Annotated in this window: 54 protein-coding genes and 4 tRNA genes; 40 read left to right on the top strand and 18 right to left on the bottom strand. The window is 65.2% G+C overall.

Features of this window, described 5'->3' with window-relative positions; all coding sequences use genetic code 11:
• Positions 1-7 precede the first annotated feature (7 nt).
• The 6 genes from tatB (at position 8) to LL06_RS06225 (ending at position 6,179) form a co-directional block, all read left to right on the top strand.
• On the top strand, positions 8-745 hold the full coding sequence (tatB, locus tag LL06_RS06250) for a Sec-independent protein translocase protein TatB (RefSeq protein ID WP_035523760.1): 738 nt from the start codon (positions 8-10) through the stop codon (positions 743-745).
• Entirely contained in the window at positions 742-1,581 is an 840-nt protein-coding gene (gene tatC / locus LL06_RS06245) for a twin-arginine translocase subunit TatC (RefSeq protein WP_035523757.1), read from the top strand. The genes tatB and tatC overlap by 4 nt, the downstream gene beginning before the upstream one ends.
• 77 nt (positions 1,582-1,658) lie before the next feature.
• Positions 1,659-2,942 (top strand): serine--tRNA ligase, encoded by a 1,284-nt coding sequence (serS, locus tag LL06_RS06240; RefSeq protein WP_035523754.1) that lies wholly within the window; start codon positions 1,659-1,661, stop codon positions 2,940-2,942.
• A gap of 26 nt (positions 2,943-2,968) precedes the next feature.
• Entirely contained in the window at positions 2,969-3,727 is a 759-nt protein-coding gene (surE, locus tag LL06_RS06235) for a 5'/3'-nucleotidase SurE (RefSeq protein ID WP_035523786.1), read from the top strand.
• Positions 3,728-3,730: 3 nt separating this feature from the next.
• Positions 3,731-4,384 carry a protein-L-isoaspartate(D-aspartate) O-methyltransferase gene (locus LL06_RS06230; RefSeq protein ID WP_035523751.1) on the top strand — a complete coding sequence of 218 codons (654 nt, stop codon included), beginning with the start codon at positions 3,731-3,733 and terminating at the stop codon, positions 4,382-4,384.
• A 142-nt stretch (positions 4,385-4,526) separates the two neighbouring features.
• Positions 4,527-6,179, top strand: coding sequence for a LysM peptidoglycan-binding domain-containing M23 family metallopeptidase (locus LL06_RS06225; protein ID WP_161784940.1), 1,653 nt, complete (start codon positions 4,527-4,529; stop codon positions 6,177-6,179).
• Positions 6,180-6,271: 92 nt separating this feature from the next.
• On the opposite strand, the gene LL06_RS06220 is transcribed toward LL06_RS06225, so the two are convergent.
• A complete protein-coding gene (locus LL06_RS06220) occupies positions 6,272-7,141 on the bottom strand; it encodes an ATP-binding protein (RefSeq protein ID WP_035523745.1) in 870 nt (289 codons plus the stop codon).
• Positions 7,142-7,444: 303 nt separating this feature from the next.
• Here LL06_RS06220 and yajC point away from each other — a divergent pair, with 303 nt between their 5' ends.
• From yajC to LL06_RS06190, 6 genes are all read left to right on the top strand, one after another.
• Positions 7,445-7,774 carry a preprotein translocase subunit YajC gene (gene yajC, locus LL06_RS06215; RefSeq protein ID WP_035523742.1) on the top strand — a complete coding sequence of 110 codons (330 nt, stop codon included), beginning with the start codon at positions 7,445-7,447 and terminating at the stop codon, positions 7,772-7,774.
• Positions 7,775-7,867: 93 nt separating this feature from the next.
• The gene (gene secDF, locus LL06_RS06210) at positions 7,868-10,438 is read left to right on the top strand and encodes a protein translocase subunit SecDF (protein ID WP_035523739.1); all 2,571 of its coding nucleotides are present in this window, start codon (positions 7,868-7,870) and stop codon (positions 10,436-10,438) included.
• A gap of 3 nt (positions 10,439-10,441) precedes the next feature.
• Positions 10,442-10,828, top strand: a complete 387-nt coding sequence (locus LL06_RS06205; protein WP_035523736.1) for an Mth938-like domain-containing protein — start codon at positions 10,442-10,444, stop codon at positions 10,826-10,828.
• Positions 10,829-10,884: 56 nt separating this feature from the next.
• Complete coding sequence (locus tag LL06_RS06200) at positions 10,885-11,709, top strand: phytoene/squalene synthase family protein (RefSeq protein ID WP_035523784.1); 825 nt, start codon at positions 10,885-10,887, stop codon at positions 11,707-11,709.
• A 138-nt stretch (positions 11,710-11,847) separates the two neighbouring features.
• Positions 11,848-12,306 (top strand): hypothetical protein, encoded by a 459-nt coding sequence (locus LL06_RS06195; protein ID WP_035523733.1) that lies wholly within the window; start codon positions 11,848-11,850, stop codon positions 12,304-12,306.
• Positions 12,299-13,276 (top strand): sterol desaturase family protein, encoded by a 978-nt coding sequence (locus tag LL06_RS06190; RefSeq protein WP_052161257.1) that lies wholly within the window; start codon positions 12,299-12,301, stop codon positions 13,274-13,276. Before LL06_RS06195 ends, LL06_RS06190 begins: the two co-directional genes overlap by 8 nt.
• 34 nt (positions 13,277-13,310) lie before the next feature.
• Here the strand turns inward: LL06_RS06190 and trmFO are convergent, their stop codons facing one another.
• From trmFO to LL06_RS26810, 4 genes are all read right to left on the bottom strand, one after another.
• Complete coding sequence (trmFO, locus tag LL06_RS06185; protein ID WP_035523730.1) at positions 13,311-14,747, bottom strand: methylenetetrahydrofolate--tRNA-(uracil(54)-C(5))-methyltransferase (FADH(2)-oxidizing) TrmFO; 1,437 nt, start codon at positions 14,745-14,747, stop codon at positions 13,311-13,313.
• 113 nt (positions 14,748-14,860) lie between these two features.
• The gene (locus tag LL06_RS26820) at positions 14,861-15,007 is read right to left on the bottom strand and encodes a DUF1127 domain-containing protein (RefSeq protein ID WP_081963691.1); all 147 of its coding nucleotides are present in this window, start codon (positions 15,005-15,007) and stop codon (positions 14,861-14,863) included.
• 312 nt (positions 15,008-15,319) lie between these two features.
• Complete coding sequence (locus LL06_RS26815; RefSeq protein ID WP_066175376.1) at positions 15,320-15,463, bottom strand: DUF1127 domain-containing protein; 144 nt, start codon at positions 15,461-15,463, stop codon at positions 15,320-15,322.
• A gap of 386 nt (positions 15,464-15,849) precedes the next feature.
• Positions 15,850-15,990, bottom strand: a complete 141-nt coding sequence (locus LL06_RS26810; protein ID WP_081963689.1) for a DUF1127 domain-containing protein — start codon at positions 15,988-15,990, stop codon at positions 15,850-15,852.
• A gap of 272 nt (positions 15,991-16,262) precedes the next feature.
• Between LL06_RS26810 and LL06_RS06180 the strand changes: the two genes are divergently transcribed.
• From LL06_RS06180 to LL06_RS06160, 5 genes are all read left to right on the top strand, one after another.
• On the top strand, positions 16,263-17,375 hold the full coding sequence (locus LL06_RS06180; protein ID WP_081963687.1) for a DUF2157 domain-containing protein: 1,113 nt from the start codon (positions 16,263-16,265) through the stop codon (positions 17,373-17,375).
• Positions 17,372-17,980 carry a GDYXXLXY domain-containing protein gene (locus tag LL06_RS06175; protein WP_052161256.1) on the top strand — a complete coding sequence of 203 codons (609 nt, stop codon included), beginning with the start codon at positions 17,372-17,374 and terminating at the stop codon, positions 17,978-17,980. Before LL06_RS06180 ends, LL06_RS06175 begins: the two co-directional genes overlap by 4 nt.
• A 148-nt stretch (positions 17,981-18,128) precedes the next feature.
• Positions 18,129-18,213, top strand: a tRNA-Leu gene (locus LL06_RS06170).
• A 182-nt stretch (positions 18,214-18,395) separates the two neighbouring features.
• Positions 18,396-19,817, top strand: coding sequence for a trigger factor (gene tig / locus LL06_RS06165; protein ID WP_035523725.1), 1,422 nt, complete (start codon positions 18,396-18,398; stop codon positions 19,815-19,817).
• Between the two features lie 186 nt (positions 19,818-20,003).
• Complete coding sequence (locus LL06_RS06160; protein WP_035523722.1) at positions 20,004-21,566, top strand: cryptochrome/photolyase family protein; 1,563 nt, start codon at positions 20,004-20,006, stop codon at positions 21,564-21,566.
• 5 nt (positions 21,567-21,571) lie between these two features.
• Here the strand turns inward: LL06_RS06160 and radC are convergent, their stop codons facing one another.
• From radC to phaC, 4 genes are all read right to left on the bottom strand, one after another.
• Positions 21,572-22,417 carry a DNA repair protein RadC gene (gene radC, locus LL06_RS06155; RefSeq protein ID WP_081963686.1) on the bottom strand — a complete coding sequence of 282 codons (846 nt, stop codon included), beginning with the start codon at positions 22,415-22,417 and terminating at the stop codon, positions 21,572-21,574.
• Positions 22,414-23,241: a type I methionyl aminopeptidase gene (gene map, locus LL06_RS06150; protein WP_035523719.1), complete on the bottom strand. Its 828-nt coding sequence runs from the start codon at positions 23,239-23,241 to the stop codon at positions 22,414-22,416. Before map ends, radC begins: the two co-directional genes overlap by 4 nt.
• A gap of 47 nt (positions 23,242-23,288) precedes the next feature.
• Complete coding sequence (sfsA, locus tag LL06_RS06145) at positions 23,289-24,014, bottom strand: DNA/RNA nuclease SfsA (protein ID WP_035523716.1); 726 nt, start codon at positions 24,012-24,014, stop codon at positions 23,289-23,291.
• Between the two features lie 87 nt (positions 24,015-24,101).
• Positions 24,102-25,937: a class I poly(R)-hydroxyalkanoic acid synthase gene (gene phaC / locus LL06_RS06140; RefSeq protein ID WP_035523713.1), complete on the bottom strand. Its 1,836-nt coding sequence runs from the start codon at positions 25,935-25,937 to the stop codon at positions 24,102-24,104.
• A 415-nt stretch (positions 25,938-26,352) separates the two neighbouring features.
• Here phaC and LL06_RS28045 point away from each other — a divergent pair, with 415 nt between their 5' ends.
• From LL06_RS28045 to recJ, 5 genes are all read left to right on the top strand, one after another.
• The gene (locus LL06_RS28045; protein ID WP_345775674.1) at positions 26,353-26,631 is read left to right on the top strand and encodes a hypothetical protein; all 279 of its coding nucleotides are present in this window, start codon (positions 26,353-26,355) and stop codon (positions 26,629-26,631) included.
• Between the two features lie 80 nt (positions 26,632-26,711).
• Positions 26,712-27,935, top strand: coding sequence for an LL-diaminopimelate aminotransferase (locus LL06_RS06130; protein WP_035523709.1), 1,224 nt, complete (start codon positions 26,712-26,714; stop codon positions 27,933-27,935).
• Positions 27,936-28,034: 99 nt separating this feature from the next.
• Complete coding sequence (locus LL06_RS06125) at positions 28,035-29,357, top strand: homoserine dehydrogenase (protein WP_035523706.1); 1,323 nt, start codon at positions 28,035-28,037, stop codon at positions 29,355-29,357.
• A 186-nt stretch (positions 29,358-29,543) separates the two neighbouring features.
• Positions 29,544-30,530 carry a class II fructose-bisphosphatase gene (glpX, locus tag LL06_RS06120; RefSeq protein ID WP_035523704.1) on the top strand — a complete coding sequence of 329 codons (987 nt, stop codon included), beginning with the start codon at positions 29,544-29,546 and terminating at the stop codon, positions 30,528-30,530.
• Between the two features lie 147 nt (positions 30,531-30,677).
• Entirely contained in the window at positions 30,678-32,477 is a 1,800-nt protein-coding gene (gene recJ, locus LL06_RS06115; RefSeq protein ID WP_035523702.1) for a single-stranded-DNA-specific exonuclease RecJ, read from the top strand.
• A gap of 196 nt (positions 32,478-32,673) precedes the next feature.
• Here recJ and LL06_RS06110 read toward each other — a convergent pair.
• The 3 genes from LL06_RS06110 to LL06_RS06100 form a co-directional block, all read right to left on the bottom strand.
• Positions 32,674-32,748 (bottom strand) — tRNA-Glu (locus LL06_RS06110).
• Between the two features lie 274 nt (positions 32,749-33,022).
• Complete coding sequence (locus tag LL06_RS06105) at positions 33,023-34,123, bottom strand: YcbK family protein (protein WP_244447056.1); 1,101 nt, start codon at positions 34,121-34,123, stop codon at positions 33,023-33,025.
• A 368-nt stretch (positions 34,124-34,491) separates the two neighbouring features.
• Entirely contained in the window at positions 34,492-34,932 is a 441-nt protein-coding gene (locus LL06_RS06100) for a VOC family protein (RefSeq protein WP_035523699.1), read from the bottom strand.
• Positions 34,933-35,219: 287 nt separating this feature from the next.
• Here LL06_RS06100 and LL06_RS06095 point away from each other — a divergent pair, with 287 nt between their 5' ends.
• From LL06_RS06095 to LL06_RS06085, 3 genes are all read left to right on the top strand, one after another.
• Complete coding sequence (locus LL06_RS06095; protein WP_035523697.1) at positions 35,220-35,795, top strand: cold-shock protein; 576 nt, start codon at positions 35,220-35,222, stop codon at positions 35,793-35,795.
• A 5-nt stretch (positions 35,796-35,800) separates the two neighbouring features.
• Positions 35,801-36,274 carry a DUF192 domain-containing protein gene (locus LL06_RS06090; protein WP_035523695.1) on the top strand — a complete coding sequence of 158 codons (474 nt, stop codon included), beginning with the start codon at positions 35,801-35,803 and terminating at the stop codon, positions 36,272-36,274.
• A gap of 183 nt (positions 36,275-36,457) precedes the next feature.
• A tRNA-Pro gene (locus LL06_RS06085) sits at positions 36,458-36,534 on the top strand.
• A 38-nt stretch (positions 36,535-36,572) separates the two neighbouring features.
• On the opposite strand, the gene LL06_RS06080 is transcribed toward LL06_RS06085, so the two are convergent.
• Positions 36,573-37,715, bottom strand: a complete 1,143-nt coding sequence (locus LL06_RS06080; protein ID WP_035523692.1) for an amidohydrolase — start codon at positions 37,713-37,715, stop codon at positions 36,573-36,575.
• Between the two features lie 433 nt (positions 37,716-38,148).
• Between LL06_RS06080 and LL06_RS06075 the strand changes: the two genes are divergently transcribed.
• The 5 genes from LL06_RS06075 to LL06_RS06055 all read left to right on the top strand — a co-directional run bounded on the left by LL06_RS06075 (position 38,149) and on the right by LL06_RS06055 (position 42,399).
• On the top strand, positions 38,149-38,454 hold the full coding sequence (locus tag LL06_RS06075; RefSeq protein WP_035523690.1) for an ETC complex I subunit: 306 nt from the start codon (positions 38,149-38,151) through the stop codon (positions 38,452-38,454).
• Between the two features lie 46 nt (positions 38,455-38,500).
• A tRNA-Arg gene (locus LL06_RS06070) sits at positions 38,501-38,577 on the top strand.
• Positions 38,578-39,003: 426 nt separating this feature from the next.
• Complete coding sequence (locus LL06_RS06065; RefSeq protein WP_161784939.1) at positions 39,004-39,687, top strand: helix-turn-helix transcriptional regulator; 684 nt, start codon at positions 39,004-39,006, stop codon at positions 39,685-39,687.
• Between the two features lie 11 nt (positions 39,688-39,698).
• The gene (locus LL06_RS06060) at positions 39,699-40,130 is read left to right on the top strand and encodes a response regulator (protein WP_035523683.1); all 432 of its coding nucleotides are present in this window, start codon (positions 39,699-39,701) and stop codon (positions 40,128-40,130) included.
• Positions 40,131-40,167: 37 nt separating this feature from the next.
• Positions 40,168-42,399 carry a PAS domain S-box protein gene (locus LL06_RS06055; protein WP_035523679.1) on the top strand — a complete coding sequence of 744 codons (2,232 nt, stop codon included), beginning with the start codon at positions 40,168-40,170 and terminating at the stop codon, positions 42,397-42,399.
• A 24-nt stretch (positions 42,400-42,423) separates the two neighbouring features.
• Here LL06_RS06055 and LL06_RS06050 read toward each other — a convergent pair whose 3' ends face one another.
• Entirely contained in the window at positions 42,424-43,611 is a 1,188-nt protein-coding gene (locus tag LL06_RS06050; protein ID WP_035523676.1) for a cystathionine beta-lyase, read from the bottom strand.
• Between the two features lie 338 nt (positions 43,612-43,949).
• Here LL06_RS06050 and LL06_RS06045 point away from each other — a divergent pair, with 338 nt between their 5' ends.
• From LL06_RS06045 to LL06_RS06025, 5 genes are all read left to right on the top strand, one after another.
• The gene (locus LL06_RS06045; RefSeq protein WP_035523674.1) at positions 43,950-44,972 is read left to right on the top strand and encodes an amino acid ABC transporter substrate-binding protein; all 1,023 of its coding nucleotides are present in this window, start codon (positions 43,950-43,952) and stop codon (positions 44,970-44,972) included.
• Positions 44,973-45,113: 141 nt separating this feature from the next.
• Positions 45,114-46,319: an amino acid ABC transporter permease gene (locus LL06_RS06040; protein ID WP_035523671.1), complete on the top strand. Its 1,206-nt coding sequence runs from the start codon at positions 45,114-45,116 to the stop codon at positions 46,317-46,319.
• A gap of 3 nt (positions 46,320-46,322) precedes the next feature.
• A complete protein-coding gene (locus LL06_RS06035) occupies positions 46,323-47,456 on the top strand; it encodes an amino acid ABC transporter permease (RefSeq protein WP_035523669.1) in 1,134 nt (377 codons plus the stop codon).
• Between the two features lie 15 nt (positions 47,457-47,471).
• Positions 47,472-48,269, top strand: a complete 798-nt coding sequence (locus LL06_RS06030) for an amino acid ABC transporter ATP-binding protein (RefSeq protein ID WP_052161252.1) — start codon at positions 47,472-47,474, stop codon at positions 48,267-48,269.
• Positions 48,270-48,315: 46 nt separating this feature from the next.
• The gene (locus LL06_RS06025; RefSeq protein WP_052161251.1) at positions 48,316-49,014 is read left to right on the top strand and encodes a TIGR02117 family protein; all 699 of its coding nucleotides are present in this window, start codon (positions 48,316-48,318) and stop codon (positions 49,012-49,014) included.
• On the opposite strand, the gene LL06_RS06020 is transcribed toward LL06_RS06025, so the two are convergent.
• A complete protein-coding gene (locus tag LL06_RS06020) occupies positions 49,011-50,183 on the bottom strand; it encodes an FAD-dependent monooxygenase (RefSeq protein WP_035523665.1) in 1,173 nt (390 codons plus the stop codon). The genes LL06_RS06025 and LL06_RS06020 overlap by 4 nt on opposite strands.
• Positions 50,184-50,215: 32 nt before the next feature.
• Positions 50,216-50,461, bottom strand: coding sequence for a zinc-finger domain-containing protein (locus tag LL06_RS06015; protein ID WP_035523663.1), 246 nt, complete (start codon positions 50,459-50,461; stop codon positions 50,216-50,218).
• Between the two features lie 177 nt (positions 50,462-50,638).
• Between LL06_RS06015 and LL06_RS06010 the strand changes: the two genes are divergently transcribed.
• Together LL06_RS06010 and LL06_RS06005 are read left to right on the top strand one after the other, a co-directional pair.
• Positions 50,639-51,433: an alpha/beta hydrolase gene (locus tag LL06_RS06010; RefSeq protein ID WP_035523660.1), complete on the top strand. Its 795-nt coding sequence runs from the start codon at positions 50,639-50,641 to the stop codon at positions 51,431-51,433.
• The gene (locus LL06_RS06005; RefSeq protein WP_035523657.1) at positions 51,430-52,338 is read left to right on the top strand and encodes an alpha/beta hydrolase; all 909 of its coding nucleotides are present in this window, start codon (positions 51,430-51,432) and stop codon (positions 52,336-52,338) included. The genes LL06_RS06010 and LL06_RS06005 overlap by 4 nt, the downstream gene beginning before the upstream one ends.
• On the opposite strand, the gene LL06_RS06000 is transcribed toward LL06_RS06005, so the two are convergent.
• Positions 52,325-53,131: an enoyl-CoA hydratase-related protein gene (locus LL06_RS06000; RefSeq protein ID WP_035523654.1), complete on the bottom strand. Its 807-nt coding sequence runs from the start codon at positions 53,129-53,131 to the stop codon at positions 52,325-52,327. The two genes, LL06_RS06005 and LL06_RS06000, sit on opposite strands and share 14 nt — an antisense overlap.
• 73 nt (positions 53,132-53,204) lie before the next feature.
• Between LL06_RS06000 and cysE the strand changes: the two genes are divergently transcribed.
• Both cysE and LL06_RS05990 read left to right on the top strand, forming a co-directional pair.
• On the top strand, positions 53,205-54,029 hold the full coding sequence (cysE, locus tag LL06_RS05995) for a serine O-acetyltransferase (RefSeq protein ID WP_035523652.1): 825 nt from the start codon (positions 53,205-53,207) through the stop codon (positions 54,027-54,029).
• Between the two features lie 118 nt (positions 54,030-54,147).
• Positions 54,148-54,354: a DUF3126 family protein gene (locus LL06_RS05990; RefSeq protein ID WP_035523650.1), complete on the top strand. Its 207-nt coding sequence runs from the start codon at positions 54,148-54,150 to the stop codon at positions 54,352-54,354.
• Here the strand turns inward: LL06_RS05990 and LL06_RS05985 are convergent.
• Positions 54,347-55,087 carry a hypothetical protein gene (locus LL06_RS05985; RefSeq protein ID WP_035523647.1) on the bottom strand — a complete coding sequence of 247 codons (741 nt, stop codon included), beginning with the start codon at positions 55,085-55,087 and terminating at the stop codon, positions 54,347-54,349. The two genes, LL06_RS05990 and LL06_RS05985, sit on opposite strands and share 8 nt — an antisense overlap.
• Before the next feature lie 105 nt (positions 55,088-55,192).
• Between LL06_RS05985 and LL06_RS05980 the strand changes: the two genes are divergently transcribed.
• Positions 55,193-55,528 carry a hypothetical protein gene (locus LL06_RS05980; protein WP_035523644.1) on the top strand — a complete coding sequence of 112 codons (336 nt, stop codon included), beginning with the start codon at positions 55,193-55,195 and terminating at the stop codon, positions 55,526-55,528.
• Positions 55,529-55,592 lie beyond the last annotated feature (64 nt).

The raw sequence follows: 55,592 nt of genomic DNA, 5'->3' as shown, positions 1-55,592 counted from the left end.
CGCCTGAATGTTCGACATCGGTTGGCCAGAACTCCTGGTCATTGCCATTGTGCTGATCATCGTGGTCGGTCCGAAAGACCTGCCGCCTATGTTGCGCGCCTTCGGGCGGACCACCAAGAAGCTCCGGGGCATGGCCAACGAGTTTCGCGGCCAGTTCGACGAGGCGTTGCGCGAGGCGGAACTGGACGACGTCAAGAAAACGCTGGACGACGCCCGCAAGCTCAACCCGATGCAGACCATCCGCGACGCGGTGAACCCTTTGAAGGATTCGGCGAAGTCCATTCGCTCGGATCTCGAGAAATCGGTCAACGCACCGCCTGCGGCCCCGGCATGGCAACCGAAGACGGAGATTCCGGACGCGACCATGAAGCTCCCGGACAGCCCGCCCGAGATCAAATCGACCGAAGCGGCTCCCGCCGCTTCGGGGGCAGGGGCCAAGCCGCCAGCGAAGGCCGGGTCGGCCTCCGCCGGCAAGGACGCCAAACCGGCGGCTGAGCCGAAGGCTGCCGCGAAGGCATCCGCCTCCAAGGCCAAGCCGGCGTCAGTCAAGGCGCCCGCTGCCGCTTCCAAACCGGCCAGTGTCGCCAAGCCCGCGGCTCCCGCCGCCAAGGCTCCGCCCGCCAAAGCCGCGGCAGCGAAGCCCGCGTCCAAGCCCAAGGCAGCCGCCGCAGATAGCGCGGCGGCGAGCCCCGCCAAGCCGGCTCCGCGCGCCAGGAAACCCAAGCAGGGCGAGGGCCAGGCGTGACCGACGATATCGAAGACAAGCCGCAGCCCTTGCTCGCGCACCTGATGGAACTGCGCAATCGCCTGATGTGGGCGATCGGCGCCTTCTTCCTGGCGTTCCTGTTGTGCTTCGCGTTCGCGAAACCGCTGTTCAACCTCCTGGTGATTCCCTTCACCTGGGCGGTGCAATGGGCGGGGCTCGATCACCGCAAGATCGAACTGATCTACACCGCGCCGCAGGAATTCTTCTTCACCCAGATCAAGATCGCCATGTTCGGCGGCCTGGTGATCGCCTTTCCGGTGATCGCGGCGCAGATCTACAAGTTCGTGGCCCCCGGGCTCTACAAGAACGAACGCGGCGCCTTCCTGCCGTTCCTGATCGCGTCGCCGATCCTGTTCCTGATGGGCGGGGCGCTGGTCTATTTCTTCTTCACGCCGATGGTGATGTGGTTCTTCCTGTCGATGGAGCAGACCGGCGGTGAGGGCGAAGCCTCGATCATGCTGCTGCCCAAGGTGTCGGAATATCTCGGGCTGATCATGACGCTGATCTTCGCCTTCGGCCTGGTGTTCCAGTTGCCGGTGGTGACCACGCTGCTCGCGCGCGTCGGCCTGGTCAGCAGCGAGGGGCTCAAGGAGAAGCGGAAATACGCCATTGTCGCGGCCTTCATCGCCGCCGCGATCCTGACGCCGCCGGATCCGGTCTCCCAGATCGGGCTTGCGCTGCCAACCATCCTTCTTTACGAGATTGCCATCTATTGCGCCCGACTCGTGGAGCGCCAGCGCGCTGCGAGAGCGGCCCTGGCGGAGGCCGGCGAGACAGGTTCGTCCGGCGAGGCCGAACCCAAAGCCGACGCCTGAACTCCCGGGTGAATGCCGCGACCGCGACCTGAAGCGGCCGCGGCGCTGGCGCCGTCATTCGAGTACCGGAACCAGCCATGCTTGACATCAAGTGGATACGAGACAATCCCGCAGCTCTTGACGCGGCGCTCGCCAGGCGCGGCGCCGAGCCGCAGGCGGACCGCCTGGTGGCGCTCGACGAGGCGCGCCGCAGCCATGTCGGCATGCTGCAGGCGCTGCAGGAGCGCCGCAACCTCGCGTCGAAGGACATCGGCAAGGCCATGGCCGCCAAGGACCAGGCCACCGCCGACGCGCTCAAGGCCGAGGTCGCCACGATCAAGGACGAACTCCAGGCCGGAGAGGCCAAAGAGCGCGAGCTGGACGAGGCGCTCAAATATGCGCTCTCGGTGCTGCCCAACATTCCGCTCGACGAAGTGCCTGACGGCGCCGACGAGAGCGGCAATGTCGAGGTACGCAAGGTCGGAGAGAAGCCGGACCTCGGCTTCAAGCCCAAGGAACATTACGAACTCGGCGAAGCGCTGGGCATGATGGATTTTGAGCGCGCGGCGAAGATGTCGGGCGCGCGCTTCACCATCCTGACCGGCGGCCTTGCGCGGCTGGAGCGGGCGCTGGGCCAGTTCATGCTCGACCTGCACACCGGCGAGCATGGCTACACCGAGGTCAATCCGCCGCTGATGGTCAATGACGCCGCCGCCTACGGCACCGACAAGCTGCCCAAATTCGGCGACGATCTGTTCCGCACCACCGACGGCCGCTGGCTGATTCCGACCGCCGAAGTGCCGCTGACCTATATGGCGGCGGGCGAGATCCTTACGGACGAGGACCTGCCCAAGCGCTATGTCGCGCAGACGGCGTGCTTCCGCTCGGAAGCGGGATCGGCGGGCCGCGACACGCGCGGGATGCTGCGCCAGCACCAGTTCACCAAGGTCGAGCTGGTGTCGGTGACGACGCCCGAAACCTCGCTCGAAGAACACGAACGCATGACGGCGAGCGCGGAAAACGTGCTCAAGCGCCTCGGCCTGCATTTCCGCACCATCGTGCTGTGCACCGGCGACATGGGCTTCGGCGCGCAGAAGACCTATGACATCGAGGTCTGGCTGCCGGGCCAGGAAGCCTACCGCGAAATCTCGTCCTGTTCGGTCTGCGGCGATTTCCAGGCGCGGCGGATGAATGCGCGCTGCCGCAAGCCCGGCGACAAGGCCACCCGCTTCGTCCACACGCTCAACGGCTCGGGCGTCGCCGTCGGCCGCTGCCTGATCGCGGTGATGGAAAACTACCAGAACGCCGACGGTTCGATCACCGTGCCCGAGGCCTTGCGGCCCTATATGGGCGGGCTCACCAGGATTGAGAAGCAGGCATAGAACTTCGTATTCAAAGGGATTTGGCCATGCGCATACTCATCACCAATGACGACGGCATTCATGCCGAGGGACTTGAGGTGCTTGAGCGCATCGCCCGCACGCTCTCCGACGATGTCTGGATCGTCGCGCCCGAGACCGACCAGAGCGGGCTTGCCCATTCGCTGACCCTGTCCGAGCCGCTGCGGCTGCGCAAGGTGGGCGACAAGAAATTCGCGCTTCGCGGCACGCCCACCGATTGCGTCATCATGGCGATCCGGCGGCTGATGGATCCGGGCCCGGACCTGGTGCTGTCCGGGGTGAACGGGGGCCAGAACGTGGCCGACGACGTGACCTATTCGGGTACCGTCGCCGGCGCGATGGAGGGGACCCTGCTCGGCGTCCGCTCGATCGCCATGAGCCAGGCCTATACCTTTTCCGACGGCAGGATCCTGCCCTGGGACGTCGCCGAGACGCTGGCGCCGGCGCTGCTGAAGAAGCTGGTCGCCATCGATCTGCCGCCCGGCACGCTGCTCAATGTCAATTTTCCCAATTGCGCGGTTGACGAGGTCAAGGGCGTGATCGTCACCGACCAGGGGCAGATGACCCATGGGCTGTCGATCGAGGAACGCCATGACGGGCGCGGCTTTCCCTATTTCTGGCTGAAATTCGGCCGCCGGGATTTCTCGCCGGAGGCCAACAGCGACATCAAGGCCATTTCGCAGGGCTATGTCTCGGTGACGCCGCTCAAGCTGGACCTGACCAACCATGCGGTGCAGGAGAGACTGGCCGCGGCGCTGGAAGACTGACGCATGAATGTGCGGCTCCTGGAGAAGGAGGGATTCGCCAGCCTGTATCTGCGGCTCAGGGCCGAAGGCCTGGCCGACAAGGCGCTGCTGACCGCGCTCGAGCAGACCCCGCGCACCCTGTTCGTCTCCGCGGCCTATGCCGATGCAGCCTATCAGGACCGGCTGCTGCCGATCGATTGCGGCGGATTCGCCGAAAGCGCCGACCTGGTGGCGCGGCTGCTCTCGGCGCTGGCGATCGAACCCGGCCAGCGGATGCTCGATGTCGGCACCGGCAGCGGCTTTCTGGCCGCGGTCGCCGCCCGCATGGTCGAAAGGGTGGTGACGGTCGACCGCTACAAGACGCTCGTCCAGCTTGCCCAGCAGCGGTTCGCCCATCTGGGCATCTCCAACGTGATCGCCCGCCAGGCGGACGGCGCCAAGGGCATGAACGGCGAGGGCGCCTTCGACCGGATCATTGCAACCTGTGCTTTTGACGGCATGCCGCGCCCGTTCATCGACCAGCTCGCCTCAGGAGGGGTGATGCTCGCGCCGATCATGTCCGAAGGCGGAACGGCGCATATGGCGCGGCTGACCAAGATCGGCAGCCGGTTTGAACGGGAGGACCTGTTCGAAGTGCCTTACCGGCCGTTCACGCCCGGCCTGGCGCTGGCGCTGTAACCATTAAATCTGCATCAAAATACACAGATTCGCGCCGCTTTAACCGATGAGTAACACTAACGCGCTTTAATCATCTCAGTTGGTACTGCGTTGATTGGGTAGAGTTATGCGTCTCAGACAAACTGTCGTTCCAGGTGTTTCGGTGACCCGCTTGCTCGGCGTCGCTCTTCTGGCCGGGTCCGCCGCGGCCTGCAGTTCGGATGCGAGCCGGTTCGCCTACCGCAACACGGATCAGTTGTTGACGGCTTCGGTCCCCGCGCCGTCCTCATCGTCACTCGCCCCCATGGCCGGGATCGGCAACACGCCGAATGTGTCCAACGGGGGCTATCAGCAAACCGGTACCTATCCGCAGGCGCCCGCTTCGGTCTCCCAGGCCTTCCCGGGGGACTACCGTTCCCCGTCGCAGGCAGGCTATGATCCGACCGCCACCGGCTCGGTTCCGGGATCGGCGGCCCGCGCCTCGGCATCGTCGTCGGGTCTGATCGGATCGCAACAGTCGTCTTCGGTCGCGCGTCAGGCCCTGCCGTCGCCGAAGCCGGTGCTGGCCGCGCCGAGCACGGCGACCCAGACCGCCCGCGCCCAGACACAGACAAGCCAGCCGTTTCCGGAACGTCCGCAGCAGTTGACTTCTGCCGTGCCGGTGAACCCGAACTACGCCAGCAACGAGCAGGTGATGGCGCCCGATCCGATCGTGACCGGCACCGCGCCGCAGGGCGCCGGCTGGACGACGACGGGTGGAACCCGGATCACGCTCGGCCCGGGCGAGACCATCTACAATCTCTCCAAGCGCTACGGCGTTCCCGCCGAGGAGATCCTGAAGGCCAACGGCATCGATGACGCGTCCCGCGTCTCGGCCGGACGGCAGTTGCTGATCCCCGTCTACGTGTATTCCCGCCAGGCTCCGGTGTCGGCGCCCGACAGCAATCCGAAGACGCTCGGCTCCAATTCCGGCACCGGATTGCGCGGCGAGGCCAAGCAGGACCGGGTTCCGATGCCCGCGCCGGCACCGCGCCAGGACGTGGCGGTGCTGCCGTCGGCCCCGACGCTGCGCAGCCCCAACGGCCAGGATGCTTCGCCGCAGTCGCTTGCATCGACCGCACCCAATTCCAAGGCAGACGGCGCTGCGAAGGATGCCTACACCGTTGCGAGCGGCGACACGCTGAGCAAGATCGCCCGCAAGCACGGCGTGAGCGTGGATGCGCTCAAGCAGGCCAATTCCTTGACGACGGCGAATATCCGCATCGGCCAGTCGCTTGTCATTCCGGCCGCGGGCGCGGAGACGGTCGACCGGTCGACCACCACCGCCTCGGTCCCCAGTGCCGATGCGCCCAAGCCCTATACGCCGCCGGTGGCTGCGGCCGACAGCGTGGCCGACAAGGCCAAGTCGGACACGGCTTCGATCGCCCCGGCCGCGACCGGCATCGACAAGTTCCGCTGGCCGGCGCGCGGCCAGGTGATCACCGGCTTCGCCAAGAGCGAGAACGGCAAGCGCAACGACGGCATCGACATCTCGCTGCCGACAGGCACCCCGGTCAAGGCCGCGGAGAACGGTGTGGTGATCTATTCGGGCGACGGCCTCAAGGAATACGGCAAGACCGTCCTGCTCCGGCATGATGATGGCCTGGTCACCGTCTACGCCCATGCCAACAGCCTGAACGTGACCCGCGGCGACAAGGTGGTCCGCGGCCAGGTGATCGCCAGCTCCGGCATGTCGGGCGTGGCCAAGACGCCGCGGCTGCACTTCGAAGTGCGCAAGAACGCCACCCCGGTCGATCCGACCAAATATCTCGAATAACGCCCCTCCAGGCGAAAGCGGAAAAAGGCCGGCACTTCGGGCGCCGGCCTTTTTTCGTTGGAGCATCGGTCGGCGCGAACCGCCGATGCGGGTCAGATCGCCTTGCCGAGACGGCCGGCCAGATCCTGGATGAACTGCCAGGCGACGCGGCCCGAGCGGGCGCCGCGGGTGGTCGACCATTCCAGCGCCTCGGCCCTGATCGCGTCCGGGTCCGCATCAAGCCCGAAATGGGCGGCGTAGCCCGCCACCATCTCCAGATACTCGTCCTGGGAGCATTTGTGAAAGCCGAGCCACAGGCCGAAGCGGTCGGACAGCGAGACCTTCTCCTCGACCGTCTCGCTCGGATTGATGGCGGTGGAGCGCTCGTTCTCGATCATGTCGCGCGGCAGCAGGTGCCTGCGGTTGGAAGTGGCGTAGAGCAGCACATTGTCCGGCCGGCCTTCGATGCCGCCGTCGAGCGCCGCCTTGAGCGACTTGTAGGCGGTGTCGTCATGATCGAACGAGAGGTCGTCGCAAAACAGGATGAACCGCGCCGGCGCGGGCCGGAGCAGGGCCATGAGCGCGGGCAGGGAGTTGATGTCCTCGCGATGGATCTCGATCAGCTTGAGCGGCGCCGGAAGGCCGGGCTCGTCGGCCAGCGCCGCGTGCACCGCCTTGACCAGCGATGACTTGCCCATGCCGCGCGCGCCCCACAGCAGCACATTGTTGGCCGCCAGGCCCTTGGCGAAGCGGTGGGTGTTGTCGACCAGGATGTCGCGGACATGGTCGACGCCCTTGATCAGCGTGATGGCGATCCGGTTCGGCCGCGGCACCGGCGCCAGGCGATGGCTGTCGGCTTCCCAGACAAAGCAGTCGGCCGCATCGAAATCGTTTGATGCGGGCGGGACGGGCACGAGCGCCTCCACGGCTTTGGCGAGGCGGGCGAGTTCGGCGAGGATCTGGCGGGCGGTTTCGTCTTGCATGCGATGGTCCGGGCTGGTGAGGGGTCGGTCGGGCGCGCGTGGCGGTATGGGTCGGAACGAACGCGCCAGGGCCGATCGGGACTTCAGGGGCGCATGGCCCGTCGCCGGGGCGAGATCGCCCGGCCGGGACATGCACCCAAGCCGGTAGCACGGCAGGAGGGAGCGGAAAAGCTTATTTAGCGGGCAAATCGGCTTCCGGGCCGCCATGTTTGCGTTGCAATCGGCTATCTTGCCACTATATTCCGCTCGACTGTCGGGGAGCCTTGCGGGCTCTCCTCCAAGCTTACCCTCAAGGAGTTTTTTATGTTTGTGACCCCGGCTTATGCCCAGTCCGCCCTCGGCGGCGGCGGCGGCGAGATCCTGATGTCGATCCTGCCATTCCTGCTGATCTTCGTGATCATGTATTTCCTCATCATCCGGCCGCAGCGCACGCAGATGAAGAAGCGCGAGGAAATGCTCAAGAATGTGCGGCGCGGCGACCAGATCATCACCGGCGGCGGCATCATCGCCAAGGTCACCAAGGTCATCGACGACGCCGAGCTGGAAGTCGAGATCGCCGACGGCGTCAAGGTCCGGCTGGTGCGCAGCCTGATCGCCGATGTCCGCGTCAAGGGCGAGCCCGCCAAGGAATAGCCGCAAAGGACGGACATGAGGACTCTCCTGTCCGTCTGACCGAGCGCCGTTTTACCCACCCTAATTCGTCCCCGAGGATGAACCGAGAGCGACATGCTTTATTTCTCCCGTTGGAAAACAACCCTGATCTGGCTTGCGGTTCTCGCCGGCGTGGTTTTCGCCTTTCCGAACCTTCTGAGCCAGCAGCAGGCCGACAGCCTGCCGGACTGGGCGCCTTCCAAGAAACTCACCCTCGGTCTCGACCTTCAGGGCGGCTCCTACATGCTGTTGCAGGTGGATCGCCAGGACATCATCAAGGACAGGTTGACGACGACGGTCGACGACGTGCGGCGGCTGCTGCGCGACGCCGGCATCGGCTATACGGGGCTTTCGGGAACCGGCCAGATGGTGCAGGTCCGCATCCGCGACGACGCCCGCGTCGACGAGGCCAAGACGGCGCTGAACGAGCTTACCCAGCCGGTCAATTCGGGATTGTTCGGCGGCGGCACGGTGGCGGAAGCCACCATCGAGGAACCCCAGCCGGGTCAGTTGCGCATTCTTCTGACAGATGAGGGCATCACCTACCGCGTGTCCTCGGCGGTCGCGCAGTCGATCGAGGTGGTGCGCAAGCGCATCGACGAACTGGGAACCACCGAACCGGTGATCCAGCGCCAGGGCGTCGACCGGATCCTGGTGCAGGTCCCGGGGCTTTCCGATCCGGAGCGGCTGAAGAACCTGCTCAACCAGACCGCCAAGCTGGCGTTCCGGATGGTGGATACCTCGGTGCCGGTGCAGGAGGCCATCGAGGGCCGGCCGCCGGCAGGTTCCGAAGTGCTCTATTCGACCGATGATCCGCCGATCCCCTATCTGGTGGAACGCACCGTGCTGGTGTCGGGCGAAAACCTCGTCGATGCGCAGGCCGGCTACGACCAGCGCACCAACGAACCGGTCGTCTCTTTCCGCTTCGATTCCAAGGGCGGCCAGCGCTTCGGCCAGGCCACGACCGCAAATGTCGGCCTGCCGTTCGCCATCGTGCTCGACGACCAGGTGGTCTCGGCGCCGGTGATCCGCGAGCCTATCCTGGGCGGCACCGGCCAGATCTCCGGCAATTTCGATGTCCAGAGCGCCAATGACCTGGCGATCCTGCTGCGCGCCGGCGCCCTGCCGGCGACGCTGACGGTCATCGAAGAGCGCACCGTCGGCCCCGGTCTCGGCGCCGATTCGGTCGCCGCCGGCGAAATCGCCGGCATCATCGGCGCCGTTCTGGTGGTGGCGTTCATGTTCGTGGCCTACGGCATGCTCGGCTTCTTCGCCAATCTGGCGCTGATCGCCAACGTGGTCATGATCATCGCGGTCCTGACCCTGCTGGGAGCGACGCTGACCTTGCCGGGCATCGCCGGCATCGTGCTCACCGTCGGCATGGCGGTCGATTCCAACGTGCTGATCTACGAGCGCATCCGCGAGGAGCACAGGGCCGGGCGATCGCTGATCCAGGCGATCGACGCCGGCTTCAGCAAGGCCTTCTCCACCATCCTCGACGCCAACGTAACCACGCTGATCGCCGCGATCATCCTGTTCTATCTCGGCACCGGACCAGTGCGCGGCTTCGCCGTGACGCTCGCCGTGGGTATCGTCACCACCGTCTTCACCGCCTTCACCCTGACCCGGTGGCTGGTGGCGGAATGGGTGCGGCGCAGCCGGCCCAAGTCGATGCCGAAAGGCGCGCTGGATGCGATCATCCGCGATTTCACCTTCCGCTTCATGAAGCTCCGCCGCTTCACCTTCGTTTTCTCGGCGGCGACCTCGGTGATCGCGATGGTGCTGTTTGCCACCATCAACATGAATTACGGCATCGATTTCAAGGGCGGATCGATGATCGAGGTTCAGGCCAAGGAGGGCAATGCCGACGTCGGCGACATAAGGGCGCGGCTGTCGGAGCTCAATCTGGGCGAGATCCAGGCGCAGGAATTCGGCTCGCCCCGCGAAGTGCTGATCAGGCTGCAGGCGCAGGGCGGCGGCGAGAACGCCGAGCAGACGGCCATCACCCTGGTGCGCGGCGAACTGGAGGAAAGCTACGACATCAGGCGCGTGGAGGTTGTCGGTCCGACGGTGTCGGGCGAACTGGCGCAGGCCGGCACCATCGCGGTCATCGCCTCGCTGCTGGCGATCCTGGTCTATGTCTGGTTCCGGTTCGAGTGGCAGTTCGCGCTGGGCGCGATCATCGCCACGGTGCACGACGTGGTGCTGACCATCGGCATCTTCGTCATCTCCGGCATAGAGTTCAACCTGTCGAGTATCGCGGCGGTGCTGACGATCGTCGGCTACTCGCTCAACGACACGGTGGTCGTGTACGACCGTGTCCGCGAAAACTTGAGGCGCTACAAGAAGATGCCGTTGCCGGCGCTGCTGGACCTGTCGATCAACCAGATGCTGCCGCGCACGATCCTGACCTCGGTGACGACGCTGCTGGCGCTGATCGCGCTGTTCCTGTTCGGCGGCGAAGTCATCCGCTCCTTCACCTTCGCCATGATCTTCGGCGTGGTGATCGGCACCTACTCCTCGATCTTCATCGCCGCGCCGGTGCTGATCCTGTTCAAGCTCAGGTCCGACACCTTCCGCGCCGGAATGGATGCCGAGGACGAGGCCGAAACCGCGCCGGGCATCGCCGACAAGAGCACGGCCTGACCGGTGGCGCGTGGAATCGAGATCCGCGAGGCGCATTTTCCGGGCCGCGCGCCGATCGAGGCCTATGGCAATGGCGGATTCCGGTTCGCCGACATGTCGCATCGCGGATCGATCCTCTGCCTGCCGTCCGGCATTTACGGCTGGGCGGCGGGCGAGGAGGCCGCGCTGACGCCCGCGCTGTTTGACAAGGTGATGGCGGAAACCGGGGAGATCGAATTCCTGCTGGTGGGAACCGGCCTGTCGATCCGGCCGCTGCCCGCCGACCTCAGGGCGGCTTTGCGCGCCGCCAATGTCTCCTCCGACCCGATGAGCACGGGGGCGGCGGTGCGGACCTACAATGTGATGCTCGCCGAATCACGTGCGGTCGCCGCCGCGCTGATCGCCGTTTGATCCCGGTGACCGGGCCAGGTCCATCGGGCGCCCTTTCGCCGGCGGCGCGCCGGCAGATGCTGGCCGATCTCCGCGCGGCCGACATCGACCGCTACCTGGCGCTGCTGCTGATGCCGGAGGCGGCGCGCGACGACCTGCTGGTGCTGATGCTGTTCAATGCCGAGATCGCTGCGATCCGCGACCGGGTGCGCGACCCGATGCCGGGCGAGATCCGGCTGCAATGGTGGCGCGAGGTGCTTTCGGGCGACCGCGGCGGCGAGGCGTCGGGCCATCCGCTGGCCTCCGCGTTGGGATCGGTGATCGGGCGCCGCGCCCTGCCGACGGCGCCGCTGATTGCCATGTGCGAGGCGCGGACCTTCGATCTCTATGACGACCCGATGCCCGACCGGCTGAGCTATGAAGGCTATGCCGGCGAAACCGCTTCGGCCTTGCTGCAGATGTCGGCCTTCCTCCTCGATCCGGCCATCGCCGCGGAGACGGCCACCGCCAGCGGTCATGCCGGCGTGGCCCAGGCGGTGGCGGGGCATCTGATGCTGCTGCCGATCACCCGGGCGCGGGGGCAGGTGTTCGTGCCGGGCGATCTGCTGGCTGCGACCGGGCTCGACCGCGACAGGTTTCTGGGGGGTGAGAACAAACCGGCGCTCACAAACGCCGTGCGGGCCTTTGCGGGAATCGGACGGGAGCATCTCGACAAGGCGAAGGCGGCGCTGGCGCACCTGCCGGGCCACCTGTTTCCCGCCTATCTGCCGGTTGCGCTGGTCGAGCCGGTTCTGGCGCGCGCCGAACAACGCGGCGCGGACAGTCTTACGATCCCGCTTCAGCCGCCGCAATGGCGCAGGCAATGGCGCCTGTGGCAGGCCGCGCGGCGCGGCCGGCTCTGATCACTCCTGGTCTGGCGGCGGGCGCCGCCGCGCGGGCCTGCGGGATCCGTCATCGCCACGGCTTGCAGAACGATTTGAGGCACGGCATAGTCGGACGCGTTGACGCGACCGGGAGCTGCGTCAATGCGGAGGGAGAACATGAGTCTTGGTGTTTTGGTTGTGGTGGTCGCCTTCGGCGTGCTGATGGTGATTGCGGCCGTGCATTTCACCGGCGGATCACGTCAGACGGATACGCGCGACCCGGGCGAAGCCATCGTGGAGTTCGCCCGCGCCTTTCCCGACGAGGCGATCCGCTCGGTGACGATGACCCGTGATGCAAAGGCCTGCTTCCTCAGGCTGGCGGACGGCAAGGTCGGTTTTCTGCAGACCATGGGGCGCCACTACGTGGCGCGGCTGATCCTGCCGGGCACGGCCTCGGTGACGCCGCTCGAGGGCCAGCCGGGACTGAAGATCAAATTCCATGATTCCACCCTCAAGGGCGGAGAATACGTGTTCCAGAACAGCGAGGAGGCCGCCGAAGTGTCGCTGTGGCTGTGCGGCAGCTTCGTGCTGGCGAGCCCGCAATTCGGCGGGGCCGGAGGAGGGGACCATGCCTGATCTCAAGGATTTTCCGGATGTGACGCAGATGGCGATCCCGTTCTTCGTGATCGCGATCCTGCTCGAGCTGTTCGTCATCCGCTACTTCAAGGGCCGTGGCGACTACGAGACGCGCGATACCGCGACCTCGCTGATGATGGGCGTGGGCAATGTGGTGTCCGGCCTGCTTCTGGGCTTCGTGGCGTTCGGCGTGCTGATGTGGGCCTGGCAGTTCCGGATCTATGATTTCGGCACGTCCTGGTGGGCCATCGCGCTCTGCTTCATCCTCGATGATCTGCGCTATTACTGGTACCACCGCATCGCCCACCGCTGCCGCTGGGTGTGGGCCGAGCACGTCAACCACCATTCCTCGCAGCACTACAACCTGTCGACCGCGCTGAGACAGAGCTGGACCGGCACCTTCACCGGCATGTTCATCCTGCGCATTCCGCTGGCGCTGATCGGCTTCCATCCGGTTCTGCTGCTGTTCGTCGGCGGGCTCAACCTGGTCTACCAGTTCTGGATTCACACCGAGGCGATCGGCCGGATGTGGAAGCCGATCGAATGGATCTTCAACACGCCTTCGCACCACCGGGTGCACCACGCTACCAACCCGCGCTATCTCGATTCCAACTATGCCGGCACGCTGATCATCTGGGACAGGATGTTCGGCAGCTTCGTGCCCGAGCTCGACGAGGACATGCCGCGCTACGGCATCGTCAAGAACATCGGCAGCTTCAATCCGGTCAAGGTGGCGTTTCACGAGTGGACCGACATGTTCCGCGATGCGTTTCAGCCGGGCCTGACCATCACCGAGCGGCTCGCCTATCTGTTCGCCCCGCCGGGCTGGAGCCATGACGGGTCGCGCAAGGGATCGGAGGAGCTTAAGGCAGATTACGTCGCCAAACATCCAGAATCGGCCGGAATGCCCGGCCTGCCGGGCGCGGGAACGCCCGTGCCAGGCCACGCACCGGTGGCTGCGGCGGAATAGACGAATAGACGAATAGACGAATAGACGCCGGCAGTTACTCGGCGGCCTGCCGGACGCTCGTGCCTTCAAGCCATGCGGCGAAGTCCTGGAGCGCGCGGCGGGCCATCGCCTGTTTCTTGGCCTTGGCCTTGTCCTTGCCGCGGAACCGGCCACCGCCCTCGGGGCGGAGGATCGCGCCGGGGTCGAGCGGCGGAAACAGGCCGAAATTCACGTTCATCGGCTGGAACGAACGCTTGCCGGGCTCGTCGTCGCTGAGGATGTGGCCGCCGGTGATGTGGTTGAGCAGCGCGCCGAAGGCCGATGTTTGCGGCGGCGGCGCGAGATCCTCGCCCAGGCGCTCGGCGGCGGCGAAGCGTCCGGCGAGCAGGCCCATCGCCGCGCTTTCGACATAGCCTTCGCAGCCGGTGATCTGTCCGGCGAATCTCAGCCCCGGGCGGGACTTGAGCTGCAGCGTTCCGTCGAGCAGCAGCGGCGAATTGAGATAGGTGTTGCGGTGCAGGCCGCCGAGCCGGGCGAATTCGGCGTTCTCGAGGCCTGGAATCAGCCGGAAGATCTCGGCCTGGGCGCCGTATTTCAGCTTGGTCTGGAATCCGACCATGTTGTACAGCGTGCCCAGCGCATTGTCTTGGCGCAACTGCACCACCGCATAGGCCTTGACGTCGGGCTTGTGGGCATTGGTCAGGCCCATCGGCTTCATCGGGCCGTGGCGCAGCGTCTCGCGTCCGCGCTCGGCCATGATCTCGATCGGCAGGCAGCCGTCGAAATAGGGCGTGCCTTCCCATTCCTTGAAGCCGGTGGTGTCGCCGGCCACCAGCGCGTCGACGAAGGCCTCGTACTGGTCCTTGTCCATCGGGCAGTTGATGTAGTCCTTGCCGGTGCCGCCGGGACCGACCTTGTCGTAGCGCGACTGGAACCAGCAGACCGACATGTCGATCGAATCGGTGTGGATGATGGGTGCGATGGCGTCGAAGAAGGCCAGCGCATCCTGGCCGGTCTCGGCGCTGATCGCCTCGGCGAGCGCCGGCGCCGTGAGCGGGCCGGTGGCGATGATGGTCTGGTCCCAGTCGGCGGGCGGCAGGCCGGTGATCTCCTCGCGCGCGACCTCGATCAGCGGCTCGGCGGCGATGGCGTCGGTGACGGCCTGGGCAAAGCCTTCCCGGTCGACGGCGAGCGCGCCGCCGGCGGGCACCTGGTTTCGGTCGGCGCAGGCCATGATCAGCGAGTCCGCGAGCCGCATCTCGGCATGGATGACGCCGACGGCGTTGTTTTCCGCGTCATCGGATCGGAAGGAATTGGAGCAGACGAGCTCGGCCAGGCTGTCGGTCTTGTGGGCGTCGGTGCCGCGCACCGGCCGCATCTCGTGCAGCACCACGGGCAGGCCGCGCCGGGCGATCTGCCAGGCGGCTTCGGATCCGGCCAGGCCGCCGCCGATGACATGGATGGGGGATGGGGAAGAGCTAGGCTTGGTCATGGCGCCCGTTTACCACGGACGCGGTCCGGTCTCAAAGATGTTTGTGCCGCAGCCCGCACAAACGAAAACGGCGTCCAAGCGGACGCCGTTACGAACGGTCATGTCGAAGGCCCTTAGCGGGTGCGAATGCCGCGAGCCACGTTGTCGATGTCGAAACGGGTCAGGCCGATGTCGGCGAGCGTTTCGTTGGACAGGTTGGCGAGTTCCTGAGCGGTCTGGCGGGTTTTCATCCAGCTGCGTGCTCTGCTGAGAATTTTCATGGCGGTCTCCTCGTGTAGGCGCCCCCCTGGGGCGCTGAATAAGTTGTGATCAATCTGATGCCCGTCATATAGGCGTTTGCTGTCGATTTGTGCAGCGCAATAATCACAAGTCAGGCATGCATGGCCGGAATGGCTGGTTAACGGGCGGGGCAATTCGCAGGCCTGCCGAAAATTCAGGCAGCGAGGCGGCTGCGCCTGCTTCCAGACTGCGATCCGTTTCAACGGTTTGGCGGGGGCATAAACAGAAACAGCGCCCTGTCTCCAGGGCGCCGTTTGATCTAACCGGCTCGCGCCGGGCAGAAATGTCAGTCTTCAGTGGCCGGGACGGCGGGCCACGAAGGGGATGTCGCCGCGGGAGATGCCGAGGTCGTTGAGTTCGCGTTCGGACATGCGGGACAGTTCGTTGACTGTGTTGCGATAATCGCGCCAGTCTTTGTAGGCCTTGCGGATATTCATGGTCTTCTTCCTTTCGATTTGGGCTGCAAATCAGCCCCGTGTTTGTTGACCTTGATATAGGAGCGTCAGGTCGTTTTGTGCAGTGCAAGATAACGCAAAGGTGCCATGCGGTTTCTGCAATGCGTCTTAACAAAACCTTGTTCATAAAGGTTAAGCCGTAATGAAGCCCTCAGCCGGCCATGTTTCGGCGAGGGACAGATTCTTCGGAAGAGAAGGGGTGGGGAAGGGGGCCGGACCTGGCGTCCGGACAAAAAATAACGCCCACCGGGGGAGGAGGATCCGGTGGGCGCCATTTTGGGAGACTGACGCTCGGGAGGAGGATGAACGTCAGTCACATCGAAGCGGCTTTGGGAGGAGGAGGAGGCCGCTCCGAATTCGTAAAACTCTTACAGGGCGCGCCGTGCGGCGAGTGGAATATCGCCCCTTGACATGCCGATGTCGCTCAACTCACGTTCCGAGAGCCTGTTCAGCTCGACGCAGGTTTCGCGGTATTTCCGCCAGCTGGCGTAGGAGCGGATCAGTTTCATGGTCTATCTCCTTCAGTCCCGCTGTTTTTCGGCTCACCACCGTGGCGTTCCGATGTTTTGAATATAGGGGCATTCAATCGATTTGTGCAGTGCAATAAACTCATGGAAGCCATTCCAAAATTGCATGGCTAAGGGGTGATCCGGTGGCTTTTGCCTCAAAGCTGTGCAGGGCTCACATATAAAACAGGCACAGTGCCATTTCCACGCTCATTGTGCGGATTTGCGGTTGGTGTAGGCTCCGGTGCGGACGCCGCGAACGAAGGAATCGCCCGATGCTACGAAGGTATTTGTCCCGCGAGCTCGATCAGTGGACCCGCAGCGGGCTTCTGGCCCCGGGACAGGCCCAGGTGCTCCTGGCCGATCATGACCGGCGGTACACCGGGTTCAGCCTGTCCGCGGTCCTGGCGGTGCTTGCGGCGGTGCTGTTCGGCGCCGCGGTGATCGCGCTGATCGCCGCCAACTGGGAGGTGATCCCGCGGGCCACGCGGGTAATCGCGCTGCTGATACTCCTCATGGCCGGTCTTGCCGCCGCCGCGGTGGCGGTGCGGAGGGGTGCTCCCTGGGTCGCCGAGGCGGCGCTGGTGTTCACGCTTCTGTGCTATGGCGCGGGCATCGCGCTCGTGGCGCAGATGTATCATTTGAGCGGCGACGAAACGGGTTTCATGCTGACCTGGGCCGTGGGCGCGCTGGTGGTGTCGTTCGCCTTCGCCTCGGCGATGGCCGCGGCCGGCGCCGGGCTCCTGGGATTTGGATATCTGCTTGCCGTCCAGGACCTGTTCTCCGGGTCCGGGACCAACCCGCAGGATCTCTCCAGCTACGCCACGGTGCTGGCGCTGGCGTTCGCCGTGGGCGTGGCGGCCTGGCGGTCGCGTTCGGCGATTGCCGGGCATCTGAGCGCCCTGCTGCTCATCTCCTGGGTGATGTGGGTCATCTTCGAAACGACGGAGCTGGAGCCGGGCTATGTTCTGGCCGCGCTCGGCGCCGTCGCGTTCGGCGCCGGATCCTTCACGCCGTCTCCGTTGACGGGGACCATCTCCCGGCATGGAGCGGTGTCGGCCTATGGCGCGGTCATGCTGCTGTCCGGTCTGGGGCTGATCCAGGTGTCGCTCGTCGATCCGGGACTCGGCGTCGAGATGGCGCTCGCCGCCTTCATCCTGGTCGTCAGCGTGGCGGTGCTCGCGGTCGCCGGCGGCGAGAACCGGCTGGTGCGGCGCTTTGCCTATTTCGCCTTCGCCTGCGAGACCCTCTACGTGGTCGGCGAAACGCTGGGATCGCTGCTCGGAAGCTTCGGCTTCCTGTTTTTGGGCGGCGTGGCGCTGGCCGTCATGGCTTTCGCGGTGACGAAGATCGAAAAACGCTTCAAGAAAGGGGAGGCGCGGCCATGACGGGTCCGGGACAGATGCTCAGGCGGCCGCTCAACCCCTATCTCGCCGCTCTCGTTTCGGCCGTGGTTCTCATCGGAACCCTGGCGTTGGCGATCGAGCAGCGCGCCGCGATCCTGAGGGACGGCCGCGAAATCCTGCTCAAGACCGAGCCGGTCGATCCGCGCGACCTGATGCGCGGCGACTATGTCCGGCTCGGCTACACCGACCTGTCTTCCATCGACGAGACCCTGGTGACCGGCCCCTGGCCCGACAGGGACACCACTATCCCGGTCTGGCTGACGCTGGCGCCGGGCGAGGACGGCGCCTTCGTCGCCCGGTCTGCAAGCTTTTCCAGGCCGGAGACCGTTGCCGCCGAGGAGGTGGTCCTCAAGTCGCTGCCGGTCCGGGTCACGGTGGCCCAGCCCTCGGGCGGGCTGAACGCGATCGGCCGGCTCGAATTCGGCATCGAACGCTATTATGTGCCCGAAGGCGAAGGCCTCGAGATCGAGAAGGCCCAGAACCAGGGCCGGACGACGGTCGCGGTCAGGATCTCGCCGGATGGCGCGCCGCAGATCGCGCGGCTGATGATCGATGGCGAGACGCTGTACGAAGAGCCGCTCTACTGAAAAGCCGGCTACAATTCGCGTTCGGGCGGGGTTCGGGCCAAAAACCCTGACGGACAAGGTCATTTTTCCTTTGATCGCCGCCAAACGGGTGATATAGAGCGACCGCGTTCAGGGTCGCCTCGCGCGAGCGGTGTTTTGCGACCCAAGAGCGGGTATGGTGAAATTGGTAGACACGCCAGATTTAGGTTCTGGTGCCGTAAGGCGTGGGAGTTCAAGTCTCTCTACCCGCACCAGATTAGTGTCCAGTCCGGCCGCCGCATCGGCGCCGGATGACCGGGCAAACACGAAGAGGCGTCCTGCCGGTTGATCCGGTTCGGGGCCTGAACTGAAAAATGCCACAGGCGACGCCGGATAACCGGCCCAGTCGCGGGGCCAACCCGAACGGTCGCAGTCGCGAGGAAATGAAGGTTTGAACATGCAGGTTACCGAAACGCTTGCCGAAGGGCTGAAGCGCGAATTGAAGGTTGTCGTTCCCGCTGCGGACATGAATTCGCAGATGAACGAGAAGCTTGCCGAAGCCAAGGGCAAGATGCAGATCAAGGGTTTCCGGCCTGGCAAGGTGCCGATCTCGCATCTGAAGAAGATCTACGGCAAGTCGATCATGGCGCAGCTCGTCAACGAGATGATCCAGGAGAAGCCGACCGCGATCCTGTCCGAGCGCGGCGAGCGGGCGGCGACCCAGCCCGAGATCTCGATGACCGAGGACGAGAAGGAAGCCGACCAGATCCTCAACGGCGCCGCCGATTTCGAATTCACCATCGCCTACGAAGTCATTCCGGCCTTCGACGTGGCCGACATGTCGGGCTTCAAGGTCGTGCGCGAAGTCGTTGACGTGCCCGCCGACGAAGTCGAGGAGCAGGTGCTCCGCGTGGCCGAGAACAGCCGCACCTATGAGCCCAAGGACGGCAAGGCCGCCGACGGCGACAAGGTGACGATCGACTATCTCGGCAAGCGCGACGGCGAGCCCTTCGAAGGCGGCGCCGACCAGGACGCCGAGCTGGTGATCGGCTCGAACCGGTTCATCCCGGGCTTCGAAGAGCAGCTCGTGGGCCTCAAGGCCGGCGACAAGAAGGAGATCACGGTCACCTTCCCGGCGGAATACCAGGCAGCACACCTGGCCGGCAAGGAAGCCAAGTTCGACATCACCGTCAAGGCGGTCGCGGCTCCGGGCGCGCTCGAAGTCAATGACGAGCTCGCCAAGACGCTCGGCCTCGATTCGGCCGACAAGCTGCGCGAGATCGTCCGCTCGCAGATCGAAAGCCAGTATGGCCAGGTCACCCGCCAGAAGCTGAAGCGGCAGATCCTCGACCAGCTCGACGAAGCCCACAAGTTCGAATCGCCCTCCAAGCTGGTCGACGCCGAATTCGAGAGCATCTGGCGCCAGATCAACCAGGAACTCACCGACAGCGGCAAGACCTTCGAGGACGAGGACACGACCGAGGAGGCAGCCCGCGAGGAATACCGCAAGCTGGCCGAGCGCCGCGTCCGTCTCGGACTGGTGCTGTCGAAGATCGGCGAGGAAGCCGGCGTGCAGGTCTCCGATGAAGAGCTGCAGCGCTCGCTGTTCGAACAGGTCCGCAAGTTCCCCGGCCAGGAACAGGAAATCTACGAATATTTCCAGAAGACCCCCGGCGCCGTCGCCTCGCTGCGCGCTCCGATCTTCGAAGAAAAGACCATCGACCACATGCTCACCGTCATCGACGTGACCGACAAGACCGTGAGCAAGGAAGAGCTGATGGCCGACGACGAGGCGGAAGCCGAGGAAAAGCCGGCCGCCAAGAAGAAGGCCCCGGCCAAGAAGAAGGCCGCCAAGAAGGACGAAGCCGCGTCCGAATAAGACCGGTCCGATCCGCACCAGACTTCAAACGCCGGGGCCTTGCTCCGGCGTTTTCGTTTGTCGGCCATTTGCTGCCGAGGCCGGCGCGCAATGGTCCCAGGGCGATCCATGTCCTGCACATCCGCGTAGACGGTCGCAACAAGTGGCCCTTCAGGGTCCGCAAATCACAGCCCGCCGGGAGACTTCATGAGCGACACGAAGGTGCTGCGTTTCGTTCTCGGCGATCAGCTCTCGCGCGACCTGTCGAGCCTCGTCGATGCCAAGCCCGGCCAGGATGTGATTTTTCTCGCCGAGGTGATGGGCGAGGCGACCTCGGTCCGCCACCACAAGAAGAAGATCGCGTTCCTGTTCTCAGCCATGCGCCATTTCGCCGACGATCTGCGCGCCGAGGGCTTCGAGGTCGATTACCTGCGGCTCGACGCGGACGGCAACCCGGGCGAATTCGGCGCCGCGCTGGCTCAGGCTGTCGCGCGCAATGGCGCCGGCCGGGTGGTGATGACCGAGCCGTCCGAGGCCCGCGTGCTCGACGCCGCCCGGACCTGGCGCGAGGAACTCAGTGTCGATCTCGAGATCCGCTCCGACACGCGGTTCCTGGCAAGCCACGAGGATTTTGTCAGTTGGGCCGTCAATGATCGCGGCCAGCAGCCCAAATCGCTCCGGATGGAGTATTTCTATCGCGAAATGCGCAAGCGCACCGGATATCTGATGGTCGACGGCGAGCCCGAGGGCGGGCAGTGGAATTATGACACAGACAACCGCAAGGCATTGCCGGGTGACGTCACGATACCGGCGCGGCCTTCCTTTCCTCCCGACGAAACCACTCTGGCGGTGCTCGACCTGGCCGGGCGCGCGTTCGCCCACCATTTCGGCGGCTTGGAGCCGTTCGATCATCCGGTGACGCGGGCCGATGCGCTTGCCTATCTCGACTGGTTCATTGCGGAGGCGCTGCCCGGCTTCGGCGACTGGCAGGACGCGATGAAGCAGGGCGAGCCGCTGCTGTTTCACAGCCATCTGTCGGCGCTGATCAATTGCGGTCTCCTCGGCCCGCGCGAATGCTGCGACAGGGCGGTGGCGGCGTGGCGTGACGGAAAGGCGCCGCTCAATGCGGTCGAGGGGTTCGTGCGCCAGATCATCGGCTGGCGCGAGTTTATCCGCGGGGTCTACTGGTTGAAGATGCCCGACTACTCCGATGCCAATGCGCTCGATGCGACGCGCAAGCTGCCCGGCTTCTTCTGGACCGGAGACACCGCGATGAACTGCCTCCATCAGGCGATCACCGAGACGAAGGCCAATGCCTATGCCCATCACATCCAGCGCTTGATGATCCTCGGAAATTTCTGCCTGCTCGCCGGGATCGATCCGAAGGAGGTGCAGGAATGGTTCCTCATCGTCTACTGGGACGCCTATGAATGGGTGGAAATGCCCAATGTGGTGGGCATGGCGCTCTATGCGGATGGCGGCTTCCTCGCATCCAAGCCCTATGCGGCGTCGGGCGCCTATATCAACAAGATGAGCGACTACTGCGCGGGCTGCCGGTACGACGTGAAGCAGAAGACCGGCGAAAACGCCTGTCCGTTCAATTACCTCTACTGGAACTTCCTCTCGGTCAACGAGCGCGTCCTGAGGCAGAACCACCGCATGGGCCTGATCATGGGCTCGCTCGGCAAGATGGCGCCGGAGCGGCTTGAAGAGATCAGGGCCGATTCCCACCGGTTTCTCGACGGTCCGGAGATGCGGGCCGAATATTAGCCTGATCAGATCAGCTTCAGCCCCTTGAGGCTCGCATGCCCGTCCTTGCCGATGATGATATGGTCGTGCACGGTGATGCCGAGCGGGCGTGCGGTGTCGACGATCAGCTTGGTCATCTCGATGTCTGCGCGCGAGGGCGTCGGGTCGCCGGACGGATGGTTGTGGACCAGGATGATCGCGGTGGCGGAGAGCTCGAGCGCGCGCTTGACCACCTCACGCGGATAGACCGGGGTATGGTCGACGGTTCCCGTCTGCTGCACCTCGTCGGCGATCAGCGCATTCTTCTTGTCGAGAAACAGCACCCGGAACTGCTCGCGCGCCTCGAACGCCATGGCCGCGCGGCAATACTCGATCACCGACGACCAGGAGGCCAGCACCTGGCGGCCCTTGAGGTCGCCCTTGAGCATGCGGTGGGCGATGGCGGCCACCAGCTTGAGATCGGTGGCGACGCTGTCGCCCACGCCCTTGACCTCGGTGAGCAGATGGGCGGGCGCGCCCAGCACTTCCGGGAGCGACCCGAAGCGGGCGAGCAGCGCCTTGGCGATCGGCTTGGTGTCGCGGCGGGGAATCAGCCTGAACAGAAGAAGCTCGAGCAGTTCGTAATCGGCCAGCGCCCGGTCGCCGCTGTCGCGAAAGCGCTGGCGCAGCCGGTCGCGATGGCCGTGATAATGTTCCGCGCCACCGGCCTCCAGCGGCGGGTCCGCCGCCAGCGCCTGGCCGCGGGTCTTGCCCTGGCGGGGTTCGGCGAAGAAGCTGCGCTCGTCCTGGGGCGCGTCGTCCGCGTTCCCCTCATGCAAGCCACCATCCTCAAGACCCTTTTCAAACAGGTCTGGGCGGCGGCGTGATGTCATGCGGGCAGGCCGGGGCGGTCGAGCCCGGCGGGCGACAGGGTGAAGATCTCGCAGCCCTCCTCGGTCACGCCGACGGTGTGCTCGTATTGCGCGGTCAGCGACCGGTCGCGGGTCACCGCCGTCCAGCCGTCGGAGAGGACCTTGACGTGCGGCCGGCCCAGATTGATCATCGGCTCGATGGTGAAGATCATGCCCGGACGCATTTCCGGGCCTTCTTCGGCGCGGCCGTAATGCAGGATGTTGGGGGCGTCGTGGAACAACTGGCCCACGCCATGGCCGCAGAAATCCCTGACCACCGAGCAGCGCTCGGCCTCGGCGTAGGTCTGGATGGCCTGGCCGATGGCGCCGGTGCGGGCGCCCGGCTTGACTGCGGCGATGCCCAGCATCAGCGAATTCTGGGTGATCTCGAGCAGGCGCTCGGCGGCGCGCTTGATCGGGCCGACCGGATACATGCGGCTTGAATCGCCGTGCCAGCCGTCGACCACATAGGTCACGTCGATGTTGACGATGTCGCCCTCGCGCAGCGGCTTGTCGTTGGGGATGCCGTGGCAGACGACGTGGTTGATCGAGGTGCAGCAGGATTTGGTGTAGCCGCGGTAGTTGAGCGTGGCGGGCAGGGCGTCGTGGTCCATGCCGAATTCGAAGACGAAGCGGTCGATCTCGTTGGTGGTCACGCCGGGGACGACACGCTCGACCAGTTCGTCCAGGCACCTGGCGGTGATCTGGCTCGCCTTGCGCATGCCGTCAAAGCCGTCGGGGCCGTAGAGCCGGATCTGGCCGGTGTTCTTCATCGGAGCCGAAGCAGCGTCGATATAGGTAACCATGTAAGGCTCGCTTTGTCCTGTCGCGGCCGGCTCGCGCCGGGTGAGTGTCATACTACGCTGTTTAGGCAGGCTTCCTCAACGGGGACCAGCGATTCAGCGCGTATTTCATGAGATGTGATCTTGCATCGTATTGCGCAAGCTTCAACCCCGCGTTTCATGGCGCGGTCAAATGCCGCCGCGTAGGCAGGATCCAGGTCGCGGCAGATGCGCAAGCGGTCGATGTCGTCGCGCTGAATGAGATAGACCATGACGGCGCGGTGGCCGGCCTCGACCATGTCGCCCATTTCCTCGAGATGCTTGGCGCCCCGGCTGGTGACGCTGTCGGGAAATTCGGCGAGGCCGGCCTCCCGTCGGTAATGCACGTTCTTGACCTCGACATAGGCGACGCCGCGCAGGGGGTCGCGGAGCAGGATGTCGATGCGCGAGTTGATGCCGTATTTCTGCTCGCGCCGGCGCTCGGCATACTGGCCCAGCGAGCCGATCAGGCCCGCGGCGATCGCTTCCTCGACCAGCCGGTTGGGCCTGCCGGTGTTGATGCCCACCAGCGTGCCGTCGGCCTCCACCAGTTCGAGCGCGTGGCTGAACTTGCGCGTCGGGCCCACCGTGTGTCGGGCGAGATAGCAGCGCGATCCGGGCGCCGTCAGGCCGAGCATCGAGCCGGTGTTGGGGCAGAACCCGGTGATCCTCTCGCCGGTGGCGAGTTCGGCGTCGAACAGGAAGCGCTTGTAGCGGCGCACCAGCGTGGCTGGGATCAAGGGCGGATCGAATGTCATCGCCGGCCGTTAGCAGGTTTTGACTCGCCCGCCTACCTGCCGGAGCGGCGCCTCAAGCGTCAGCGGCGGCTTACGCAGTGGCTGCCGTCAGACCCGGGTGCGGACATAGGAGCCCGGCGCGTCCTCGATCGGCGTGAGCCTGTCGCCGCCGGGCTTGCGCGCCGGAACCTCGTCGTCGGAGTGGGAGCGGATCCACTGGTGCCAGTGCGGCCACCAGGAGCCCGGCGTTTCCTTTGCGCCCTTGACCCAGTCGTCGAAATCGGCGTCCCTGGGGCCGTCCGACCAGAACTGGTATTTTCCCGCGTCCGGCGGGTTGATGACGCCGGCGATGTGGCCGGAGCCGGCCATCACATAGGTCACGTCGCCGCCGAACAGCCGTCCGCCGACATAGGCGGAGCGGGCAGGGGCGATGTGGTCCTCCTTGGCGGCGAGGTTGTAGACCGGGATCTTGACCCTGGAGAGATTGAGCGTCTTGCCCGCAAGCTTCATCTTCCCCTTCGACAGATTGTTGTCGAGGTAGCAGTTGCGCAAATAGAAGGAATGGTTGGCCGCGGGCATCCGCGTCGCATCCGAATTCCAGTAGAGAAGGTCGAAGGGCATCGGATCCTTGCCCTTGAGGTAGTTGTTGACAACATAGGGCCAGATCAGGTCGGAGGCGCGCAGCATGTTGAAGGCGGTCGCCATCTTCGAGCCGTCGAGATAGCCGTTCCTTTCCATCGCGCTCTCGATCGACGCGATCTGCGCCTCGTCGACGAAGACCTTGAGATCGCCCGCATGGGTGAAGTCGGTCTGCGTGGTGAACAGCGTCGCCGTGGCGATGCGCCTGTCCTTCTGCTGGGCGTGCAGCGCCAGCGTTGCGGCGAGCAGGGTTCCGCCCACGCAATAGCCGATGGCGTTGACCTCGCGCTCGCCGGTCGCCTGTTCGATGGTGTCGAGCGCGAACGAGATGCCCTCGCGCGAATAGGCGTCCCAGTCCTTGGTGGCGTGGCGCTTGTCCGGGTTGACCCAGGAGATCACGAACACGCTGTGGCCCTGCTCGACCGCCCATTTGATGAAGGATTTCTTCGGGTTGAGATCGAGGATGTAGAATTTGTTGATCCACGGCGGGACGATCATCAGCGGACGCTTGAGCACGGTCTCGGTCTGCGGCTCGTACTGGATGATCTGGCAGATGTCGTTCTGGGCGATGACCTTGCCTGGCGAAACGGCGATGTTCTCGCCCACCTTGAACATCGAAGCGTCGGACTGCCTGAGCTTCAACTCGCCCTTGCCGGCGGCGATGTCCTCGGCCAGCATGTGCATGCCGCGCACCAGGTTGGCGCCGTTCGACGCGACCATTTCCTTGTAGAGCTCGGGGTTGGTTGCCAGAAAATTGGCGGGCGACAGCGCGCTGGTGATCTGGCGCATGTAGAAGCCGGCCTTGTGGCGGGTGTGCTCGTCCAGCCCCTCGCTCTCGGCGACCAGCTTGTTGGCCCAGTCCGAGGTGATGAAATAGGCGTTCTTGAGGAATTCGAAGAACGGATTGTTCTCCCAGTCCGGATCGGAAAAGCGCTTGTCGGTGGTCTTCGGCCGGGGTGAGCTGTCCTCGCCCGACAGGCGCTTGATCGATTCGCTCCACATGTCGAAATAGCCGGTCAGCAGCGACGTCTGCGCCTCGATGGCGCGCTTGGGATCGGAGAGCCAGTATTCGCCGACCTTGGAGAAGGTCTTGACCATGTCGGTCATGGGTTCGGAGACGGTGTCGGCGACCTCGCCTTTCTCGCGCGGCTCGACCCAGGCTGCGGCGGCCTTGCCCAGTTCCTCGAGCATGCGCGCGACATTGCGGGCGAAGGCTTCGGGATCCTTGACGACATAGGCATCGGCGAGGGATGTCACGCCCTCGGGCTTGTCGTCCGCGGTCGCGCTCTTGCCCTTGTCCGGCATATGGAAGCCTCCTCCTGTGCGCCGGAGCTTGCGTCCGGCCTGTCTTCTGCCTTAAATCGGCTTGGTTGGGATGCTTGACTGAAGATCCAAGCATCCATCCCTTCTTGATAAGGGCTTTTTTTGTCGATGTCATGACCACCATTTGGTGGAGACCGGAATATACAGTGCCATGATACCGATCCATCGCGCAGCCTTTGCCGTGTTTGCAGGAATTTTTATCGCCGGGTGTCAGACAGCTTCGCTTGAAGATGCAGCACCCCGGGCGACAACTGCCGTCCTGCCCGAGTCGGCGACCGCGCCTGAAGCTGCGCCCGCGGGCGTGACGGCTGAGGCGGGGGCGGCACCGGCGAGCGCGCCGGAGACGGCCGCCGCGGCGCCCACCGTCGTCCGGCGCAATCCCGGCTTTACCTCGGTCATTCCAATCGAGAAGACCACGCCGGTCGAGACCAAGGAATTCGTCGAAACCGGCGCGAGCCAGACCGGCGTCTATCCGAAGTTCGGCCACATGCCGAAGGCCGCCACCACGCAGATGACGCAAGCGGAAAAGCTCGCGGCGGAGGCGGAAATGGCCGAACTGCTCCGGGCCCGGGCGGCGACGCCCGACGCCCGGGCCCAATATCAGGCGCGGCTCGAAGAGCTTCGCGCGCTGGCCGCCAACCATGGCAGGGACACCCAGCAGCAGATCGAGAATTAGAACTTGCGTTCGCACGTTTTTGGACGCAAACCGCTGAAATCAGGGCAGTAAGGCTGCTGCCCGCCATTCCGGGGAATTCCATGGAAGAATTTCACAAGGTCCGCCGACTTCCGCCCTATGTGTTCGAGCAGGTCAACCGCCTGAAGGCCTCGGCGCGGGCAGGGGGCGCCGACATTATCGACCTCGGCATGGGCAATCCCGATTTGCCCACGCCCCAGGCGATTGTCGACAAATTGTGCGAGGCGGTCAGGGATCCGCGCACGCACCGCTATTCCACATCCCGGGGCATACCCGGCCTGAGGCGGGCCCAGGCGGGCTACTACCAGCGCCGTTTCGGCGTCAAGCTCGATCCCGAAACCCAGGTCGTGGCCACGCTGGGCTCGAAGGAAGGCTTTGCCAACATGGCGCAGGCGATCACCGCGCCCGGCGACGTGATCCTCTGCCCGAACCCGACATACCCGATCCACGCCTTCGGCTTCATCATGTCGGGCGGCGTGATCCGCTCGCTCGACGTCGTGCCCGACGACAGTTTCTTCGTGGCGCTCGAACGCTCGGTCCGGCATTCGATCCCCAAGCCGCTGGCGCTCATTCTCAATTACCCGTCCAATCCGACGAGCTACGTCGCCACGCTCGATTTCTACAAGGACGTCGTGGCCTTCGCCAAGAAGCACAACATCATCGTGCTCTCCGACTTGGCCTATGCCGAGATCTATTTCGACGACACGCCGCCGCCGTCGGTGCTGCAGGTTCCGGGCGCGATCGACATCTGCGTCGAGTTCACCTCGATGTCGAAGACCTTCTCCATGCCCGGCTGGCGCATGGGGTTCGCGGTCGGCAACGAGCGGCTGGTGTCGGCGCTGACAAGGGTGAAATCCTATCTCGACTACGGCGCCTTTACGCCGATCCAGGTGGCGGCCACCGCCGCGCTCAACGGCGACGGCTCGGACATTGCCGAGGTGCGCACGATCTACAAGCGCCGCCGCGACGTGCTGGTCGACAGTTTCGGCAAGGCCGGCTGGCAAGTGCCGCCACCGCCGGCCACCATGTTCGCCTGGGCGCCGATCCCCCCGGCGTTCAAGCACCTCGGATCGCTCGAGTTCTCCAAGCTGCTGGTCGAGAAGGCCGATGTGGCCGTGGCGCCGGGCATCGGCTTCGGCGAACATGGCGACGAGCACGTCCGCATCGCGTTGGTCGAGAACGAGCACCGCATCCGCCAGGCGGCGCGCAACATCAAGCGGTTCCTGTCCACCGTCACCGACGGCGGCGGCTCCGAGAATGTGGTGTCTTTGTCCGCCCGGCGTTGACCCTCCGGCCCCCCGCCGCTAAACCGCCCGTGCACATCTTCGGTCCGCGCTACCGCGCGGGCATTTTCGGACAATGATCAGGCAGAGTGGATAGCAAACATGACTGATGCCCTCAAAATCGGCATTGCAGGATTAGGAACCGTCGGGGCAGCACTGTTTCGTGCGATCACCGCCCGCCACAATCTGCTGTCGGACATTTGCGGCCGTGAAATCCTGATCACCGCGGTGAGCGCGCGCGACAGAAGCCGCGACCGCGGCATCAGCCTCGAGGGCGTGGCCTGGTTCGACGACCCGGTGGCCATGGCCCGCGACGCCGACATCGATGTGCTGGTGGAACTGATCGGCGGCGAGGGCGACCCGGCGCATGCGGCCGTGACCGCGGCGCTCGGCGCCGGACGCCATGTGGTCACCGCCAACAAGGCGATGCTGGCTCGGCACGGCGTGGAGCTGGCGATGCTCGCCGAATCCAATGGAGTGCTCCTGAACTTCGAGGCGGCGGTGGCGGGCGGCATTCCGGTGATCAAGGCGATGCGGGAATCGCTGACCGGCAATTCGGTCACGCGCATCTACGGCATCCTCAACGGCACCTGCAATTACATCCTGACGCGGATGCAGCGCGAGAACATGGGTTTTGCCGAATGCCTGGCGGAAGCCCAGCGGCTGGGCTACGCCGAGGCCGATCCGGCCTTCGACATCGAGGGCTACGACACCGCCCACAAGCTGTCGATCCTGACGAGCCTTGCCTTCGGCACGCGGATCGCCGCCGACGAGGTCTATGTCGAGGGCATCACCAACATCTCCATCGACGACATCCATGCCGCCGACGAGCTCGGCTACCGCATCAAGCTGCTCGGCGTGGCGCTGAGAACCGCGACCGGCATCGAACAGCGGGTGCATCCGACCATGGTGCCCAAGGGCTCGATGATCGCGCAGGTCGAGGGCGTCACCAACGCCGTGACGATCGAGGCCGATATCCTGGGCGAACTGATGCTGTCGGGTCCGGGCGCCGGCGGCGACGCCACCGCGTCCGCCGTGCTCGGCGACATCGCCGACATCGCCAAGAGCCGGCCCGGCCATCAGCATGCGCCGGCGCTGGGGCGGCCCGCGGCCAAGCTCGAGCCCTATACCCGCGCCCAGATCCAGAGCCATGAAGGCGGATATTTCATTTCGCTCAAGGTCGACGACCGGGCTGGCGTCTTCGCCTCGATCGCCACGAAGATGGCCGACAACGGCATCTCGCTCGAATCGATCGTGCAGCGGGCACGGCCGGCCGGGTCGGCCGAAGGCCCGCAAACGGTGATTCTCGTGACCCACGCCACGACCGAATCCAAGGTCCGTTCCGCGGTCGGCGCGATCAAGGGCGAGGGCTACCTGTCGGGCGAGCCGCAGGTGATCCGCATCGAGCGCACCCGCGAAAGCTGAGGCCGCCTTGCCCGTTGCCGCGCCGCGTGCCCGGCGGCGACCGGCTGCAAGCCGTCTAATCGATTTAGGCTTGGAACATGCCAAAATCGTGAAAAAACAATGGCTTTTAATGCAGGATTCACATTGCCTTGCTAGGTTTCATGGCTGTAAGACCAGCCAACGACATACCCTGAGGGAACCCGGACCATGGCAGGACCATCCACAGACTCAAGCGGCCTCGACCGTATTCTGACACTCGAGATCGCGCGGGTCACCGAACGCGCCGCCGTCGCCGCCGCGCGGCTTCGCGGGCGCGGTGACGAGAAGGCTGCGGACCAGGCGGCCGTCGATGCCATGCGCTCGGAACTCAACCGGCTGCCGATCGACGGCGTTGTGGTGATCGGCGAGGGCGAGCGCGACGAGGCGCCGATGCTCTATATCGGCGAGGAAGTGGGCAACCGCGAGGGTGCCAAGGTCGACATCGCGCTCGATCCGCTCGAGGGCACGACCATCTGCGCCAAGAACCTGCCCAACTCGCTGGCGGTGATCGCCATCGCCGAGAAGGGCAGCCTGCTCTACGCCGCCGACGTCTACATGGAAAAGATCGCCATCGGTCCGGGCTATCCGCCCAACACCGTGGCGCTTGACGCGAGCCCGACCGACAATCTTCACGCTGTCGCCCGCGCCAAGGGCGTGCATGTGAGCCAGGTCACGGCCTGCATTCTCGACCGGCCGCGGCATGCCCGCCTGATCGAGGAAGTGCGCGCAACCGGCGCTGCGATCCGGTTGATCGGCGATGGCGACGTCGCCGGCATCATCCATACCACCGATCCCGACCAGACCGGCATCGATATCTATCTCGGCATCGGCGGCGCGCCCGAGGGCGTGCTGGCGGCCGCCGCCCTCCGCTGCATCGGCGGCCAGATGCAGGGCCGGCTTCAGCTCAACACCGAGGAAAAGCTTGCCCGCGCCTCCAAGATGGGGATCTCCGATCCGCGCCGGATCTACAGCATGGAAGAGATGGCCAGCGGCGACGTGCTGTTTGCCGCCACCGGCGTGACCGACGGCAACCTGCTGCAGGGCGTGCGGTTCACGCCGGACGCGATCATCACCCACACCATCGTGATGCGGTCTTCCTCGCGCACCGTGCGCGAAATCAAGGCCCGGCATCAGGACCTCGAAAAGTTCAACTGAGCCGAAAGGCCGGCCGGGTTCGCCTGTGCCGGCCGCTTCCCGCGCCACGTCATCGCCTCCGGTTTTGCCGGACCGCCGTCTTTAGTCTATGAGCAGTGTCTCCGGCGCGGCCATGGTGGCGCGGCGCCCGATGACAGGTTGATTTCAATGGCAGGCAGCAGCGCATCCGAGCGGGCCTTTCTCGGCGTGGAGCAATCGCTCTCCGGGCAGAAATGGATCGCGCGGCTCGATCTGGCCGGCGAGAACAAGGCGATTTCGATCGCCCAGACCAAGGGGCTTCCCGATGTCATCGCGCGGGTGCTGGCCGGTCGCGACGTCGCCATGGGCGACGCGGTGGCCTTCCTCGACCCCACCATCAAATCGCTGATGCCAGATCCCTCGAGCCTCACAGACTGCGACAAGGCCGCAGCCCGCATCGCCGCGGCGATCGCCCGCGGCGAGCGCGTGGCGGTGTTCGGCGACTACGATGTCGACGGCGCCACCTCCTCGGCGCTGATGCAGCGCTTCCTGCGGCATTTCGATCTTCAGAGCGAAATCTACATTCCCGACCGGATTTTTGAAGGCTACGGGCCGAACCCGACAGCCATCGGCGAGCTGATCGACCGCGGCGCCAAACTGATCATCACTGTCGATTGCGGCTCCACCAGCCATGAGTCGCTCGAGGAAGCCGCGCGGCGCGGCGTCGACGTGGTGGTGATCGATCACCACCAGGTGGCGAGCGAACTGCCTCGCGCCCATGCGCTGGTCAATCCCAACCGCGAGGACGATCTGTCCGGGCTCGGGCATCTGTGCGCCTGCGGCGTGGTGTTCATGGTGCTTGCCGGCACGCTGCGGCTGCTGCGCCAGAAGGGCGATGCGCGGGCCGCCAGCTTCGATCTGCTCGCCTGCCTCGACCTGGTGGCGCTGGCCACCGTCTGCGACGTGGTGCCGCTCAAGGGGCTCAACCGGGCCTTCGTGGTCAAGGGGCTGCTTGCGGCGCGCACGCTCGGCAATGCCGGGCTGGCCGCCCTGGCCCAGCGGGCCGGCGTCAACGGCCCGGTCACGCCCTACCATCTGGGATATCTGATCGGCCCGCGCATCAATGCCGGCGGCCGGATCGGCGATGCGGCGCTGGGCAGCCGCCTGCTCACGCTGGACGACCCGGCCGAAGCCGAAGTCATCGCCGAGCGGCTCGAGCAGCTCAACCGGGAACGCCAGGCGATCGAGGCGGCGATGCTGGCGGAAGCCGACGCCGAAGCCGCCGTCGAGATGGCGAGCGGCGCGGGACCGGCGATCATCGTCACCGAGCGCGACGGCTGGCATCCTGGCGTGGTCGGGCTGCTCGCGGCGCGGCTCAAGGAGCGCTACCGGCAGCCGGCCTTCGCCATCGCCTTCGACGGCAACGGCAAGGGCACCGGATCGGGCCGCTCGGTTCCGGGACTGGATATCGGCAGGCTGGTGCGCAAGGCGGTGGAGACGGGCCTGCTGGTCAAGGGCGGCGGCCATGCCATGGCGGCGGGAATCACCGTGGAGAAGGCCAGGCTGGGCGAATTGCGCGCGTTCTTCGAGGAGAACGCCGCCGACACCGTCGCCGGCCTCACCGCGGCGCACCGGCTCAAGATCGACGGCGCGATTTCGGCGTCCGGGGCGACGCTGGATCTGATCGACATGATCGAACGCGCCGGGCCCTATGGCGCCGGCCATCCGCAACCGGTCTTCGCCGTGCCCGCGCACACGCTCAGCGACGCGCGCGTGGTGGGCGAGAATCACATCAAGCTCACCCTGTCGGGGGCGGACGGAGGCAAGCTCAACGGCATCGCCTTCCGCGCCGCCGACACCGAGATGGGAGCGGCGCTGCTGGGAGGCCGGGGGACGATGTTTCACGTCGCGGGCACCATTTCGGCCGATCACTGGCAGGGCGTGCGCCGGGTGCAGATGCGGGTCGTGGACGCGGCTTTCGCCCGATAGGCGGTTGCCCCACGGCAGCGGCGCCATCGCGTTCCCTGGCACCCTGCAGGCCGCGCAGCATCACCATTCCGTGCCGGAGTAGCCTGGGCTTGCGATGCCGCGCGCAGGCGCGTGGCAAGCGCGGAAAAGCGCGCGCCCGGCGTGAACCCATACTCGCAATTTGGATGAAGCAACCAAGCGAAGTGCTTGAATATTGTGGTACGCCCTAGGGGAGTCGAACCCCTCTTTCCAGAATGAAAATCTGGCGTCCTAACCGATAGACGAAGGGCGCGTACAATGTGGGCGTCTTATAGTCAGACCGCTTTGCGACCGCAAGCGCTTAATTGGGGTCTCCGATAAAAAAATGTCATCTTTCCAAAGCGGGGCCTAAAGGGAGGGAAAAGTCATGGGCGATCGCGCCCCCGACGAGCGAACGGATGCAGGCAACGAGCGCGCGGGACCCGGATTCTCTTGCCGCCTGACCGCGGGTTTCACCCGGACAGGCTCACGCGGTCGCCCGGTCACCGGGAGGACGAGGGGAGAGTTTCAAAAAGACGGAGGAAAGGTTATTTGCGGCGGCGGCAGCGCCAGTTCCAGTCACGCGGCGTGCCGACATCGATATGGACCGATTCGGTGTGGCAGTAGGTGCCCACGCCGCCGCGCTCCGGCATGGAGCGGAGATACTTGGCCAATTGCCATTTCGACACGCCGTCGATCTGGATATCGGCGGCCTCGCAGGAGGTGTGCCGCGATCCGGACGCGCCGCCGACGCGGCGATTGTGCTTCGGGCTGCGGTAGCCCGACGTCACCACGAGCGAGCGGCCGTAATGGCGCTCGATGTTCTTGAGAACGCGGACCAGCTCGGGCTTGAAACAGCCGACTTCGACCTTTTCGGTCTGCAGGTGCAGGCCGTTGGGCGCCAGTCGGGCGAGGCCTGCGGCCGAGGCCAACTGGACCGGGCCGTCATAATCATCCGATTCGGCCTCGCCGTCGCCGACGGTGAACACGTTGGACATGCGCACGCCTGGCAGCGCCGACTCGGTGCCGCCGGCGGCGGAAGCCACGACAACCGGCGCGGGTTTGGCCGAGACCAGGCGCTTCTGCGTGCCGGAGGGCGCCTTCTTGGTCGATTTCGGCTGCTGCGCGAACAGGCGGGCGAAAATGGACTGCTTCTTGGGCGGCGCGACGACCGCCAGTTCCTGGACGTCCGGCTGGGCGGCGGCCTGCTCGGCGCCGGGCTCGGGGATGGCGGGCGTCAGTTCGGCCGAGGCCATGCGGAGCGCGACCTGCGCCGGATCGCTTGCAACGGTTTGCGACGCGGCGTCCTGGGGCGCCGTGGCCTGCGGGGCTGCAGCCTGGGCTGCGACTTGCGGGGCCGGGGCCTGGGCGCTGTAGAGATTGGCGGCGGGCTGGGCCGGCTGGCTCTGCATGATGCCCTGGTTCAGCGCATCGACCGACGTCTCGGCCATCACCATCGGCTGGCCTGGTGCTGCCTGGTCCTGCGCGGCTGCCTGCTGGGACGAATCGGCGGCGGTTGTGGCGGGAGAGGGCGTGGGAACCGGAATGCCTTCGGCTCTGGTCGCCATCATCAGCGCATCCGACTGGTCGGCGCTGCTCATGTCAACGAAGCTGGAAGATCCCGGCGCGAAGCCCTGGGTGGCATACATGGAAGGATCGCCGGCAGAGACGCATCCCGTCAGAACAACCGCCACGCCGGCCAGCAAGATGATGTGGCCGCCAGAGTAGCGCCTGACTGAATTTTTCCCGCCCGTCAGCAATCTATGGAGCCCCTGTCTCAAGTCATGTCAGGCCCGAGGGCCTTTAAAGGTGCGTACCCATTTGTGATGCAGTTGTAAACGCACAAATCCGGTGTCTGCCGGACAAACGGGAGTGTAGATTAAGGTCATGCGATGCGGCGTAAATACGGCGAAACCATGACATATTCGGGAGTTTAGCCGGCGATGGTTGCGTGAGCCTTGCGCCAGCCTGTCACAGCTTTGCGGGCCGGCCGGCCAAGACCGGCCCGTTGCTTGGCTTACCAGGCGCCGGTGTTCTTCATCGACGCCCAGGGCTCCGCCGGTTCGAGCGGATCGCCCTTTTGCAGAAGCTCGATGGAGATCCCGTCCGGCGAGCGCACGAAGGCCATGTGCCCGTCGCGCGGCGGCCGGTTGATGGTCACGCCGTTGTCGATCATGTGCTGGCAGAGCTCGTAGATATTGTCGACGGCATAGGCGAGGTGGCCGAAATTGCGGCCGCCGGTGTACTCCTCCGGATCCCAGTTGTAGGTCAGCTCCACCATTGGCGCCTTGTCGGCCAGCGCGCGCTCCTTGTCGTCGGGGGCGGCGAGAAAGATCAGCGTGAAGCGGCCCGCCTCGCTTTCGTGGCGGCGGATCTCCTCAAGTCCGAGCTTGTTGCAATAGAAATCGAGCGACGCCTCGACATCTGTGACCCGGACCATCGTGTGCAAATAACGCATCTTTTTCCCTCATGTTGCTGGTTCGGCAGAACGATAGGCGGATTCGGCGGCGAGGCAATGGCGGGACGATGGATCGGTCCGGTTTTTTGCGGCCGCCGCCAGGCCGCGGCCCGTGTTGGGGGCATGCTCATGTTGTGTTAAAGTGGAACCCGCCGGCGTCGCAAGCAATAGCCGTGGATGGTTCAACAAGTTTTGCGTCGGGGCTTGCACTGTGCGCGCAATACAATGTTAATGTTTTAATCGAGAATCACTTAATTCCATGTGGCGCGTATCGGAGAGTTATCCGGATGGGGGAAAGGTCCTCTGACAAGAACGAGGCGGTAGCGGAAGCCCATGCTGACGCGGTGGACCTGATTGAGATCACCGGCGTTATCAAGTGGTTCGACGTGGCCAAGGGCTTCGGCTTCATTGTCCCCGACAACGGCATGGAAGATGTGCTGTTGCATGTGACCTGCCTGCGCCGGGACGGCTACCAGACCGTGCTTGAGGGAACCCGCATCGTCTGCGAGATCCAGAAGCGCGAACGCGGCTACCAGACCTTCCGCATCATCTCGATGGACACCTCCACCGCCGTCCACCCGTCGCAACTGCCGCCGGTGCGCACCCATGTCCAGGTCAAGCCGTCGAGCGGGCTTGAACGCGCCATCGTCAAATGGTTCAACCGCACCAAGGGATTCGGCTTCCTGACCCGGGGCGAGGGGACCGAGGACATCTTCATCCACATGGAGACGCTCAGGCGCTACGGGTTGGCGGAACTGCGCCCCGGCCAGGTCGTGCTGGTGCGCTACGGGGATGGCGACAAGGGCCTGATGGCCGCCGAGATCCATCCCGACATGGCGTCCCCGATCCAGAATTCCCACTGATTCGGATGCGCTTCCTTCCGCATCTCCTCTCCCTGCTGCTGACCGTCTGGATGTCGGTGGCGAGCGCGCTGGCCTCCGGCGCGCCGACGGTGCTGCCGACGGATGCAGAGCCGCTGGTGATCACGACGCGGAGCGGCGAAGTGTCCTTCAGCGTCGAACTCGCGGTGACGCCTCAGACCCGCGCCAGCGGGCTGATGCACAGGCAGAGCATGGATGCCGACCACGGCATGCTGTTCCGGTTCGACCAGACCCGCCAGGTGCTGATGTGGATGAAGAACACGCCCCTGTCGCTGGACATGCTGTTCATCGACGACGACGGGACCATCGTCGGGATCGCGGAAGGCACGACGCCTTTCTCGGAGGCGATCGTCGCCTCGCCCGGACCGGTGCGCTACGTGCTCGAACTGAACGCAGGCACCGCCAAGCGGGACGGCATCGCGGTCGGCGACATCGCCCGCCACGGGACCATCGCCCGCTGATTTGCCGGCGAGCCCGAGTATCGGGCGATTTGGAGTTGCGGGGCATGGCGTTCCGGTGTATCCGGAGCACGCCTTGCAGCGCCGCGCATCCCTCCGGATGCACAGAGGTCGCTGTAAGACTTTGAATTTGTGCATGTACGGTATCGCTCAAATGAACTTCTTGAGCGCGAAATGCACGAGCATCGGAGCGTAGCGCAGCCTGGTAGCGCATCTGGTTTGGGACCAGAGGGTCGGGAGTTCGAATCTCTCCGCTCCGACCATTCAATCCCTTGAAAATCTTGCTGTTTGCAGAAGAGCTCTATCGCGACAGCGCAATCGCGATCAGTTCGGAGAACATGGCGATGCCGGGTTCCAGGATCTCGTCGGGAAAGTCATAATCCGGGTTGTGCAGATCGGGCCGGTCGAGCCCCGCGCCCAGGCCGAACATGGCGCCTTCATACTGCCCCGTGAGCTCGCCGAAATCCTCGCCCCACCGGAACGGGCGGTCAAGGGCGGTGAAGCCGAGGCCGAGCCGGGCGGCGGCCTCCCTGATCATGTCGTGCGACACCTGCCCATTGGCGGTGGCCGCGAATTCCTCCCTGGTCTCGAACTCCACCGCGAGCCCGTGGTCCGCCGCAAGCGCACGCGCTTCCGTGGCGAGATCGCTCCACATCGCCTCGACCGTGGCGCGGTCGGGCGCGCGCAGCGTGAAATGGGCCTCGCCCTTGGCCGGGCAGATTCCCGAGGCCGGCACGCCCATCCGGGTGAAGACGGGAACCGCGAGGGCGTAGTTGTCGGGCCGGTCGTATTTCGCCTGGATGTCGGGCGCCTTCAGCATCAGCCGCGCCAGGGCGAAGGACGGGCTGGCGCCGGTTTCGGGCTGCGCGCTGTGGGCTTCCCTGCCGGCGAAATGGACGGCGGCGTATTTGACCTGCGAGGAAAAGGCGCCGGCGCGGCAGATCACCTGGCCTCCGGGATAGCCCGGCAGGTTGTGCAGGGCGAAGACGTAGTCGGGCTCGATCCGGGCGAAATTGTCATGGGCGCGGCACTGGCGCGCGCCCGACCCGGTTTCCTCGTCGGGCTGGAACAGGAGCACGACGCGGCCGCGGGCGGGCCGGTCGACGAGGCTCAGCGCCACGCCGGCCAGGATCGCCATATGCCCGTCATGGCCGCATTTGTGGCCGACGCCGTCATAGACGGAGCGGTAGCCGATGTCGGCATTGACCTCGTGGATCGGCAGGGCGTCGAGTTCGCAGCGGAGCAGCACGGTGCGGCCGGGGGCGGCGCCGTCATAGATCGCGGCAAACCCCGCGCCGTCGAGGTCCAGAATCGCATCGGGTCGCGCATGGTCCTGCAGGAACCGGCGCAGATGCTGCGCGGTGTTGGTCTCCTGCCGGGAGAGTTCCGGATGGGCGTGCAGCCAGTGCCGCAGCCCGATGATCGTTTCAAGTTCACGCGTCACGCATCGCCCCGTCGCCCGAACGGCATCGTGCGCGGCTGGCCCCGCGCGGTGCCGGTGTGTTGATCTGTCCGCCACCTAGCACTTCGGCGGCGCCGGTCACAACCCCGGCGGGATCGGACGAGGCCCTTCGCGAAAGGGCGCAAAACCCGTCGGTTGCCCATCCCGGAGGGGTCGTCAAGGCCGCGGTCCGGCGCGACAAACCGGCTTGACTTTGGCTGTGCATCCGGGCATTGAGCGGGGGGCGTCGCAGAACAATCCACGCGGAAATCAGCGGGATTTGAACGCGGCGCAGGTGGTTTGGAGCCATGGTGGCCGGAGCAGGACATGCGTCCGCGCCGGTCGTGATGGGAGTGTCCGCGGATGCGGACACGAGACAGCAAGGCGCCGTGATCCGCCTTTTCGGGCGGGCGCCGCCATGAAGGGGACTTGGGACATGACCGCGAGAATCTACCGTCCCGCAAAGACAGCCATGCAGTCCGGAAAGGCCAAGTGCCAGGACTGGGTGCTTGAGTTCGAGCCGGAAAAGCCCCGCGCCATCGATCCGATGATGGGCTACACGTCGTCGGCCGACATGAACAGCCAGATCCATCTCAGGTTCGAGACCCGCGACGCGGCCGTGGCCTATGCCGTGCGCAACGGGCTGGCGTTCCGCGTCATCGAGCCCAAGGAAAGCAAGCGCCGGCGCGTCGCCTATGCCGACAATTTCCGCTATGACCGCCGCCAGCCTTGGACCCATTGACAGTATCCGACAAGGCTGACCGGGCCCGCCCGTGCGGCACGCGATCGGCCCCTTAGCTCAGCTGGATAGAGCACCGGCCTTCTAAGCCGACGGTCGCAGGTTCGAATCCTGCAGGGGTCGCCATTTTCCCAAAAGCCCATGCCGGGGACCGGTTCTCTTCCGCTTTCGGGAAGACCGGTCGACATGTTGCTGCTCAACCCTTTCGATACCTGCCTGCAAAAGCGGATTATTGTGCCGATACGGGACATGTCGCGCTGCTTTGCTGTTGCTTTTCCTTGTAAAACCGTGTTGCTTCCTTCAGCCTGAAGTGGTGGCGGCTTGGTAGGGGCCTGCCGCCTATGGGTGCAGGCGGGCGGCGCGCGGGATCGGGCAGGAGGCAGATCACCGCCCTTTCACGACCCCAGTGGGAGCATCCTGAAATTTCCTGTTGAGTCGACCGTCGCGTGTCCGTGCGCGGCGCGGAGGGAGGGGCATCGTTTTGCAGAACAGGGAGTATATGCGATGTTGCTTGATTATGAGAGTTTCTGATTCGAGAGAGGCGCTATGTTGATGCCGGATGCAGCTTATCACCTTGGCCCGGAACTGGATCGCGCCGTCAATCGGATGGACTTTTTCCGGTTGTTCAAGGCGCTGGTCATAAATCAGAACTTTCTATACTTCGTTCTATCGGAGGTTTCCGGCGACGACGAAGGCGTAAATCTTCTCAGCCCGCACGCATTGCACAATCTGCCCGATTCGTCGCTCGGCAAGACAAACGGGAAGTCGGTGGGCGCCGCCGATCCTGTGGTGCTGCGCTCCAAGCTCGCGACCGCGCCGTTCTTCATGGACCTGCTGGCCCAGCCTTCCGACCTTGTCGGGGCCGGCAACGCCCGGTCCGCCATCGCCGTTCCGCTGCATACCGTTGCGGCGAGGCGCTACTGCCTGGTCATGTTCGGTGACGCCGGCGAGCCCGACCGCGGCGAGCTGGCCCTGATCGCGCTTGATGCGGCGCTGATTTTCCAGCGCTATTATGAGGTTATACTGTCACTGGACTCGATCACCGGGCTCAATGACCGCGAGATCCAGATTGTCCGCTGGACATCGGAAGGCAAGACATCGGCCGAAATCGCGATCATTCTCGGCCTGTCCGAACACACCGTAAATTCCTACATCGCCGCGGTTCTGCGAAAGCTGCATGTCGTCAACCGGGCCCAGATGGTGGCTTCGGCGTTGCGCAGCGGCTTGATAGCTTAGGGGAAATGGCAATGAATTCTGATCAGCCTCAGCAACCGATGAAAATCCTGCTGGTTGACGACGACCCGGCCGAGCACCTGCTGCTGCGCCGGACACTGGACAAGGTCGACGGGCCGCCGCTTGAACTCGACTACGTGGCCGACATCGCCTCGGCCGTCGAAAGCGTCAAGGCCGGCGGCATCGACATCGTGTTTCTCGACAACCGGCTGGTGCCGAACAATGATTTCCGCGAGACCGCGCCCCAATTGCGGGAAGCCGGCTTCATCGGGCCGATCGGGATCATCTCGTCGGACATCAGCGGCAGCTATTTCCAGGAGTTCCCGGAATTCGGGGTCGACTTCCGGATCGGCAAAAGCGAGATCGATCGAACCACGATCTCCTTCATCATTGCGGAATACACGCGCAACCAGCTCTCTGACAACTGCGCGGAAGATTTCTCATGAGGCGACCCTGAGTTGCCCACCTGGGTCTTGACCTGACATGCAGTCTTCGGCCGGCAAGCTGATAAAGGCGCTCTACGAGACGTTCCCGGACCCGGTTCTGGCAACGGACAGGCGTGGCCGCATCACCGCCGTCAATCAGGCCGCGATCGAGGTTCTCGGATACGCCGAAGCGGAGCTTCTTGGCATGGACCCGACCCGGCTGGAAGTGCCGGGCGAGGGGGGCTTCTACCCGGAGCGGGCAGCGTCGGCCTGGGACGCGAATGAAGGATGGATCTGCCGAAATGTAAGGCTGCAACGCAAGGACGGGTCGGTTCTCGCTGCCGAGCTGAGGCAGCTCCCGGTTTCGCCTCAGGACGGCGCGGGCGCGGGACTGGTGTCGATGGTGCGCCCTGTCTCCGAGACGCCCGCCCGCGAGACCGATCCGGCGGATATCGACCAGCTCTTCCCGTCGGCTCTCGAATCGATTTCGCACGGCTTCGCGATCTATGACCAGGCCGACCGGCTGCTGATCTGCAACAGCGCCTACCGCAACATGCACGAGGCCTTCAAGCCCAGCATCGCGATCGGCAGGACCTTCGAGGCGATCCTCCGGGAAGCCGTCGAATCCGGCCGCTATCCCGATGCCGGCGAGACGCCCCAGCAGCGCGAGGACTGGATCCGTCAGCGCCTTGATCTCCACAACAATCCGATCGAGCCCTATGTGCAGCGGGTCGGCGCGGATCAGTGGGTGCAGATCGAGGACCGGGTGACCGCCGACAATTACCGGGTCGCCCTGCGCGCCGATGTCACCCCCCTGGTTCGCGCGAGATCCGAGGCCGAACGGCTGGGCTTCATTCTCGAGGGCGTGGGGCAGGAGATCTACCTCGTCAACCCCAAAGAACGCAGGATCGTTTATGCCAACAAGGCGGCCTGCGACAATCTCCAGTACAGCCTGGAGGAACTGCGGGCCATGGACGTGCGGCAGCTCAATGCCGACTATTCGCCCGCCGAACTGACCGAGAAGATGCAGCCGCTGCTGACGGGGAAGATCAGGGCGCTCAACATCGACACGCGGCACAGGCGCAAGGACGGATCGATCTACGTGTGCAGGATCCGGATGGAGCTGATGGGCGGCACGGCCGATCCGATGATCCTGTCCTTCGGCGAGGACATCACGCTTCGCATCGATACCGAGGCGGAACTCGAGCGCAAGCGGACGGAATTCGAATCCCTGGTTCGCAGTCTTCCCGACATCATCAGCCGCGCCAAGCCCGACACGACGCTGACCTATGTCAACGAGAACTATGCCCGTTTTTCCGGCCGCCGGCCCGAGGAGATGGTGGGCCGGAAATTCATGGAGTTCGTGGCGCCCGACGCCCGCCAGGAGGTGCTGGCGAAGATCTCGAGCCTCACCCCGGAGGCGCCGATGAAGACGCTCGAGCGGCCGATGGTGGATGCCGCCGGGAGGCAGTGCTGGTATCTGTGGACCAATCTGATGGTGTACGAGGACGGCAAGCCGATCGAGCTCGTATCCGTCGGCCGGGAGATCACCGAAAGCCACCAGGCGCGGGAGCAGATCGCGCATCAGACACGGGAGCTGGCGGCGCGCAATGACGCGCTCGAACAGTTCGCCGGCATGATCTCGCATGACCTCAAGGCGCCGCTCCGGCAGGTGCGGCTGTTCGCCGACCTGATCGCCGAAGACGTCAGCAGCGGAAAGACCGACGAGCTCGGGGTGTTCTCCGCGCATATCTCCGATCGCGCCAAGGCCATGGAGCAGATGATTTCGAGCCTGCTGGAATATTCCCAGCTCGCCTATCAATCGATCCGGCCCAGCACTTTCCGGTTTTCGGAAGCCGTGGCCGAGGCCTGGAGCAATCTTGCCGTCCATGCCAGCGAGGCAAGGGCGCGCCTGATCGCCGAGACGGACGCCGAACTGCATGCCGATCTCAACCTGATGATCCAGCTTCTGCAGAACCTATTCGCCAATTCGATCAAATACCGGATGGCCGACAGGCCGGTGGAGGTGCGGGTGGATGTCGAGGTCGGCGACACCGCCGTCAGCATCACCGTCGCCGACAACGGCATCGGAATCGCTCCGCAGCATGCCGACAGCATCTTCGGCGTGTTCAAGCGGTTGCATCGCGACGAGCGGCTCTATTCCGGCTCCGGGCTGGGGCTGGCCCTGTGCCGGAGGATCGCGGAAAGCCATGGCGGCACGATCGTGCTGGATTCGTCGTACCGGTCCGGCGCGCGGTTTGTCATCACGCTGCCGCGGGTCGCCCCGTGATGTGACGCGCCGGCGGCTCCCGCCTCAGGCGGAGCGGGCGGCGGCGAGACCGCGCTCGATGTCGACCATCAGGTCCTCGACATCCTCGAGCCCGATCTGCAGCCGGATCACCGGCCCTTCCTTGGGCGGCAGGGCGATGGTCCGGTCGCTGAGATTGGCGTGGACCGCCAGGCTTTCGTAGCCGCCCCAGGAATAGCCCAGGCCGAAGATCTCGAGCGCGTCGAGGAAGGCATGCGCCTTTCTCTGCTGCCGCGCCGGGTCGGCCACGTCGAGAACGATCGAGAAGATGCCGCTCGAGCCGCAGAAGTCGCGCTTCCACAGGGCGTGACCGGGGAAGCTCTCGAGCGCCGGATGCAGCACGCGGGCAACGCCGGGCATGGTCTCGAGCGCCCGGGCGATCGTGAGCGCGCTTTCCTGGTGGCGCGCCAGCCTGATCCCCATGGTGCGCAGGCCGCGCAGGGTCATGTAGGCGTCGTCGGGACCGGCGCAGATGCCGAGCATCGAGAATGTCCGCTTGATCGCGGGCCAGGCGGTCTTGTTGGCCGACACCGTGCCGATCAGGATATCGGAATGGCCGGCGGGATATTTGGTGGCGGCATGGATGGAAATGTCGACGCCGTGATCGAGCGGCTTGAAATACAGGGGCGTCGCCCAGGTGTTGTCGATCGACACCAGCGCGCCGTGGGCGTGGGCGACCTCGGCGATGGCCGGGATGTCCTGCATCTCGAAGGTGTTCGATCCCGGCGCCTCGGTGTGCACCAGCTTGGTGTTGGGGCGCATCAGGCTGTCGATGCCGGCGCCGATCGCGGGATCGTAATAGGTGGTCTCGATGCCGAAGCGTGCGAGCATGCCGGCGCAGAAATTGCGCGTCGGCGAATAGACGGAATCGACCACCAGCAGATGGTCGCCGGCGCTCAGCGCCGCCATGAAGGGCAGCGTCACCGCCGCCAGGCCAGAGGGAACCGCGACCGTGCCCTCGGATCCCTCCAGTTCGTCGATCGCCGTGTTGAGCGCGTCGGTGGTCGGCGTGCCGTGGGTGCCGTAGGTGTATTTCTGGTCGCGCGAGACCATCGTCGCCGCATCGGGGAAGAGCACGGTCGAGGCATGGACCACGGGCGGGTTGACGAAGCCGAAGAAGCTCTTGGGGTCATGGCCGGAATGGGCCAGGCGGGTGTTCACTCCGTGGGAAGAGGGTCTGTCGGTCTTGCTCATCTGATGTCCGGTCTGTTGGCGGGATTGCTGTCACCGCAGGCTTAACGCGAGTTGCCGGCAATCACAAGAAAGGCCGGGCGCAGCCTGCTTCGCGACCTCGGCGGCAGGGCGATGCCGGGTGCGGGGAGGGCGGATCTACCCTGGCCATGCCGGCAATTGCTTGGCGAATGCTTCCATTTTCGCCAAGTTGTCGATTTTAGGACATTGAAGGCTTGACCCTCGGTTGATTTCGGCATGGTATATCGTGGTGCAAAAGGCATCGGCAGAGGAGCGAGCACATCGCCCCTGCCGCTTTTGTCGCACCTCAAACAGGGCAACAGAAAAAAAGGTTGTATCAAATGAAAAATAAGATTCTGTCGGCTGTCGTTGGCGTCGCCGCCGTTGCAGGCATGGGAGCCAGCGCGGCTTCCGCCGCGACGCTGGATGATGTCAAGGCAAAGGGATTCGTCCAGTGCGGCGTTTCCACCGGCCTCGCCGGCTTTTCCGCTCCCAACGATGCGGGCGACTGGTCAGGGCTGGATGTGGATTTGTGCCGCGGCATCGCCGCTGCAGTGTTCGGCGACGCGAAGGCTGTGAAATTCAGCCCGCTGTCGGCCAAGGAACGCTTCACCGCGCTTCAGTCGGGTGAGATCGACATCCTGTCGCGCAACACCACCTGGACCATGAGCCGCGACACGCAGCTCGGCCTCAACTTTGCCGGCGTCAACTACTACGACGGTCAGGGCTTCATGGTGCGCAAGTCGCTCGGCGTGAACTCCGCGCTGCAGCTTTCGGGCGCATCGGTCTGCGTGCAGACCGGCACCACCACCGAGCTCAACCTCACCGACTACTTCAAGGCCAACGACATGACCTACAATCCGGTCGTGTTCGAAAAGCTCGAGGAAGTGAACGCCGCCTACGACGCCAACCGTTGCGACGTCTACACCACCGACCAGTCGGGCCTGTATTCGATCCGCCTCGGCCTGACCGCGCCGGACGAGCACATGGTTCTGCCGGAAGTCATTTCCAAGGAGCCGCTTGGACCTGCCGTACGTCAGGGTGACGATCAGTGGTTCGCCGTCGTCAAGTGGGTCCACTACGCCATGCTGAACGCGGAAGAAATGGGCATCACCTCGGCCAATGTCGACGAGATGATGAACTCGACCGATCCCAACGTGATGCGTCTGCTCGGCAAGGAAGGCGCCTTCGGCGAGCCGATCGGGCTCGGAAACGACTGGGCCTACAACGTCATCAAGCAGGTCGGCAACTACGGCGAAGTGTTCGAGCGCAATGTCGGCGCTTCCACTCCGCTGGCAATCGGCCGTGGCGTGAACGCGCTCTGGTCGAAGGGCGGCCTGCAGTACGCACCGCCGATCCGCTAACAGAGCCGAAAAACTGGCGGGCTTCCTCGGAAGCCCGCTTTCTCCGGCCTTTCCCTGGAGAGGCCAGAAACCGGGCGCAGTTGCGTCAGGTTAACTAACGATCCGGCCACAAGAACCGGACGTATAGAGTTGGGGACAGACATGGCTCATCAAGAAGGCGTCTCAGCGGGCGCTGATGATTCCGGCCGCGTATCTTTTATGAATGATCCCAAGGCGCGCGGCCTTGTTTTCCAGGCATTGCTGATCATCGCCGTCATGGCCATGGTCTATATCGGGGTTTCCAATGCCGTGAACAACCTGGCGCGGGCGGGCATCGCCTCCGGGTTTGACTTTTTCGGTGAACGCGCCGGCTTCGACATCGGCCAGTCCTTCATCCCCTACACCAATGACAGCACCTATCTTCGGGCCTTTTTCGTCGGCCTCGGCAACACCCTGGTCGTGGCTGCCATCGGCATCTTCTTCGCCACCGTAATCGGCTTCATCGTCGGCCTGGCCAGGCTGTCGAAGAACTACCTGGTGCAGAAATTCGCCACCGTCTATGTGGAAACGCTGCGCAACATTCCGCTGCTGCTGCAGCTACTGTTCTGGTACAAGGCGGTCCTGTCGATCCTGCCTTCGCCCAGGGCGATGGGGCTCGAGCCCGGCGCCAATGTCGCCTTCAGCCTCAACAATCGCGGGCTCTATCTCCCGCGCATCGTGCCCGAGGCGGGGTCCTCCTTCATCCTGTTCACGCTGATCGCCGTGCTGATCTTCTGGTTCGTGCTTGGCCGCTGGGCCAGGAAGCGGCAGATGGCGACAGGGCAGCAGTTTCCGGTCTTCCTCACCGGGCTCGGCCTGCTGATCGTATTGCCGCTCTTGGTGTTCTTTGTGACCGGCATGCCGGTGTCGCTGGAATACGCCACCCTGCAGGGATTCAACATGGTCGACGGCTGGGTGATCCAGCCCGAATTCATGGCGCTGCTGCTCGGCCTGTCGCTCTACACGGCCTCCTTCATCGCCGAGATCGTGCGCGCCGGCATTCTCGCGGTGTCGCATGGCCAGACCGAAGCCGCCTATGCGCTGGGCCTGAGGCCCAACCTGACGAGCCGGCTGGTGATCGTGCCGCAGGCCATGCGGGTGATCATCCCGCCCTTGACCAGCCAGTTCCTCAACCTCACCAAGAACTCCTCGCTGGCGGTGGCCATCGGCTATCCGGACCTCGTGTCGGTGACCGGGACGGTGCTCAACCAGACCGGACAGGCGGTCGAGGTCATCTCGATCACCATGCTGGTCTACCTGACCCTGTCCCTGTTGACCTCGGCCTTCATGAACTGGTTTAACTCCAGTGTCGCACTGGTGGAGCGCTGAGCCATGGATCACAACACAAAATCAATCGCTTATGTGCGCACCCAGGAAAGCCCGAAGACGCCGCCGCCGATGGCGGTGGGCGGGGTCGGCGGGTGGCTCAAGGAGAACCTGTTCGCCACCCCGCGCGACACGGTGCTGACGATCCTGACCTTCCTGTTCCTCATCTGGATCATCCCGCCGGTCGTCGACTGGGCGTTCATCAGCGCGGTCTGGGATGGCGAAAGCCGGGAAGACTGCATCGTCCCGGGCGCGGGCGCCTGCTGGGCCTTTGTCGAGGCGAAGTTCGGCCAGTTCATGTATGGCCGCTATCCGCTGGAAGAGCGGTGGCGGGTCAACCTGTCGGGCCTGCTGCTGATCGCGGGCCTGGTGCCGATCGCCATTCCGTCGGTTCCCTACAAGCGGGAGAACGCCCTCTACCTGCTGATCGTCTTCCCGGTGCTGGCTTTCATCCTGCTCACCGGCCAGTTCGGGCTCCAGCCGGTGGAAACGCCGCTCTGGGGCGGCCTGCTGGTGACGCTGGTCGTCGCCATCGTCGGCATCGTCGTGTCCTTCCCGCTCGGCATCCTGCTGGCGCTCGGACGCCGGTCGGACATGCCGATCGTCAAGATGTTCTGCGTCATCTTCATCGAGTTCTGGCGCGGCGTGCCGCTGATCACGGTTCTGTTCATGTCCTCGGTGATGCTGCCGCTGTTCCTGCCCGACGGGGTGTCGTTCGACAAATTGCTGCGCGCGCTGATCGGCGTGGCGCTGTTCTCGTCGGCCTACATGGCCGAGGTGATCCGCGGCGGCCTGCAGGCGATCCCGAAGGGCCAGTACGAGGCGGCCAACGCCATGGCGCTGACCTTCTGGCAGGGCACACGGCTGGTGATCATGCCGCAGGCGCTGAAGATGGTCATCCCGGGCATCGTCAACACCTTCATCGGGCTGTTCAAGGACACCAGTCTGGTTCTGATCATCGGCCTGTTCGATCTGCTCGGCATCGTCCAGCAGAACATGACCGATCCGAACTGGATTTCGCCCCAGACGCCGGCGACGGGCTTCGTCTTCGCCGCATTCGTCTTTTTCATCTTCTGCTTCGGCATGTCGCGCTACTCCGCCTATATGGAGCGGCGTCTGGACACCGGGCACAAACGATAACAGGGGACTACAACCATGGCTGACAGCAACACAGCTACACAGGCAGGCGCCGGCCCGTCGAAAATGACGATCTCGGAAACCGATGTGGCCATCGAACTCATCGGCATGAACAAGTGGTACGGTGAGTTCCACGTGCTGCGCGACATCAACCTGAAGGTGATGCGCGGCGAGCGGATCGTCATCGCCGGCCCATCGGGCTCCGGCAAGTCGACCATGATCCGCTGCATCAACCGGCTGGAGGAACACCAGAAGGGCAAGATCATCGTCGACGGGATCGAGCTCACCAACGACCTCAAGAAGATCGACGAAGTGCGCCGCGAAGTCGGCATGGTGTTCCAGCACTTCAACCTGTTCCCGCACCTGACCATCCTCGAGAACTGCACGCTGGCGCCGATCTGGGTGCGCAAGATGCCCAAGAAGAAGGCCGAGGAAGTGGCCATGCACTATCTCGAGCGGGTGAAGATCCCCGAGCAGGCCAACAAATATCCGGGCCAGCTCTCGGGCGGCCAGCAGCAGCGCGTGGCGATCGCCCGGTCGCTGTGCATGAACCCGCGCATCATGCTGTTCGATGAGCCGACCTCGGCGCTCGACCCAGAAATGATCAAGGAAGTGCTCGACACCATGGTCGGCCTCGCCGAGGAAGGCATGACCATGCTCTGCGTGACCCACGAGATGGGCTTCGCGCGGCAGGTGGCCAACCGGGTGATCTTCATGGACCAGGGCCAGATCGTCGAGCAGAACGAGCCGGGCGAGTTCTTCGACAACCCGCAGCACGAGCGCACCAAGCTGTTCCTGAGCCAGATCCTTCACTAGGCCGGCTCCCGTGGCTTCGGGAGCCGCGCCCCCGCGGTTCCGGGCAGTGCGGTATCTGTTCGGTGCGGTGCTGATTACAGCGGTCGCGCTCGGCCTCGGCACCTTGCTGCCGCGGCCGCTTCTGCCGTCCGGCGCCGGTGCGCAGGCCGCCGGCGAGCCAAGCCAGCCGGCCACCCGCACGGTCTTGGTCCTGTCGTCGGCAATCCATACCGATCTGGCGCTGCCGGCCAGCCCGGACATCGTCGAGCGATTCGGCTTCATGGCCGGAGACGGTCTCGATCCGGGCCAGCCCGGCGTCGCCTATGTTCTCGCCGGATGGGGCAGCCGCGCCTTCTACATCGAAACGCCGACCTGGTCCGAACTCAAGCCGGGCCCGTTGTTCAAGGCGCTGACGCTCGACCGCTCGGTCATGCATATCGGTCTTGGCGGCGACATCGATCCGGCTCACCCCTCGGTCACCGAACTCGAACTCGACGAGGCGTCCTTCGAGGCCCTGGTGCGGGCGGTGCTTGCGAGCTTCAGCCTCGACGGCGGCGGGCGTCGCATCGTCGTGCCGGACTCGTCCTATGGCGAATACGACCTGTTCTACGAGGCGGAAGGCTCCTTCAATGCGCTGGCCGGCTGCAATGTCTGGACTGCGGCGGTGCTCCGGCAGGCGGGGCTCACGACCGGCTGGTGGACGCCGTTGCCCGGCCTGCTTACGGCCAGCCTGAGGCTGCACAACGGGGACGGTGTTCGGGACTAAAGGCCCGCGGCGCGGTAGCCGTAGAGCCAGTCGAGGTCGCGCGCCAGGCTCTGCGGGCTCTTGACGGCCAGCACCAGGTCGCGCCCGAGCCGCACCGGGCCGCGGGCATGATAGGCGAACTTGTTGAAGGCGGCGCGCTTCCGGGCCCGGCCGATGCGGGCCCGGCGGTGGGTCTCGTAGTCCGCCAAGGCCCGGCCCCTGGCGCTGGCGGGCGCGGCCGAAAAGGCCTGCGCCAGCTCGTAGCCGTCCTCGATCGCCATCGCCGCGCCCTGGGCCGCGAAGGGGGTCATGGCATGGGCCGCGTCGCCGATCAGGATCGTGCCGGCATCGTTGCTCCATCGGCCGTCGGGCACGCCGAACAGCGGCCACCAGGTCATTTGCGGCGCCTGGCGGAACAGCGACAGCAGATCGGGATGCCAGCCCGCGAAGGCGTCCAGCAGGACCCTGCGATCGGACGGATCCTCGCGCTGCGCCCAGGTCCGTCCCGGATCCATGCCCCGGGTGATGGCGATCATGTTGATCGCCCGGCCGCCATCCACCGGATAGGCCACCAGATGCGCGTTGGGACCGAGAAAGGCCGTCACGTTGCGCTTGTCCAGCACCGCGCGGCCGCTGTCGTCCGGCATCATGAAGCGCCAGGCCACCAGGCCGGAAAAATTCGGCACCAAGGCGCCGGGAACCAGGCGGCGGGTCTGCGACCAGACGCCGTCGGCACCGACTGTCAGCGCCGGCTGGCCGAAGCGGGCGTGCATTGAGGCGATCTCGCCGTCCTCGATGCGCTGGCCAAGATGCAATCTGCAGCGGGGTTCGGCCTCGACCGCCCGCAGCAGCATCGCCTGCAGGTCGGCGCGGTGCATCACGCCGTAGGGCGCGCCCCATCGTTGCGCGGCGAAGGCGCCGCAAGGCACATGGGCGATCTTGCGCAGCGACAGGCCCGACACCAGCGAGATCTCCTCGGGGCGGATCATCGCCCCGGCCAGCGCGTCGCCGAGGCCAAGGTCGATCAGGATCCGGCTGGCATTGGGGGAAATCTGCAGGCCGGCGCCGAGCTCGCTCAGCGTCTCCGCCTGTTCGACGATGTCGACCTCATAGCCCTTGCCCGCGAAGGTGAGGGCGGTGGTGAGCCCGGCGATTCCCGCCCCGACAATGGTGATGGTGTGGGCAGGCATTGTGCCCTCCGGGTCCGTCCCGATAATTCCGGTCAGGCCGCCTTGTACTTCCACGCGCAGCCGGCCGGCACCGTTTGGTCGTCGGCCAGGGCGGCATTGAACTTGTACAGCGTCGAGCAGTAGGGGCAGACTTTTTCCACGTCCGACCCCATATCAAGGAAAATGTGCGGATGGTCGTAGGGCGGATTGGCGCCCACGCACATGAATTCCCTGACGCCAATCTCGATGGCGGAATGGCCCGCATCATTCTGGAAATGCGGGATTTTATGGTCGGCCATGCCTGTCTCCGTCGCGTCGATCTCGATGTGGCGAGACCATATACGCACCACCGGCAAATGTGTAGCGCGGAATCGGCTGTTTTCCCCGGGCGGGAGCCGCGCCCGATCACGGATGCCGCGGCGCGACATTTGCAACGGCCGCCGATTGGGTTAGGTAGGGTGTGAAAGGGACATCAGATGAATCTCGATCGTTTGCAGGCCGGACGTTTCACGTCCGGCGACATGGATATCGCCTGGTATGAGGCGGGAGACCCCGAGGGCGCGCCGGTGCTGCTGATCCACGGCTTTGCCTCCACCGCACATGTCAACTGGGTGTTCCCGGGCTGGTTCAAGACGCTGGAGCAGGCGGGCTACCGGGTGATCGCGCTTGACAATCGCGGCCACGGCGAATCGTCCAAGCCGCATGATCCCGAAGCCTACCACCCCGAGACCATGGCGGCGGATGCTGCCGGGCTGCTGGACGAGCTCCGAATCGGTTCGGCCCATGTGATGGGCTATTCCATGGGCGCGCGGATCTCGGCGTTCCTGGCGCTCGCCCGGCCCGAGCTTGTCCGGTCGCTGGTGTTCGGCGGTCTCGGCATGGGCATGGTCGACGGGGTCGGCGACTGGGATCCGATCGCCGCGGCCCTGCGCGCGCCCTCGCTCGACGATGTCAGCGACGAACGGGGCCGAATGTTCCGCGCCTTCGCCGAGCAGACGAAGAGCGACCGGCTGGCGCTCGCCGCCTGCATCAGCACCTCGCGGACGCTTGTCAGCCGCGAGGATCTGGCGCGCCTGACCATGCCTGTGCTGATCGGCGTCGGCACCAGGGACGACATCGCCGGGTCGGCCGAGGAACTCGCACGGTTGTTGCCTGACGGGAGATTCGTCGACATACCCCGGCGCGACCACATGCTTGCCGTCGGCGACAAGGTGTTCAAGGCCGCGGTGCTCGCCTTCTATGACGAGATCGAAGCGGGACGGCCGGCATGAAGAACCTCAAGAGGGCCGTGGAATTCCACGGACATTCCGGCAACCGGCTCGCCGGCGACCTGCACGAGCCCCGCGGCGTCGAGCATGGCAATCCGGTGCTGCTGCTGCATGGCGGCGGGCAGACACGCCACGCCTGGGGTGGCGCGGCGCGGCGCATCGCCGATTCGGGGCACACGGCCTTCACCATCGACCAGCGCGGCCACGGCGGCAGCGAATGGGTCGGGGACCTGGCCTATGCCACCGAGGATTACGCCGACGACACCGTCGCGGTCTGCCGCGACATCGCGGCCCTTTGCGGCGCGGCGCCGGTGCTGGTGGGGGCGTCGCTGGGCGGCATTTCGGGCCTGCTCGCCAGCCATCGCGGCGGGGCGGGGCTCATCGCCGGGCTGGTGCTGGTCGACATCACGCCGCACATGGATGCCGACGGGGTGAGCAAGGTCCAGGGCTTCATGGCGGCGCGGATGCGCGAGGGCTTCGCGACCTTGGAAGAGGCGGCCGCGGCCATCGCCGCCTATCTGCCCAACCGGCCGCCCCGGCGCTCGCTCGAGGGCCTGGCCAAGAACCTGCGCAAGGGCGCCGACGGCCGCTACCGCTGGCACTGGGACCCGGCCTTCATCGACGGGCCGCGCACCATCAACACCGGCGGCGAGGCCATCCAGCAGGATATGATCGCGGCGGCGCGGAGCCTTCAATGTCCGGTGCTGCTGGTGCGCGGGCAACAATCCGAACTGGTGACGGAAGAGGCGGTCGAGGCCTTTCGCGAGATGGTTCCGCATGCCGCGTTCGTGGATGTGTCGGGCGCCGGCCACATGGTCGCGGGCGACCGCAACGACGCCTTCAACGACGCGGTGCTGGGCTTCCTCGACACGCTCGAAGGCCGGACCGCGGCGCTCACCGCCCGGTGAAGGCGGCTTTCCTCTTTTCCATGAAGGCGCGGCGGCCCTCGGCGTAATCGGCGCTGTCGAAGGTGGCGGCGGCGAGCCTTGCCGCCTGCTGCTGGCTCCCCTGTGAGGGCGTCGCGTGCGCTGCGATCGCGGCCTTTGAGGCGCGGACCGACAACGGCGCGGCGCTGGCGATGGCCAGGGCGAGGGCGGTGACCGCCGCTTCGAGTTCGTCTGCCGGACAGAGCGAGAAAAGGCAGCCGCAGTCGAACGCCGTCCGGGCCGGTATTTCCTGCGCGGAAAACAGCGCGTGGCGCGCGCGCTGGTCGCCGAGCGCGCGCACCAGATCCTGCACCGCATCGGGCGGATAGGCGAGGCCGAGACGGGCCGCGGGAATGGCGAAGCGGGCGGTCTCGTCGGCGAGCCTCAGGTCGGCCGCCGCGGCGATGCCGAAGCCGCCGCCGAAGCAGATGCCGCGGATCGCCGCGATGACGGGGACCGGCGAGGTGCGGATCGCAGCGAACGCCGCCGAATTGGCGCTCTCATAGTCGCGCGCGGTGCCTGCGTCCTTGCGCAGCGTCCCGAACTCGCCGATATCGGCGCCGGCCGAGAAATCGCGGCCGCCCGCGCCCTCGATGACGACCACGCGGGCAGCGCCGGGCTCCACCAGCCAGGCCAGCGCCGTGGGCAGGGCGCGCCACATCGAATCATTGAGTGCATTGCGCTTTTCGGCGCGGTTGAGGGTCAGCCGGCCGATCCCGGTGTCCGCGACGGCGGCCAGGATGGCGCCGTCGGCAAAGGTATTTTTTTCGTCCATTTCATCCCGCCATTTGTTTTTTTTGCTTTGTGTCTTATCTTCGGGGGGATTGCAAACCAGCCCGGAGGCGGCAATGGCAGCGAATTCAGGCGTGCGCGTGGGAGAATCCCTCAAGGCGATCGACCCGATCTGGGACTCGATCCGCATGGAAGCCGAGCGCTCGGTGGCACAGGATCCGCTTCTGGCGGCGTTCCTGTATTCGACCATTCTCAACCAGCCGTCGCTCGAGGAGGCGGTGATTCACCGCGTCTGCGAGCGTCTCGACCATCCCGACCTGCAGGCCAATCTGCTCCGGCAGACGTTCCTCGAAATGCTGGCCGACTGGCCGGAATGGGGCTCGGTGCTGCGCGTCGACATCCAGGCGGTGTATGACCGGGATCCGGCCTGCTCGCGCTTCATCCAGCCGGTGCTCTACTTCAAGGGCTTCCACGCGATCCAGACTCACCGGCTGGCCCACTGGCTGTGGAACCGCGGGCGCGTCGACCTGGCGCTCTATCTGCAGAGCCGGTCCTCGGAGATTTTCCAGACCGACATCAATCCGGCAGCCAGGATCGGCAAGGGCATCTTCCTCGATCACGCCACCGGCCTCGTGGTCGGCGCGACCGCCACCATCGGCGACAATGTCTCCATCCTGCAGGGCGTCACGCTCGGCGGCACCGGCAAGGAAAGCGGCGACCGGCATCCCAAGATCCGCGACGGCGTTCTCATCGGCGCCGGCGCCAAGGTGCTCGGCAACATCGAGATCGGCCATTGCAGCCGGATCGCGGCCGGATCCGTGGTCCTCAAGCCGGTTCCGCCGAACTCCACCGTGGCGGGCGTTCCGGCGCGCGTCGTTGGAACCGCGGGATGCGAGGAGCCTTCGCGCGCAATGGACCAGATGCTGGCTTCCGGCATCTGAAGCCGGCCCACCTGCCCGGGCGCACGAGGCGCAATCCGGCAAAAACACGAACTCGGGTTTGATTTAGCCTGCCGTCCGTGCCAAAAGCGCGCCGATACCAATTGCCCAGGAGAGCACCGTGAAGCCCGACGAAATCAAGAAGCTGGACGCCTATTTCAAGCGCATTTTCAACCAGAGCATTGTCGTCAAGGCGCGTCCACGCAAGGATGATTCGGCGGAAGTCTATCTCGGCGACGAGTTCCTCGGCATCGTGTTCCGCGACGACGAGGACGGCGACCTGTCCTACAATTTCTCGATGGCCATCCTGGACGTCGACCTCACCTGACCAGCGCCTGCTCGATCCGGCTGCGGACATCGCGCTCGATCTCGCGCCAGTGCGGCAGAAGATCGATGGAGAACCGGTAGGTGACCGACAGGTCCTGGCCGATCGAGATGTCGCGCTGGCAGCCGGTCCGCGTGTTGAACTCTGGTTCCTGGGCTTCATCCTCGACCAGGCACCTTATGGCGTAGGGCTCGGTGCTCCCGCTGCGTTCGACATACATCAGTTCGTTGGCGTAGCCGGCGCCGGAGCGGAGCCGGAAAGAGTCAAGCCCGCTCGGGCCCGCCACCGGCGCCCCGTCCGTCAGCCTCTTGTAGATCGGCGTGAAACGGCCCGACATGTCGCGCGACATCGTCGCCTGGGCGATGCGGGCGAAGATCAGCCCGTCGGCCGATCCGGTCTGGTTGAAGATATCGCGGCTGGTCTCGCTGTAGCCGTTCATGCCCGGCCAGGAGAAATAGGTGTCGACGGCGTTCTGGACGCCGGAGACCCGCTGGCTTTCAAAGCGGATCACGTTCGCCGGCAGGCGCAGCACATCATTGCCGATGACGATTTCATGCAGCGTCGTCTCAGACGTGTTGCCGGCGCGGGAGATGTTCTTGCCGATCATCCTGCCGGTCATGGCGATCGCGAGGGTGACCACGCACAGGACCGCCACCACCGCGGTGATCTTCCAGACGAACCTGGGCGACAGCAGCGGGACATGGTCAAGCCGCGGGGCGGAGGGAGTGTCAGGCATGGCCAACCAGTCGGATCTCTGTGCCAGAATGGGCCATCAAGCCGCGGCACGGCGCTTGCTTGACGGGGGAACGGACATCAACCTTGAACCCGGCATGGTTAACCAATGATTTACATGCTCGACATCCTCACCGCGATTTTTGCCATGGCCACCGGTTTCGCCACGTCCTGGGTCGTTCTCGAGGTCGTCCGGCTCACCGGATGGCGTGAGCCGGCGCCGCGTCCGGACGCGCGTGGTCCCGTCAGACTGGGGGCGGAGCTGCTTCTGGCGGCGATGGTCGGTCCGCGCCTGCTGCTGGTCAACGGCTTCGAGAACTGGCGCCATGGCCGGGTGTCGCTGGCGCTCTACGCGGTGCTGGTGCTCGTGGCCGCCGGCTGGTCGTTGTGCTCGGGCGTGGTGGTGCTGCAGGTGGCGTTCGCGAGCGGCTTCTTTCTCGCCTGACCCGACACGGCCGCCCACCTGCCGGGCCTGCCGCGGCCGGCGCCGCTTGATTTGCCCGCCGCGC

Origin of the sequence: Hoeflea sp. BAL378 (assembly GCF_000759435.1) — a bacterium.
In the GTDB taxonomy this organism is placed as follows: domain Bacteria; phylum Pseudomonadota; class Alphaproteobacteria; order Rhizobiales; family Rhizobiaceae; genus Hoeflea.
This window is presented reverse-complemented; position numbering and strand designations above follow the sequence as displayed.

Bases quoted from the DNA above. Each gene is read 5' to 3' on its own strand.
- LL06_RS06035 (WP_035523669.1), top strand. From the start codon at position 46,323: ATGGATCACAACACAAAATCAATCGCTTATGTGCGCACCCAGGAAAGC.
- LL06_RS06050 (WP_035523676.1), bottom strand. From the start codon at position 43,611: ATGAGCAAGACCGACAGACCCTCTTCCCACGGAGTGAACACCCGCCTG.
- LL06_RS26820 (WP_081963691.1), bottom strand. From the start codon at position 15,007: ATGAAAATTCTCAGCAGAGCACGCAGCTGGATGAAAACCCGCCAGACC.
- phaC (WP_035523713.1), bottom strand. From the start codon at position 25,937: ATGCCGGACAAGGGCAAGAGCGCGACCGCGGACGACAAGCCCGAGGGC.
- LL06_RS06045 (WP_035523674.1), top strand. From the start codon at position 43,950: ATGAAAAATAAGATTCTGTCGGCTGTCGTTGGCGTCGCCGCCGTTGCA.
- LL06_RS06075 (WP_035523690.1), top strand. From the start codon at position 38,149: ATGACCGCGAGAATCTACCGTCCCGCAAAGACAGCCATGCAGTCCGGA.
- LL06_RS06190 (WP_052161257.1), top strand. From the start codon at position 12,299: ATGCCTGATCTCAAGGATTTTCCGGATGTGACGCAGATGGCGATCCCG.
- LL06_RS06005 (WP_035523657.1), top strand. From the start codon at position 51,430: ATGAAGAACCTCAAGAGGGCCGTGGAATTCCACGGACATTCCGGCAAC.
- LL06_RS05980 (WP_035523644.1), top strand. From the start codon at position 55,193: ATGATTTACATGCTCGACATCCTCACCGCGATTTTTGCCATGGCCACC.
- LL06_RS06175 (WP_052161256.1), top strand. From the start codon at position 17,372: ATGACGGGTCCGGGACAGATGCTCAGGCGGCCGCTCAACCCCTATCTC.
- LL06_RS06160 (WP_035523722.1), top strand. From the start codon at position 20,004: ATGAGCGACACGAAGGTGCTGCGTTTCGTTCTCGGCGATCAGCTCTCG.
- LL06_RS06180 (WP_081963687.1), top strand. From the start codon at position 16,263: ATGCTACGAAGGTATTTGTCCCGCGAGCTCGATCAGTGGACCCGCAGC.
- yajC (WP_035523742.1), top strand. From the start codon at position 7,445: ATGTTTGTGACCCCGGCTTATGCCCAGTCCGCCCTCGGCGGCGGCGGC.
- LL06_RS06020 (WP_035523665.1), bottom strand. From the start codon at position 50,183: ATGCCTGCCCACACCATCACCATTGTCGGGGCGGGAATCGCCGGGCTC.
- glpX (WP_035523704.1), top strand. From the start codon at position 29,544: ATGGCAGGACCATCCACAGACTCAAGCGGCCTCGACCGTATTCTGACA.
- trmFO (WP_035523730.1), bottom strand. From the start codon at position 14,747: ATGACCAAGCCTAGCTCTTCCCCATCCCCCATCCATGTCATCGGCGGC.
- tatB (WP_035523760.1), top strand. From the start codon at position 8: ATGTTCGACATCGGTTGGCCAGAACTCCTGGTCATTGCCATTGTGCTG.
- LL06_RS06220 (WP_035523745.1), bottom strand. From the start codon at position 7,141: ATGCAAGACGAAACCGCCCGCCAGATCCTCGCCGAACTCGCCCGCCTC.
- LL06_RS06230 (WP_035523751.1), top strand. From the start codon at position 3,731: ATGAATGTGCGGCTCCTGGAGAAGGAGGGATTCGCCAGCCTGTATCTG.
- serS (WP_035523754.1), top strand. From the start codon at position 1,659: ATGCTTGACATCAAGTGGATACGAGACAATCCCGCAGCTCTTGACGCG.
- sfsA (WP_035523716.1), bottom strand. From the start codon at position 24,014: ATGACATTCGATCCGCCCTTGATCCCAGCCACGCTGGTGCGCCGCTAC.
- LL06_RS06055 (WP_035523679.1), top strand. From the start codon at position 40,168: ATGCAGTCTTCGGCCGGCAAGCTGATAAAGGCGCTCTACGAGACGTTC.
- LL06_RS06095 (WP_035523697.1), top strand. From the start codon at position 35,220: ATGGGGGAAAGGTCCTCTGACAAGAACGAGGCGGTAGCGGAAGCCCAT.
- LL06_RS06065 (WP_161784939.1), top strand. From the start codon at position 39,004: ATGCCGGATGCAGCTTATCACCTTGGCCCGGAACTGGATCGCGCCGTC.
- LL06_RS06090 (WP_035523695.1), top strand. From the start codon at position 35,801: ATGCGCTTCCTTCCGCATCTCCTCTCCCTGCTGCTGACCGTCTGGATG.
- LL06_RS06195 (WP_035523733.1), top strand. From the start codon at position 11,848: ATGAGTCTTGGTGTTTTGGTTGTGGTGGTCGCCTTCGGCGTGCTGATG.
- LL06_RS06030 (WP_052161252.1), top strand. From the start codon at position 47,472: ATGGCTGACAGCAACACAGCTACACAGGCAGGCGCCGGCCCGTCGAAA.
- LL06_RS06060 (WP_035523683.1), top strand. From the start codon at position 39,699: ATGAATTCTGATCAGCCTCAGCAACCGATGAAAATCCTGCTGGTTGAC.
- cysE (WP_035523652.1), top strand. From the start codon at position 53,205: ATGGCAGCGAATTCAGGCGTGCGCGTGGGAGAATCCCTCAAGGCGATC.
- LL06_RS05985 (WP_035523647.1), bottom strand. From the start codon at position 55,087: ATGCCTGACACTCCCTCCGCCCCGCGGCTTGACCATGTCCCGCTGCTG.
- surE (WP_035523786.1), top strand. From the start codon at position 2,969: ATGCGCATACTCATCACCAATGACGACGGCATTCATGCCGAGGGACTT.
- LL06_RS06125 (WP_035523706.1), top strand. From the start codon at position 28,035: ATGACTGATGCCCTCAAAATCGGCATTGCAGGATTAGGAACCGTCGGG.
- radC (WP_081963686.1), bottom strand. From the start codon at position 22,417: ATGACATCACGCCGCCGCCCAGACCTGTTTGAAAAGGGTCTTGAGGAT.
- recJ (WP_035523702.1), top strand. From the start codon at position 30,678: ATGGCAGGCAGCAGCGCATCCGAGCGGGCCTTTCTCGGCGTGGAGCAA.
- LL06_RS26810 (WP_081963689.1), bottom strand. From the start codon at position 15,990: ATGAAACTGATCCGCTCCTACGCCAGCTGGCGGAAATACCGCGAAACC.
- LL06_RS26815 (WP_066175376.1), bottom strand. From the start codon at position 15,463: ATGAATATCCGCAAGGCCTACAAAGACTGGCGCGATTATCGCAACACA.
- LL06_RS06130 (WP_035523709.1), top strand. From the start codon at position 26,712: ATGGAAGAATTTCACAAGGTCCGCCGACTTCCGCCCTATGTGTTCGAG.
- map (WP_035523719.1), bottom strand. From the start codon at position 23,241: ATGGTTACCTATATCGACGCTGCTTCGGCTCCGATGAAGAACACCGGC.
- LL06_RS06105 (WP_244447056.1), bottom strand. From the start codon at position 34,123: ATGTATGCCACCCAGGGCTTCGCGCCGGGATCTTCCAGCTTCGTTGAC.
- secDF (WP_035523739.1), top strand. From the start codon at position 7,868: ATGCTTTATTTCTCCCGTTGGAAAACAACCCTGATCTGGCTTGCGGTT.
- LL06_RS06040 (WP_035523671.1), top strand. From the start codon at position 45,114: ATGGCTCATCAAGAAGGCGTCTCAGCGGGCGCTGATGATTCCGGCCGC.
- tig (WP_035523725.1), top strand. From the start codon at position 18,396: ATGCAGGTTACCGAAACGCTTGCCGAAGGGCTGAAGCGCGAATTGAAG.
- LL06_RS06100 (WP_035523699.1), bottom strand. From the start codon at position 34,932: ATGCGTTATTTGCACACGATGGTCCGGGTCACAGATGTCGAGGCGTCG.
- LL06_RS06000 (WP_035523654.1), bottom strand. From the start codon at position 53,131: ATGGACGAAAAAAATACCTTTGCCGACGGCGCCATCCTGGCCGCCGTC.
- LL06_RS06200 (WP_035523784.1), top strand. From the start codon at position 10,885: ATGCTGGCCGATCTCCGCGCGGCCGACATCGACCGCTACCTGGCGCTG.
- LL06_RS06015 (WP_035523663.1), bottom strand. From the start codon at position 50,461: ATGGCCGACCATAAAATCCCGCATTTCCAGAATGATGCGGGCCATTCC.
- LL06_RS06010 (WP_035523660.1), top strand. From the start codon at position 50,639: ATGAATCTCGATCGTTTGCAGGCCGGACGTTTCACGTCCGGCGACATG.